This is a genomic window from Mesorhizobium mediterraneum (genome assembly GCF_002284565.1).
Lineage (GTDB): Bacteria > Pseudomonadota > Alphaproteobacteria > Rhizobiales > Rhizobiaceae > Mesorhizobium > Mesorhizobium mediterraneum.
The window spans coordinates 1-55429 of sequence record NZ_NPKI01000017.1; the positions used below are offsets into that span (position 1 = coordinate 1).

58 protein-coding genes (1 of these 58 cut by a window edge) are annotated in these 55429 nt (G+C 61.5%); 14 read left to right on the plus strand and 44 right to left on the minus strand.

Annotated features, from left to right (window positions below):
• Together CIT25_RS13940 and CIT25_RS13945 are read left to right on the plus strand one after the other, a co-directional pair.
• Positions 1 to 480: YihY/virulence factor BrkB family protein (locus tag CIT25_RS13940; protein WP_167391057.1), on the plus strand; the 480-nt coding region annotated here is incomplete at its 5' end.
• Between the two features lie 349 nt (positions 481 to 829).
• The gene (locus tag CIT25_RS13945) at positions 830 to 1378 is read left to right on the plus strand and encodes an inorganic diphosphatase (RefSeq protein WP_095485542.1); all 549 of its coding nucleotides are present in this window, start codon (positions 830 to 832) and stop codon (positions 1376 to 1378) included.
• A 154-nt stretch (positions 1379 to 1532) separates the two neighbouring features.
• Here the strand turns inward: CIT25_RS13945 and CIT25_RS37490 are convergent, their stop codons facing one another.
• From CIT25_RS37490 to CIT25_RS13970, 5 genes are all read right to left on the minus strand, one after another.
• Positions 1533 to 1853 carry a helix-turn-helix domain-containing protein gene (locus CIT25_RS37490; protein ID WP_095485139.1) on the minus strand — a complete coding sequence of 107 codons (321 nt, stop codon included), beginning with the start codon at positions 1851 to 1853 and terminating at the stop codon, positions 1533 to 1535.
• Positions 1781 to 2149 (minus strand): cyclic nucleotide-binding domain-containing protein, encoded by a 369-nt coding sequence (locus CIT25_RS37495; RefSeq protein ID WP_245329874.1) that lies wholly within the window; start codon positions 2147 to 2149, stop codon positions 1781 to 1783. Before CIT25_RS37495 ends, CIT25_RS37490 begins: the two co-directional genes overlap by 73 nt.
• Positions 2150 to 3360: 1211 nt before the next feature.
• Entirely contained in the window at positions 3361 to 3885 is a 525-nt protein-coding gene (locus tag CIT25_RS13960; RefSeq protein WP_095485141.1) for a YciE/YciF ferroxidase family protein, read from the minus strand.
• A 1205-nt stretch (positions 3886 to 5090) separates the two neighbouring features.
• Positions 5091 to 5639, minus strand: coding sequence for a hypothetical protein (locus tag CIT25_RS13965; RefSeq protein ID WP_095485142.1), 549 nt, complete (start codon positions 5637 to 5639; stop codon positions 5091 to 5093).
• Between the two features lie 10 nt (positions 5640 to 5649).
• Complete coding sequence (locus CIT25_RS13970) at positions 5650 to 6825, minus strand: zinc-dependent alcohol dehydrogenase (protein WP_095485543.1); 1176 nt, start codon at positions 6823 to 6825, stop codon at positions 5650 to 5652.
• Positions 6826 to 7279: 454 nt separating this feature from the next.
• Between CIT25_RS13970 and CIT25_RS13975 the strand changes: the two genes are divergently transcribed.
• Both CIT25_RS13975 and CIT25_RS13980 read left to right on the plus strand, forming a co-directional pair.
• Positions 7280 to 7984, plus strand: coding sequence for an ATP-binding protein (locus tag CIT25_RS13975; RefSeq protein ID WP_158302550.1), 705 nt, complete (start codon positions 7280 to 7282; stop codon positions 7982 to 7984).
• Between the two features lie 172 nt (positions 7985 to 8156).
• A complete protein-coding gene (locus tag CIT25_RS13980; RefSeq protein WP_095485144.1) occupies positions 8157 to 9233 on the plus strand; it encodes a sensor histidine kinase in 1077 nt (358 codons plus the stop codon).
• Positions 9234 to 9387: 154 nt separating this feature from the next.
• Here the strand turns inward: CIT25_RS13980 and CIT25_RS13985 are convergent, their stop codons facing one another.
• The 3 genes from CIT25_RS13985 to CIT25_RS13995 all read right to left on the minus strand — a co-directional run bounded on the left by CIT25_RS13985 (position 9388) and on the right by CIT25_RS13995 (position 12377).
• Entirely contained in the window at positions 9388 to 10788 is a 1401-nt protein-coding gene (locus CIT25_RS13985; protein WP_095485145.1) for a phospholipase D family protein, read from the minus strand.
• A gap of 58 nt (positions 10789 to 10846) precedes the next feature.
• Positions 10847 to 11770, minus strand: a complete 924-nt coding sequence (locus CIT25_RS13990) for an endonuclease/exonuclease/phosphatase family protein (RefSeq protein ID WP_245329846.1) — start codon at positions 11768 to 11770, stop codon at positions 10847 to 10849.
• A gap of 241 nt (positions 11771 to 12011) precedes the next feature.
• Positions 12012 to 12377, minus strand: a complete 366-nt coding sequence (locus CIT25_RS13995; protein WP_095485146.1) for a low affinity iron permease family protein — start codon at positions 12375 to 12377, stop codon at positions 12012 to 12014.
• Between the two features lie 200 nt (positions 12378 to 12577).
• Between CIT25_RS13995 and CIT25_RS14000 the strand changes: the two genes are divergently transcribed.
• Positions 12578 to 12877, plus strand: a complete 300-nt coding sequence (locus CIT25_RS14000; RefSeq protein WP_095485147.1) for a pyridoxamine 5'-phosphate oxidase family protein — start codon at positions 12578 to 12580, stop codon at positions 12875 to 12877.
• A gap of 64 nt (positions 12878 to 12941) precedes the next feature.
• Here CIT25_RS14000 and CIT25_RS14005 read toward each other — a convergent pair whose 3' ends face one another.
• The 8 genes from CIT25_RS14005 to CIT25_RS14040 form a co-directional block, all read right to left on the minus strand.
• Complete coding sequence (locus CIT25_RS14005; protein ID WP_095485148.1) at positions 12942 to 14264, minus strand: NAD(P)/FAD-dependent oxidoreductase; 1323 nt, start codon at positions 14262 to 14264, stop codon at positions 12942 to 12944.
• 11 nt (positions 14265 to 14275) lie between these two features.
• On the minus strand, positions 14276 to 15163 hold the full coding sequence (locus CIT25_RS14010) for an ABC transporter permease (protein ID WP_095485545.1): 888 nt from the start codon (positions 15161 to 15163) through the stop codon (positions 14276 to 14278).
• An 11-nt stretch (positions 15164 to 15174) separates the two neighbouring features.
• Positions 15175 to 16125, minus strand: coding sequence for an ABC transporter permease (locus CIT25_RS14015; protein ID WP_095485149.1), 951 nt, complete (start codon positions 16123 to 16125; stop codon positions 15175 to 15177).
• Positions 16126 to 16185: 60 nt separating this feature from the next.
• Positions 16186 to 17856, minus strand: coding sequence for a peptide ABC transporter substrate-binding protein (locus CIT25_RS14020; protein WP_095485150.1), 1671 nt, complete (start codon positions 17854 to 17856; stop codon positions 16186 to 16188).
• 75 nt (positions 17857 to 17931) lie between these two features.
• Entirely contained in the window at positions 17932 to 19263 is a 1332-nt protein-coding gene (locus tag CIT25_RS14025; protein WP_095485151.1) for an NAD(P)/FAD-dependent oxidoreductase, read from the minus strand.
• A gap of 1 nt (position 19264) precedes the next feature.
• Positions 19265 to 19963: an SDR family NAD(P)-dependent oxidoreductase gene (locus CIT25_RS14030; protein WP_095485152.1), complete on the minus strand. Its 699-nt coding sequence runs from the start codon at positions 19961 to 19963 to the stop codon at positions 19265 to 19267.
• Positions 19960 to 20445, minus strand: coding sequence for a MarR family winged helix-turn-helix transcriptional regulator (locus tag CIT25_RS14035; RefSeq protein WP_095485153.1), 486 nt, complete (start codon positions 20443 to 20445; stop codon positions 19960 to 19962). The genes CIT25_RS14030 and CIT25_RS14035 overlap by 4 nt, the downstream gene beginning before the upstream one ends.
• A gap of 195 nt (positions 20446 to 20640) precedes the next feature.
• Complete coding sequence (locus CIT25_RS14040; RefSeq protein WP_095485546.1) at positions 20641 to 22284, minus strand: ABC transporter ATP-binding protein; 1644 nt, start codon at positions 22282 to 22284, stop codon at positions 20641 to 20643.
• A gap of 550 nt (positions 22285 to 22834) precedes the next feature.
• Here CIT25_RS14040 and CIT25_RS14045 point away from each other — a divergent pair.
• A complete protein-coding gene (locus CIT25_RS14045; protein WP_095485154.1) occupies positions 22835 to 23116 on the plus strand; it encodes a pyocin activator PrtN family protein in 282 nt (93 codons plus the stop codon).
• 107 nt (positions 23117 to 23223) lie between these two features.
• Here the strand turns inward: CIT25_RS14045 and CIT25_RS38250 are convergent, their stop codons facing one another.
• From CIT25_RS38250 to CIT25_RS14060, 3 genes are read right to left on the minus strand one after another with little or no spacing between them, the layout of a single operon-like run.
• Entirely contained in the window at positions 23224 to 24384 is a 1161-nt protein-coding gene (locus CIT25_RS38250) for an FAD-dependent oxidoreductase (RefSeq protein WP_095485155.1), read from the minus strand.
• Between the two features lie 13 nt (positions 24385 to 24397).
• Positions 24398 to 24844, minus strand: a complete 447-nt coding sequence (locus CIT25_RS14055) for an anthrone oxygenase family protein (RefSeq protein ID WP_095485156.1) — start codon at positions 24842 to 24844, stop codon at positions 24398 to 24400.
• 60 nt (positions 24845 to 24904) lie between these two features.
• Positions 24905 to 25273 carry an antibiotic biosynthesis monooxygenase family protein gene (locus CIT25_RS14060; protein WP_095485157.1) on the minus strand — a complete coding sequence of 123 codons (369 nt, stop codon included), beginning with the start codon at positions 25271 to 25273 and terminating at the stop codon, positions 24905 to 24907.
• Positions 25274 to 25392: 119 nt separating this feature from the next.
• On the opposite strand from CIT25_RS14060, the gene CIT25_RS14065 reads away from it, so the two are divergent.
• Positions 25393 to 25863 carry a MarR family winged helix-turn-helix transcriptional regulator gene (locus CIT25_RS14065; RefSeq protein WP_095485158.1) on the plus strand — a complete coding sequence of 157 codons (471 nt, stop codon included), beginning with the start codon at positions 25393 to 25395 and terminating at the stop codon, positions 25861 to 25863.
• 738 nt (positions 25864 to 26601) lie between these two features.
• Here CIT25_RS14065 and soxA read toward each other — a convergent pair.
• Genes soxA through CIT25_RS14105 form a run of 8 tightly spaced genes read right to left on the minus strand, consistent with a single transcriptional unit; the run spans position 26602 to position 32865 of the window.
• Positions 26602 to 27381 (minus strand): sulfur oxidation c-type cytochrome SoxA, encoded by a 780-nt coding sequence (soxA, locus tag CIT25_RS14070; RefSeq protein WP_095485159.1) that lies wholly within the window; start codon positions 27379 to 27381, stop codon positions 26602 to 26604.
• The gene (gene soxZ, locus CIT25_RS14075) at positions 27381 to 27701 is read right to left on the minus strand and encodes a thiosulfate oxidation carrier complex protein SoxZ (RefSeq protein WP_095485160.1); all 321 of its coding nucleotides are present in this window, start codon (positions 27699 to 27701) and stop codon (positions 27381 to 27383) included. The genes soxA and soxZ overlap by 1 nt, the downstream gene beginning before the upstream one ends.
• Positions 27701 to 28180: a SoxY-related AACIE arm protein gene (locus CIT25_RS14080; protein ID WP_095485161.1), complete on the minus strand. Its 480-nt coding sequence runs from the start codon at positions 28178 to 28180 to the stop codon at positions 27701 to 27703. The genes soxZ and CIT25_RS14080 overlap by 1 nt, the downstream gene beginning before the upstream one ends.
• Before the next feature lie 2 nt (positions 28181 to 28182).
• Entirely contained in the window at positions 28183 to 28635 is a 453-nt protein-coding gene (gene soxX, locus CIT25_RS14085) for a sulfur oxidation c-type cytochrome SoxX (protein WP_095485162.1), read from the minus strand.
• A complete protein-coding gene (locus CIT25_RS14090; RefSeq protein WP_206072949.1) occupies positions 28632 to 29894 on the minus strand; it encodes an NAD(P)/FAD-dependent oxidoreductase in 1263 nt (420 codons plus the stop codon). Before CIT25_RS14090 ends, soxX begins: the two co-directional genes overlap by 4 nt.
• Complete coding sequence (locus CIT25_RS14095; RefSeq protein ID WP_245329847.1) at positions 29881 to 30222, minus strand: c-type cytochrome; 342 nt, start codon at positions 30220 to 30222, stop codon at positions 29881 to 29883. The genes CIT25_RS14090 and CIT25_RS14095 overlap by 14 nt, the downstream gene beginning before the upstream one ends.
• Positions 30209 to 32383, minus strand: coding sequence for a xanthine dehydrogenase family protein molybdopterin-binding subunit (locus CIT25_RS14100; protein ID WP_095485163.1), 2175 nt, complete (start codon positions 32381 to 32383; stop codon positions 30209 to 30211). Before CIT25_RS14100 ends, CIT25_RS14095 begins: the two co-directional genes overlap by 14 nt.
• Before the next feature lie 11 nt (positions 32384 to 32394).
• The gene (locus CIT25_RS14105; protein WP_095485164.1) at positions 32395 to 32865 is read right to left on the minus strand and encodes a (2Fe-2S)-binding protein; all 471 of its coding nucleotides are present in this window, start codon (positions 32863 to 32865) and stop codon (positions 32395 to 32397) included.
• Positions 32866 to 33185: 320 nt separating this feature from the next.
• Here CIT25_RS14105 and CIT25_RS14110 point away from each other — a divergent pair, with 320 nt between their 5' ends.
• The 3 genes from CIT25_RS14110 (at position 33186) to CIT25_RS14120 (ending at position 36011) form a co-directional block, all read left to right on the plus strand.
• On the plus strand, positions 33186 to 33905 hold the full coding sequence (locus CIT25_RS14110) for a response regulator (protein ID WP_095485165.1): 720 nt from the start codon (positions 33186 to 33188) through the stop codon (positions 33903 to 33905).
• A complete protein-coding gene (locus CIT25_RS14115; RefSeq protein WP_095485166.1) occupies positions 33902 to 35419 on the plus strand; it encodes an ATP-binding protein in 1518 nt (505 codons plus the stop codon). The genes CIT25_RS14110 and CIT25_RS14115 overlap by 4 nt, the downstream gene beginning before the upstream one ends.
• Positions 35420 to 35573: 154 nt before the next feature.
• The gene (locus CIT25_RS14120) at positions 35574 to 36011 is read left to right on the plus strand and encodes a c-type cytochrome (RefSeq protein WP_095485167.1); all 438 of its coding nucleotides are present in this window, start codon (positions 35574 to 35576) and stop codon (positions 36009 to 36011) included.
• 39 nt (positions 36012 to 36050) lie between these two features.
• Here the strand turns inward: CIT25_RS14120 and CIT25_RS14125 are convergent, their stop codons facing one another.
• Positions 36051 to 36626 carry a Spy/CpxP family protein refolding chaperone gene (locus CIT25_RS14125; protein WP_095485168.1) on the minus strand — a complete coding sequence of 192 codons (576 nt, stop codon included), beginning with the start codon at positions 36624 to 36626 and terminating at the stop codon, positions 36051 to 36053.
• 70 nt (positions 36627 to 36696) lie between these two features.
• Here CIT25_RS14125 and CIT25_RS14130 point away from each other — a divergent pair, with 70 nt between their 5' ends.
• A complete protein-coding gene (locus CIT25_RS14130; RefSeq protein ID WP_206072950.1) occupies positions 36697 to 37311 on the plus strand; it encodes a Crp/Fnr family transcriptional regulator in 615 nt (204 codons plus the stop codon).
• Here the strand turns inward: CIT25_RS14130 and CIT25_RS14135 are convergent.
• The 3 genes from CIT25_RS14135 to CIT25_RS14145 are packed head-to-tail and all read right to left on the minus strand — an operon-like array spanning position 37292 to position 42311.
• Positions 37292 to 40459: an efflux RND transporter permease subunit gene (locus tag CIT25_RS14135; RefSeq protein ID WP_095485170.1), complete on the minus strand. Its 3168-nt coding sequence runs from the start codon at positions 40457 to 40459 to the stop codon at positions 37292 to 37294. The genes CIT25_RS14130 and CIT25_RS14135 overlap by 20 nt on opposite strands.
• Positions 40456 to 41907, minus strand: a complete 1452-nt coding sequence (locus CIT25_RS14140) for an efflux RND transporter periplasmic adaptor subunit (protein ID WP_095485171.1) — start codon at positions 41905 to 41907, stop codon at positions 40456 to 40458. The genes CIT25_RS14135 and CIT25_RS14140 overlap by 4 nt, the downstream gene beginning before the upstream one ends.
• A complete protein-coding gene (locus CIT25_RS14145) occupies positions 41904 to 42311 on the minus strand; it encodes a FixH family protein (protein WP_095485172.1) in 408 nt (135 codons plus the stop codon). Before CIT25_RS14145 ends, CIT25_RS14140 begins: the two co-directional genes overlap by 4 nt.
• A 357-nt stretch (positions 42312 to 42668) precedes the next feature.
• On the opposite strand from CIT25_RS14145, the gene CIT25_RS36245 reads away from it, so the two are divergent.
• A complete protein-coding gene (locus CIT25_RS36245) occupies positions 42669 to 42896 on the plus strand; it encodes a hypothetical protein (protein ID WP_158302551.1) in 228 nt (75 codons plus the stop codon).
• On the opposite strand, the gene CIT25_RS14155 is transcribed toward CIT25_RS36245, so the two are convergent.
• Entirely contained in the window at positions 42879 to 43145 is a 267-nt protein-coding gene (locus CIT25_RS14155) for a BrnA antitoxin family protein (RefSeq protein WP_095485173.1), read from the minus strand. The genes CIT25_RS36245 and CIT25_RS14155 overlap by 18 nt on opposite strands.
• A 143-nt stretch (positions 43146 to 43288) precedes the next feature.
• On the opposite strand from CIT25_RS14155, the gene CIT25_RS14160 reads away from it, so the two are divergent.
• Positions 43289 to 43657, plus strand: coding sequence for a hypothetical protein (locus tag CIT25_RS14160; protein WP_095485174.1), 369 nt, complete (start codon positions 43289 to 43291; stop codon positions 43655 to 43657).
• 73 nt (positions 43658 to 43730) lie between these two features.
• On the opposite strand, the gene CIT25_RS14165 is transcribed toward CIT25_RS14160, so the two are convergent.
• The 12 genes from CIT25_RS14165 to CIT25_RS38100 all read right to left on the minus strand — a co-directional run bounded on the left by CIT25_RS14165 (position 43731) and on the right by CIT25_RS38100 (position 55292).
• Entirely contained in the window at positions 43731 to 44012 is a 282-nt protein-coding gene (locus tag CIT25_RS14165) for a copper-binding protein (protein ID WP_095485175.1), read from the minus strand.
• A 29-nt stretch (positions 44013 to 44041) separates the two neighbouring features.
• Complete coding sequence (locus CIT25_RS37115; RefSeq protein WP_095485176.1) at positions 44042 to 44317, minus strand: hypothetical protein; 276 nt, start codon at positions 44315 to 44317, stop codon at positions 44042 to 44044.
• Between the two features lie 783 nt (positions 44318 to 45100).
• Entirely contained in the window at positions 45101 to 46354 is a 1254-nt protein-coding gene (locus tag CIT25_RS14175; protein WP_245329849.1) for a sensor histidine kinase, read from the minus strand.
• Positions 46355 to 46445: 91 nt separating this feature from the next.
• Complete coding sequence (locus tag CIT25_RS14180) at positions 46446 to 47123, minus strand: response regulator (RefSeq protein WP_095485178.1); 678 nt, start codon at positions 47121 to 47123, stop codon at positions 46446 to 46448.
• Between the two features lie 322 nt (positions 47124 to 47445).
• Positions 47446 to 47730 (minus strand): copper-binding protein, encoded by a 285-nt coding sequence (locus CIT25_RS14185; RefSeq protein WP_095485179.1) that lies wholly within the window; start codon positions 47728 to 47730, stop codon positions 47446 to 47448.
• A 26-nt stretch (positions 47731 to 47756) separates the two neighbouring features.
• Positions 47757 to 48245, minus strand: coding sequence for a cupredoxin domain-containing protein (locus CIT25_RS14190; RefSeq protein ID WP_095485180.1), 489 nt, complete (start codon positions 48243 to 48245; stop codon positions 47757 to 47759).
• Positions 48246 to 48288: 43 nt separating this feature from the next.
• Positions 48289 to 49647 (minus strand): multicopper oxidase family protein, encoded by a 1359-nt coding sequence (locus CIT25_RS14195; RefSeq protein WP_095485181.1) that lies wholly within the window; start codon positions 49645 to 49647, stop codon positions 48289 to 48291.
• 17 nt (positions 49648 to 49664) lie between these two features.
• The gene (locus CIT25_RS14200) at positions 49665 to 51122 is read right to left on the minus strand and encodes a TolC family protein (protein WP_095485182.1); all 1458 of its coding nucleotides are present in this window, start codon (positions 51120 to 51122) and stop codon (positions 49665 to 49667) included.
• A 313-nt stretch (positions 51123 to 51435) separates the two neighbouring features.
• On the minus strand, positions 51436 to 51969 hold the full coding sequence (locus CIT25_RS14210) for a hypothetical protein (RefSeq protein WP_095485184.1): 534 nt from the start codon (positions 51967 to 51969) through the stop codon (positions 51436 to 51438).
• Positions 51970 to 52035: 66 nt separating this feature from the next.
• Positions 52036 to 52473, minus strand: a complete 438-nt coding sequence (locus tag CIT25_RS14215) for a YqaA family protein (protein ID WP_095485185.1) — start codon at positions 52471 to 52473, stop codon at positions 52036 to 52038.
• A 26-nt stretch (positions 52474 to 52499) separates the two neighbouring features.
• Positions 52500 to 55067, minus strand: coding sequence for a multicopper oxidase domain-containing protein (locus tag CIT25_RS37515; protein WP_158302552.1), 2568 nt, complete (start codon positions 55065 to 55067; stop codon positions 52500 to 52502).
• Positions 55068 to 55160: 93 nt separating this feature from the next.
• Positions 55161 to 55292, minus strand: a complete 132-nt coding sequence (locus CIT25_RS38100) for a hypothetical protein (RefSeq protein ID WP_280953364.1) — start codon at positions 55290 to 55292, stop codon at positions 55161 to 55163.
• Between the two features lie 118 nt (positions 55293 to 55410).
• On the opposite strand from CIT25_RS38100, the gene CIT25_RS14230 reads away from it, so the two are divergent.
• A protein-coding gene (locus CIT25_RS14230) for a FadR/GntR family transcriptional regulator (protein WP_095485186.1) crosses the window boundary here: on the plus strand, positions 55411 to 55429 show its beginning. 701 nt of this gene lie beyond the right edge of the window; 19 of the gene's 720 nt are visible here — the first part of the coding sequence; it begins with the start codon at positions 55411 to 55413; the stop codon falls past the right edge of the window.

Below are 55429 nucleotides of genomic sequence, written 5' to 3' on the forward strand. Positions count from 1 at the left end.
GTGCCGGCCATGCTTGCGCTGCTGAACCTCGGCGGCTGGACCGAAGCCCTTGTGCGGATCTTTCGGTGGCCGATGATGCTGATCATGGTCGGCCTCGGGCTTATGCTGATCTATCGCTACGGCCCCAGCCGCGAAAGGGCAAAGTGGCAATGGGCAACATGGGGCGCCTTCCTCGCGGCTGTGGTCTGGATCGCAGTCTCGATAGGATTCTCCTATTACCTTGAAAACTTCGCCGACTACAACGCGACGTATGGAGCCCTGGGGGCAGTCATCGGCTTGATGATGTGGACCTGGATCTCCGTGATTGTCCTGATTGTGGGCGCGGAGCTGAATGCCGAGATGGAGCATCAGACCGCCAAGGACACCACCACAGGTGCGCAGCAGCCGATGGGTGCGCGAGGTGCCACGGTCGCCGACACGCTGGGCGGATCGGCCGATGCTGCCAACCAGCAGTCGCGTTCGGGCGAGCGCAACACGTAGCGCGCAGATCACTTTGCATCTCCCCGCAACTTCGCTTGGCGCAAATGACGGTGCTAGATGGCCGTCATCTTTAGACAGGCATATCGAGCGATGTGAGGTAATCCTCCCCATCACCGGAAAGACAAAGCAGGGTTCAGATGCCGCTCCCTCGCTTCGGCCCTGTTGGGGGCGCGCTTGCCGAGGGCTTCAGGCGGAAAGCTTCCAAGAGGGGCCGCAGCGGCCAAGCAGCCGGGCGGCCGAGACCAGGCTCCGATGCCTTCGAGACCCGGGTAGGCACGTTCGGAACAAATCCGCCATCCGCCGCTTAGAGGGGTCTAGAGCCATTGGCATGGACTGGCGAGGACCAAACGTGGCGAATTATCTGACACTGCCTACGACTACATCGAAAGGTCGGATCAGGGTGGTCGTGGAAACGCCGCGTGGCGCCGAAGCAAAGTTGACTTACAAGCCCAAGAAGAAGCTTTTCGAATATACGCGGCCGCTTCCAGCGGGCCTTGCCTACCCGTACGACTGGGGCTTCCTGCCTTCTACACTGGGCGACGATGGCGATGCCCTAGACGGTCTAGTCATCCATGAGGCAGCCAGCGCCCCCGGTGTTGTCATCAAGTGCGATCTGCTCGCGGCCCTTCGTGTCATGCAAACGGAGAACGGCGAGACCGTGAGAAACGATCGCTATGTATTTTGCCCGCACAAGCAAGATGCGCATAGCGAGTCTCTCCTTGGCGAGAATGTTCCGGATCGTTTGCGATCCCAGATCGAGCAGTTTTTCCTCGCGTCGGTGTCCGGCACCGACAAGCAGATCGAATTCGAAGGGTGGCACGATTCCAGCCAAGCTCTCCGGAACATCCATCGGGCCATGAGAACTTTCAAGCGGAAACAGCGAGCCGCCGCTCTCTGAGCGTTCCAATACTAATAAGAGTGCAGCTTGAGAACACAAGGCTGCCTTGGACGCCGCGCGGGCACCTTCACGGGTCCAACATGGGCGAAGTGCACACGTAAGCTGACAGCTGGTAGCGAAAGTCCCAGATCATGAGTGCCGGTCGCGAAGCGATTTATGCCGTGAAGAATTTGATGGCGAAAGGGTAAGGCGATGGGGAAACGCTAATGGAGATGCGTCCTTGGAATTGCCGACGACGGGTGCTCGTCGCTAGTGACTTTCGCCGAAGCCGCAGATAATAGCGGTTAGTCGATTTCCCCAGCAACCGCTCATATTCCCTCTCCGGCTCGCTGTAGGTGCCATCGGCCAACTGGAACAGACCATCACGATCGCTGATGACGATCTCACCCCGCGTGGCTCTGATCAGGCCCCTGCCCTCAAGCTTCTGGATGGCAACCGTGACACCCGGTCGCCGCACACCGAGCATGACGGACATGATTCGTGGGTGATTGCAAACCGGTCGTTGCGGACGCGGTCGTGGCACATCAGAAGCCAGCGAGCCAAACGTTCGTCCAACTTCGACCGTGCGTTCACCAGGGCGGTGTAGCTGGTCTGAATATAGAGGGTCTGGACATAGAGAAGCAGAACAGCCTTCAGCGTAGTGCTCTCAGACAGAGCAGACGACAGTGCCGGGGCTGGAATTCGCAAGCCGCTTCCCGCCAGCTGCATATAGGTGTCATGCGCGGCGCGATCGCCGCCTAGGGCCACTAAGGCTCCGGTCATGCCGGTCATGCTTCCATGCCGATCAGGCCGACCTCAGTATCCCGGCACACGCAAAGGGTTCGCCGTTCCATTGTGCGAAGCGACGGGCCCATGAGTGCCCGGCATTGGGGCACAGGCATTGCTGACCGTCCGATTGAGGTGCCAGACAAATTGATCCACTGCTGGGCACCCTTGGCCTCTGTACCAGCGCGTTAGGACGTCCGAAGAGTAAGCTGGCTGCCCTGGGAGTAACACGCGGGAGCCTGGGTTAGGCCCGCCGCCTCATGCTGACGCCAGAGGCAGTGAAGGGAATCGATCGCACCTGCGATGTCAAACTCGCAGCAGCTAAGACAAGCGCTCTCTTCCGGCCAGCACTGAAACCCCGTGTTAACGTCGTTCGTGGCTGAGATGATGCGGCCGCAGCTTGAAAGTGTAAGGTACGGCTCGCTGCCAGGCACGGAGGCGAAAATGAAATTGCTGGAATTGCGCTCTTGTGCACGGGCATGATCAGCGCAGCAATGCCAGCCATTCGCGCTGAGGATCAGCTTGTTCCGCCTAACCACGTAGAAGCGCCAGAGCCGGCAGTTCATTGCGAGGGCCAAAACTGCCTTCCACCATCCGATGACCCTGTCGAGGAATGCAAGGGGCAAGATTGCACGCCGGCTCCGCCGGTTGACCCAGGTCCGCAGATTGAACAGGTCGACTGAACAGCATCAGCCGAACACCCCAACCACGAAGGTGATCGTAGACCCGCGGAGAAGGTTGGATCCAGGTCCTCTCCCTCCGCCGGTGTGGTTTGACGACATCGATCAGCCTAATGCGATCGCGCTTTCGTTCAATCGGTACCCCGTCCGTGGTGAGGAAGCGGAACGGCTTCGGGAAGGCCGCGAATATTGTCACCCCCGCCGAATACACTTTCATCTTGCCGACGCAGTACGCATTTCGGCCTGAATGCTGGCGAACAGCCGGATTTCGAGGGCAATCCGCCGGGCCGCATCGGCACCCCCCCCGGTTGGTTTTGATCCCCATGATAAGGTCGTCGCGCTCTGGCGTACGGCTTCCAGGCGACCAAGAAAGAGGACGACAGTGCCATCGTCGATCAGACGGTTGACCGAGATGTTGGGCTCGAACAGGAGTTGCCGCAGGCACCGGCGACAAAGGCGCGCCTCCGTCGTCCGGAGGCGCGTTCTCTCTCTTGTTCATGACGTGCTCATTGATTCTGCTTCCGAAGCGCCGTTTAACTAGGCAGCTTCCTGCATCGCTCGCTCGTTGACGCTGGTCTCCCCAAGCTGCGTCAGCGCTTCGTCAGTCGCCTTTTCCTCTTCGAGCGTCTCCTCGAGCAGTGGCACGGCATCCTTTAGGCCGAGCAGTCCGGCCCAGGTGATCAGCGTGCCATAGCGGGCGATCTCATAGTGTTCGACAGCTTGCGCCGCCGCCACAAGACCAGCGTCCAGAGCTGGAGCTTCCTTGAATTCCTCCAGTATCTCCTGTCCTTCCTCAATAATGCCGTCGATCGCGGGACATGTCTTTCCTTGTGCCCGTTTGCCGAAAATCTCGAAGACCTGCTGCAGCCGTTCGATCTGAGCCTCCGTCTCGTCGCGGTGCTTTTCGAATGCGGCGGTCAGTTGGTCGGATTCGGCACCCTTCGCCATCTTCTTCAGCGCAGTCAGGATTTTGCGCTCAGCGTAGTAGACGTCCTTCAGTCCGTCGTGGAAAAGATCTTCGAGGCCCTTGGCCTTGCTCTGCGATTCATTTTTCATAGCCATCGTCGTCTCCGAATGTGAGAAACGCGTGTCTGGTGGCACGCGCAGCTTTAACCAAAGTGGGTGCTGTTTGTTCCTTTGGCCCGATCGGCAATCCTCTGTGCCTGGACGTCATCGACGTAACCGAACAAACCGCAACGCCCCTCAGTAGTGCCTCACGCCTACACGGGCCTGGATTGCGAGGGATTGAGGCAGCGCGCAAGCGGCCATTTCGCTGGATGCCGGCGAAACGTGCAACCCGCCCCGGTGTTCCGTGCACTAAAGAAAGCCCGCGCCCTTCGGGAAAAAAGGACGCGGGCCCATCGGGAGTCATCCATGTCGCAGCTGCACAAATGAAACTTTCAGCCCGCGCCGAAGTTCCACACGGAAACAAGAAAGGCCCGCCGCGCCTCCAGCCGCGCCGCTCCACTGGCCACCAAACGAAATATGAAACCGGCGCCCGAGGGGATGGGAAGGACGCGGCCTGATCAGAGGGTGCAGTCCGATCAGCACTAGGGCAAGTGCTGCACGACCCGAACGCATTGGCTCGGCCAGGTTCCCGCACGGAATACAAGCCCACCGCCAGAACCCGCCCTCGCTCGATTTCAGCCAAGCCGCCTACCGTCTCCCCCGAATGCCAGGTCGGAAGAACGGACGAGCGTCTGTAACCGAGAGCGATCACGGCTGAGTTCTGGAGGACGAGTTCCAGGATTTCTATCCCGTCCAGACTCTAGCCGTGCCTGCTTGCGACGGATGAATTTGCCTTCGGACAGTGGCGCTTCGCCTGCCGTTCAGGAACAACAACGCCCAAGCCAAGTTTGGTGGTCCAGGAGGTAACGACAATGCGCATACTGAGAACCTTCTTTGAATACTTGTGGCGCTCGAACAGCAAGTCGCCAACAGACCTTGCGCCGCCCGTCGACGCGATCGTTCGGCTGCTGAAAGAAAAGCAAAAACTCGCTACAAAGAAAGGACTTGGTCGACCAGATTAGACTGCTGGCGGCTGACCGTGCTGTAGCGAAGGATGTGGCGACGGGGCACACAGCATCACGCGTCACCTTGCCTATCTGCAGCTTTAGACGGAAACTTGCCATCGGGAACGGTGCACCCGCGGCAGGCTCGGGCATGCGGCAATGCCTTGGTCGCCTGGAGCAGCGCCAATCGGCGCCGTGTGTATCGGCGGCAATCACGAGAGAAGGAGGATCAGGTTCGCGCCAGTTAGTCACCGCTCAATTCTGGCTGGCAGGTGACGACATGTCTTTTCGTGCAAGGCCCCGCACAGCTTCAAGACCCCGTGGGAAGCCGCTGCGGTTACTAAAATCCTGCGGTTGCCGGCGACCTCGAGCGTGCCGGGCGCTTACCTTTTGCGCCGTCAATAAATCGATGAGTGTCACACCGGCAACGAGCACCAATGCAAGTCCGACGTTGTCACGTTTTGGATTGTCATGCCGGAACGCCCATAGGAGTGTTCCGATGTCGAGCCCATCACCGGCCACACGGCTCCAAAGCCCGGACTGTCTGTCTGCCGACAAGGACAGAATGCCGCTGCTGAGTTCACGCGCTCCATAGGCGCGGATCACGCCTTCCTTACCAGGTATGCCGAGTGCGCGGGCGATGCGCTCGGAGGCTATGAGTTCGACCATGCCCAGCGCAATGCTAAACCATCCGAGTTTGCGCGCTACCATATCGGAGGGCGCGAGCGCCTTTGGGCCAGATTTTACGACCTTTGGGTCGCTTGGCCGTCTGCTGAGATTGCCGAATTTGCTAAGCATGTTCATGACACTGATCCTATGGCTTCAGTACAACTTTGACGCAACTGTCCTGCTTGTCGCGAAAGATCTTGTACATCTCGGGTCCTTGTTCGAGCCCGGCAGTGTGGGTGATGACAAACGACGGGTCGATCTGACCTTCTTCGATGCGGCGCATTAGGTCGTCGGTCCAGCGGTTCACATGGGTCTGGCCCATCCTGAAGGTCAGGCCTTTGTTCATGGCTTGGCCCATCGGGATCTTGTCGACGAGCCCACTGTACACGCCCGCGATTGAGATGACGCCGGCTGGCCTGCAGACATAGATCATTTCACGCAGCACGTGGGGCCGATCGCTCTCCATCAGCATCATCTGCTTCGCGCGGTCATAAACGGTGTCCGGTTGACGGAAGGACACGTGACTTTCCATCCCGATGGCGTCGACGCATTTATCTGGCCCATTGCCGCCTGTAAGCTCGTTCAGCCTTTCGACAACGCTCTCCTCCAGGAAGTTGATGGTAATCGCGCCGCCCGCTCCGGCCATGGAAAGGCGTTCGGGCAGGCAATCTATACCCACGACCTGCTTGGCACCGAGAAGAATGGCGCTGCGAATTGCCATCTGCCCCACCGGGCCACAGCCCCAGATCGCGACGGTGTCGGAGGGCTCGATTTCGCACTGGACAGCAGCCTGCCAGCCAGTTGGCAATATGTCGCCAAGGAAGAGGACCCGCTCATCGGAGAGCCCGACCGGTACCTTGATGTGCGTTGCATCGGCAAATGGTACGCGAACATACTCGGCTTGTCCGCCCGGATAACCGCCAGTCAGATGGGTATACCCAAACAGCCCAGCCGTCGTGTGACCGAACGCCTTGTCGGCAATGTTCTTGTTGCGGTTGGTTCGTTCGCAGACCGAGAAGTTCTTGCGCTTGCACTGGTCACATTCCCCGCAAATGATGGTGAAGGGAACGACGATGCGGTCTCCCTTCCTAAGCGCGCCGTTTACCCCGGATCCAACTTCCACCACCTCACCCATCATTTCGTGGCCCATTATGTCGCCTGGCAGAATTGCCGGAATGAGGTTGTGATAGAGATGCAGGTCCGAGCCGCAGATCGCGCAGCTCGTCACCTTGACAATGACGTCGCGCGGGTCCTCGATTTCGGGATCGGTAACTTCATCGCAACGTATGTCTTCTGTTCCATGCCAAACCAGCGCTCGCATGCTTAATCTCCCGTAGGCCTGGTTCGCGGCGTCGTGAGAGCGAGCTCGGCCGCTTTCCTTCAGGCTGTGAATTGGCTTTCCGGGGTCCAACCGCGAGGCAGCATCCATGTTCCCCGCCTTCGTTAAAAAACTTAGGCCGGCTTGGGAAGGTGGGGCTGATGGCAGTGTCGGAGCGTCGAGAAGGCGGTGGCGCCCTGCCGGACATCGTTAAGAAAGGTCAAGGAAGCGTGCAACGTCTCCGGGCTTCGCCGTGGGTGGTGGTGCATGGCGGCAACGTGATGGGGCAGGTTGCGAGTCCGGGTGGAGAAGGTTGGATTTCAGGTGCTCCCCCTCAATCACGACATACGGTTTGCACATGTGAGGAACGTCGGTGGCCTTCGCGCAGTTGCGGGCGTGAACTGGAGCGTGATCGCCGTCGATGTAGAAAGCAGATTTCCTTTCGCCAGCTTCGATTTTGCTGCCAAAGGCATTCTCATCTTTAAGCAAACCGTTCCGCAATATCTCACCCTCAGGTGGGGCGGCACTGCCGGACGGAACCGCAATTCATCGCGCCGAACTCGATCACCTGTTATCGCTGGTTCAAGATTCCGAAAGCAGCACAACGGCGCTCTTGGGACCTCCTGGCGCCGGAAAATCTGCATTGCTGGCAGCATTCGGCCAGCGCCTTCATGACCAAAACATTCCATTCCTGGCGATCAAAGCAGACTTGCTAGACGTCGACATTTCTGACGAGGAAGGACTTTCACAATCCATCGGCCTGGATCACATTCCGACAAAGCTTCTACTTGGGCTGTCGCTCACGCGTCCGACCGTGCTCATCATTGACCAGCTTGACGCACTGGCTGGGTATGTAGACCTACGCACCGGTCGTCTTAATGTCCTACTCAATCTTGTACGCAGGCTGAGCGGCGCACGGAACATGCACATCGTCTTTTCCGCCCGCACCTTTGAATATGAACACGATGTCCGCCTTCGAACCATTCGTGCCGAAAGTCTTAACCTGGAGTTGCCGCCCTGGAGCACGGTACTCAGAGCCGCCGCCGCCAGGTGGAAACATTCTGTCGGCAGTTCCGGCGACGTGCAGATCGTCAACTTCGATTGGCAGAGACGGGATTTTGGCACAACGCTGTTGGAAAAAGGTCGTGGCCGTGCAAAGTGACGCAAGGTTGACTGAACTCTCAGCAAGACGGCCTGTGTTGCCCATGGCTCTGCCGCTCCGTGACGCGGGCTCGTCCAACACCTGACATCGCTCAGCCGCTTCCGGCGTTGGCGGTGTCGAGCAAAGTGCATGACTGAGACTGAAGCTCCCACGCAAAGCACAGGCGACCAAGATGACATCAGATTCAGACAAGGCAGTTGAGCAATTGCTCGATACGCCTGACCTTGCCACCGCGCTGGAAAGCGAGCAGTTCAAAAAATTTCTTGACCAGGTGCCGATCGCTATCGCCGTGTCGGATTTGGGCGCCAAGGAGCGCGTCGTCTATGCAAATCCAGAATTTGAAAAAGTGTCAGGCCTGAAGGCAGCCGAGCTTACCCGGCAAAACTGGGGAGCACTTTCCGGCATTGGCATCCACCAGCAGAAGGGCCGGCCTCTGCCCGAGGCCTTGGTTGAGGAAACCGATTTCGTCGGCACTTTCCGGCTGGAGCGCGTCGGGGACAACCCGGCTCTTGTCGACGTTTATTCAAACATCATCGTGGACGACAACGGCACGAACTGCTTCCGACTGGTGGCTCTGGTCGACGTGTCATCCCATGGCGAAACTGAAGAAGCGCGCTTGGTGGAGGAGCGCGTCCGCGAGAAGGACACCCTGCTGCGCGAACTGCAGCACCGGGTGAAGAACAACTTACAGATGATCACCGCATTGATCCGTCTGGAAACCCGTAACGCAACCGAGCCCGACCAGAAAAGGTTTGAGAGGCTCGCCGGGCGCGTCGACGCTCTGGCGATCCTCTACCAGACGCTTTCGGCAGACGAGCACAAGGATGATGTCGATCTCGGCGTTTATCTTAGCCAGATCGCGTCCGCGGTGATGGGGTCGCATGCAGTTGAGGGGATCCGCCTCGACATGAAGGTGGATACCTATCCGGTGTCGATCAACGTCGCCATGCCAACGGGACTGGTCGTGAACGAATTGCTCACAAATGCACTCAAGCATGCCTTCCAAGGGCGTGAAGGCGGGACGATAAAGCTGCACAGCATCGCCGATGGCGACGGCTGCCTGGTCATAGTTGCGGACGACGGAATCGGCCTGCCGGAAGGGGAGACATGGCCCAAGCCCGGCAAGCTCGGCGCGCTGATCGCGCGCTCGCTGACCGAGAACGCCAAGGCACAGTTCAACGTCGCCTCGAGCCCCGGCGAAGGGACGAAGGTCACCATCGTCTTCACGCGATCGGCGGCAGCAAGCTGACAATGGCAGAGGGCCGATGCTTTCATGCTCCGGGCCTTCCCGCCGCGGCCCCGGGTGCTTGGCGCATGCACGTCGCCGTTCTTCAGGTATGCCGTACCCGACGCGGCAAGAACGCCGCGCGCCGTTAGCACCTATGCTATCTATGTGGGTCTGGCTAAAGCTGAGACTCAACCGGAAGGTGGCGGACCAGGGCCGCCAGAATCCGGCGAAATATTCCGGCCTCTGGTTCGTCTGTGTATTCTTGGAGTTTGCCTTGGTCGCATCCATGCCAGTGCAGTACATTGTTCTTTAATTCCAGCCGATAGCTGGTTTCTGGTGATATCTCCGCTTGAAAAGAGCGCCGAAGTTCACCGACTAATTCGGCATCCTCAAAGAGCACGCCCATCTCCGAGTTCAAAGACACTGACCGGGGATCAAAATTGAAGGAACCGACGAACCCAGCCCTGTCGTCAACCGTGAACGATTTGGTGTGCAGACTGGCACCCTTGGAGCCAAACACAGAGATTGGCTGTCGGCGAGTGAAGGGCTGGAGCTCGAACAGTTTCACGCCATTCCTCAGCAATCGCTTGCGATAGTTCGCATAAGCTCCATGGACTGCGGCGACGTCTGTAGCGGCCAAGGAATTGGTCAAAACCGAAACGTCAACTCCGTTGCTGACGAGGTCTAACAGGATCGCGGAGCCCCTTTTGCCGGGGATGAAATAGGGAGATACGATTTCCAGACAGGTGCGGGCCGATTGAATGAGGGGAAGCAATTCCTTCGTAAGCCAGCTGCGACGTCTCCAACCCCTCACCTTCTCTGGAGGATCGGAAATCACCCGAACTCGATCCACCCAATGCACGTCGTTGCTAGTTGCGATGAACTCTGCGATGGATCCTCGGTCACCGACCCCGTTCAACAGCATTGATTGGGTTTCGAGATCGCTTCCTGAAAACAAATCGCAATGCTCGTTCTCAGCGGCTGATCCCAGGACACTAATTGATTTTGCGTCCTCGCAAGCCCAGAAAGCCTCAAATATTTCGGCGGTTTGCTGCACGGCAGGACCGAGGAGCAGCACGTCCAGGTCGCGGAAATTGGTTTCCGCTGCGTCGAAATAGGCATCGCCAACGTTCCGCCCGCCTACGATTGCGACACTGTCGTCAGCGATCCATGCCTTGTTGTGCATCCTCCGGGTCAACGCGAAAATGCGCAATACAAATTCCACAGCGCGCATGACGCTGCGTTGCCTCACGCCGCTTGGATTAAACAACTTCAACTCGATGTTTGGATGATTGCTCAACGCCAGATATGCGGAATCGTTCTTTCGCGGATTGGCGTCATCAAGGAGCATGCGCACACGCACGCCGCGCTCAGCGGCCCGGAAAACTTCCTGCAAGAGCAAGCGGCCAGTATGGTCATCGTGCCAAAGGTAGTACATGAGATCGAGACTGCGAACGGCACTCCTTGCCGCCAGAACGCGCCCGGCGAAGGCGTCATAATTGTCCGGGACCAGCAGCAAGCCGCTCTTGCCTGCTTTGATGTTGTCGTGCGCAATCCGCGTAATGGATACATCCATCAAAATTGACTACCCTCGATAGAAACCCGGCCTCGCTCAAAATCGTAGCAAGAACCCGTCAAAGGTAATCTGGTTGCAAATGTAGCTGTCGAAGCCCCTGGAGATTTAATCGTGCCTTGATCGGTAGATGATCGGAGGCGATCCGAGATAGCGGTGTTTGGTGCACTTCGAGGCTGGAAATCAGACTTGGTGGTTTGGCCAGAATCCGATCGAGCGCAAGCAAAGGGAATCGCGAAGGGAAACTGGGCAGCACGGTGTGAATTGGACCAAAATGCGGCAGTAGCGCCAGCAACGAGGATCTGCTGTGCACTCGCCATTCGTTGAGATCGCCAAGCAAAATGGTTGGCCTTAGGACCGAACGCGTTGCCTCAAGCAGCGCGCTGGCTTGCTTGGTGCGCGACCGCCGGAGTAATCCAAAATGTGCAGCGATCACCCGCAGCACCACACCTTCGATTTCCAAATCGACGATCAAAGCACCGCGTGGCTCTAGGCCGGGTAACCTTACTAGACTGACAGCCTGGACCACTCCCTTGCGAGCTAGTATCAAATTGCCGTGCCACCCATGGGATCCAAGGTTCTCAGGCGTGTGTGCACTAACCAGATCGGTTTCTCGTCGAAGCGACTTGAGATCCAACAGGCCCTGCCGCCTTCCCGTACGTTCATCAACTTCCTGCAAGGCAATTATGTCGGCGCCTAGTTCGCGTATGACATCACCAACCCGCTGCGGATCGAACCGGCCGTCGGTGCCGACACATTTATGGACGTTATAAGAGGCGATCGTCACGCTGCCGGGAACGCGGTTCGCCTTGATCGACGTTGGTGGTTCTTGGCAACAAGCGGCTGCGAACGAAGTTGAAAGCGATGGAGTCTGATCGAGCATGCAAATTAAGTTGCCATTCGAGGAGACTGCCAGAAACCAAAGGCAGGAGGGCAGCGAGAAACGAGTTGATTGACCAACGAAGTGGAGGAGGAACAGTTCCATCGAAGGCCGGGTTCAATACGACCGAGGCCGGAGAGCAGGGCAACCAATGCCGCCAGCTACATCCGCTGCGGGGCCCGATTCTCAGATCAGTGAGAACGCTCTTGAGCAACTGGGTTGATCCGTTGGCGTTATAGCTGTCTGAAGGACGGCAGCGACGACCCGACTCCTGTCGCCGACGCGATCAATCTGTTTGTGGTGGCACTGGCCGGCGTACGCTCTTGAATTCCGTCCAGTGTAGCGCTCAGGCGCCAGAGACTCCCACGTGCTCAGCTTCTTGATCGGCCGCCGCCGCTTCCTTTTCAAGCCTCGCCAAATGGGCCTTGATCTCCTCAGGCTCGGCGTGCTCCAGCCCGACGACATTGTTCCTCGTTTCCTTCAATGCAACGATGATCTCGTCGAGCTTCGCATGGATGGCAGCGGTGTCGCGATAGCCCTGGATCAGCACGACACCGGTAATCACTATCGCAGCCACTGAGAGCGCATAGGTGATTACGTTTGTGAGCCCAAACGGAACCATCGCAGTGCAGGCTATCATCGCGACGATCAGCACATAGAAGCCGGGCGGACGAGACAGAAAGTCGGCGATCACGAAGAGAAATCGGTTCATGCGAATCCCCGGACGAACGATGTGATCCGATTGGGACCGCATTTCGGGTGCTCGTCAATGGCACCCTCTTTTTTGTTGGCCTACTGCCCACGTCCTCGGCCCGTCCTGATCTGGGGCGGGCGGAACTCCGCTTATTTGCCGGTACGCGCTTGGAACCACCGCAGACACGTGGCGTTTGGCGTTCTCACAGGAGAAAAGCCATGCCCGACAACGATCAGGAATTCAAAAGCAAGTTTTGGGATTCGATCCGTTCCGACATGACGGCAATGATCGGCGTCCCGGGCGTCCACCCTCGACCGATGACAGCGCAGTTCGATGGTGACCGCAACGTTATCTACTTCTTCACAGCGAAGGACACCGACTTGGCCGAGGCCGTTGCATCTGCAAAGGAAGCGACACTAGTCTACTCCGCTAAGGGACATGACCTGTTCGCCACCGTCGAAGGCTCACTGAGCCTCGAAAAGTACCCTCACGCAACGAATATCACGCATCTCATCTAGGGGCTGCGCCACGGCAGTCACGTTCGCACGAGTTCTGTTTTCTCGCTCCATCGAGACTGCGAATTCATGCGTGCGGGGGCAGTGTCGCGCCGTCACGCCGGGTCCGCACCCAGTCCAGCGCACGGTGATAACGCAGGCTGAGCTGCGGGGCGAAGCTCATATAGAACGGCGCGTAATGCAGGGGCTCGACCTTAAGGGACAGATCCCTTTCCGGCACGCCAAGCGCCCATTCGGAGAGGATGCCGCCGAGCATCGACCCAGTAGGCACGCCGCGGCCCGACAGGCCGGTCAGCGCCACCACGCCCGGCGCCAGCCCGTAAAGTCGCGGAATTGTGCGTTGCTGCATGTCGAGCTCGCCAAACCAGAGGTACTTCCAGCGCAGTTCGGTACGGATCTGCGGGTGCAGCCATTTCAGGCGATCGGTCATCACCTGGCGCGTATAGTCGAGATCGCGGCCGCGCCGCCCCATCGGGAACATGGATGCCACGATGCGGCCTTCCGCATTGTACTTGTAGACGAAGATGTCGCCGCGCCCGTCATGGATCGACGTATTGCGCGGCAGCACCGTGCGGCGCTCCTCCTGCGACAGCGGCTGCGTCGCTGCCACGAACACGCGCATGATGCGGAAACTCTGGTCGAGCTTGGGCCAGCCGCCCACCGTATATGCGCCGGTCGCGAAGATCACCTTATCGGCCAGCACGCCGCCCTTGGCCGTGACGACGCGCCATTTGCCGGCCTCCGGCTTGACCTCGGTGACCGCTGAGCCGGTATGCAGGCGTCCGCCCTCCTGGATGACCGCGCGGGCCAGTCCACGCGCATAACCGAGGGGATTAAGATGGCCAGCCTCTTCATGCACCCAGCCGCCGTGAAAGCGCCCGCTGCCCGTGATCGCCTCCATTTCGGCGCGATCGACGAAGCGGGTACGGGCCCCGACGGCGTTGTAGTCGTCCGCCTTGCGCCTGAGTGTCTCGACGGCCGATGGATAGGCGGCAGCCTGGACGAACCCGTTGCGCACCCATTCGCACTGTATCTGGTAGCGCTCGATCATGTCGGCGACACGATCGGCGGCCCGGGTCTGGCGCTGGATCAGCCGTTCGGCCCAGGGTTCGCCGATAAGCTTGCGCAATTGCGGCAGGCTGAAATGGATAAAGGTCGGCGTGCAGTGGCCGGCATTGCGTCCGGAGCCGCCGAAACCGGCCTGCTCGGCTTCGAGGATCACAACCTTGATGCCGGCGCGGGCGAGTTCGAGCGCCGTGGTCATGCCGGTGTAGCCCGCGCCAACGACGCAGACATCGGCCTGAACCGTCTCGTCCAGCGGACGCGTCGATGGTGCTTCACCTGCCGTGGCGTACCAAAGCGTCGCATCGAACGGCGAGAAATTCGCCACCTGCGTCCCCCTCAACTGAGATCGCTGCGGGCATCGAGCGCGTCGCGCAGGCCGTCCCCGATAAAATTGAAGCTGGTGACCGCGAGCGTGATGGCGATGCCGGGAACGATCGCCAGCCACGGCGCACTGCCCAGATATTGCTGGGCGCCATTCAGCATGTTGCCCCAGCTCGGCAGCGGCGGCTGGATGCCGTAGCCAAGGAAGCTGACATAGGCTTCGAGCAGGATTGCCCGGGCCACCGTCAGCGTCGCAGCGACGATGATCGGGCCGATGGCGTTGGGCAATAGTTCGCGGAACATGATCCAGCGGTTGGAGAGGCCGAGCATGTGGGCGGCAAGAATGAAGTCGCGTTCGCGCAACGAGCGCACTTCCGTCGAAACGATCCGCGCCACCTCCATCCAGGTCGTCACCGCGATGATGACGGTGATCATCAGCGGGTCGGGTCGGATGAAGGCCGCGAGTGCCAGCAGCAGGAAGATGCTCGGAAATGAGAGGAAGGCGTCGGTGAAGCGCATCAGCGCGGCGTCGACGCGGCCGCCATAGTAGCCGGACAAGACGCCGATGACCGTGCCGATGACGATGCTGATGAGCATGGCGCAGAACCCGACCAGCAAGGAGATGCGCCCGGCATGGAACAGGCGGGCGGCCACATCGCGGCCAAGCGGGTCAGTCCCGAAAATATGTCCGCCGGTCATTGGCGGCGCGAAGCGGGCGCGCAGGTCGATAAAGAGCTGGTCATAGGGCAGCAGGTAGGGTCCGAGCACGCAGGCGATGGTCAGCACCGCGATCATGACGACGCCGAACATCGCCAGCCGATGGCGGCGGAAGCGGCGCGCGGTGCGGCTGCGCCACCAATTCTCGGGAGGCAGGTCGAGGTTGGCTGGGGTGACGGTGGACATCATCGGTATCCTCACGCCAGCCGGATGCGCGGGTCGACGAAGGCGCTGATTAGATCGGCCAGCAGATTGCCGATCAGCACCAGCACGGCCGAGAACATCAGCAGCCCCATTACGACCGGATAGTCGTTGTAGCCGAGGCTGTCCAGAAACAGCCGGCCCATGCCAGGCCAGGTAAACACGGTCTCGGTGACGAGAGCCCCACCAAGCAGCGCCGGCACCTGCAGCCCCGCTAGCGTGATCATCGGAAGCAGGGCATTGCCTACGACGTGTTTGAACAGCACGCGCCGCGGCGACAGGCCCTTGGCCCGCGCGGTCTTGATGAAATCCTGATTGATCACGTCCAGCGTCGCGGTGCGCATGTAGCGGCTCCAGATCGCGACATCGACCAGCGCGAGCACCGATGCCGGCAACACGAGGTGCCAGAGCACGTCCCCCACGGACCCGCTGCCGATCGTGTACATGTTGCCGGCCGGAAACCAGCCGAGATTGAGCGAGAAGACGTAGATGGCAATGAGGCCGAACCAGAAGGTAGGCACCGACAGCGCAATCATGGCGCCGACAGTCGCGGCGTAGTCGAAGATGGAATAGCGCCGGATCGCGCCCATGATGCCGATCCATACGCCGAGCGTCATGGCGATCGCCGTTGCGCTTCCCATGAGCAGCAGCGTCGCCGGCAGATGATCGAGGATCACCGTCAGGACGGGTCGATTGTCGCGGAAGGATGCGCCCCAGTCACCTTGCAGCAGATGCCACAGCCAATCGGCATATTGCACGATGATTGGACGGTTGAGCCCCATCTGCTCGGCGATGCGGTCGAGATCCTGCTTGCTGATGCCGGGCGTCAGGGCGAATTGCGACATCGGCCCACCCGGGGCAAGCAGCAGCACGAAGTAGCCGATGATCGACACGAGGAACAGCAGCAGCAGGCTTTGCCCGATCCGCCCGACGATATAGCGTAGCATGGTGATCGCCCGATATTGGGGCCAGGTCGGGCGCAGCCGCCCGATCTGGCTTGGTTGGCGTCAGGCTTCCCAGTACCAGGTGCCGATGTTCCAGGTGTCGATGCGGTTGTTGACGTTGGGGGTGAAGCCCGTCAGTCCCTTCTTGCGCCCACGCACCGTGGTGTACTGGAACAGAGGCAGCAGCGGCAGATCATTGCGCACCACTTCCTGCAGCTTCAGGTAGGAGGCCTTGCGCTCGTCGGGCACCAGAGAGTTCCCGCCTTCCTGCAGCAGCTTGTCGACCTCGGGGCTGTGGTATTGCCAGGTGTTCTGCCCGGCGCCGCCCGTCGCCACACTCGACGTCGATGCGAAGTAATCCGAGGTGTCGGGATCGGGGCCGGTCAGGAAGTCGATGCCGACGATGACGCTGTCGAACTGCGACGTCATCCAATAGTCGCCCCACATGACTGCCGGCGGCAGGTTCGAGATGGTCATCTCGACTCCGATGTCCTTGAACGACTGCTGTATGAACTGCTGCGCTTGCTCACGGATGTGGTTGCCCGCCGTGGTCGAGCAGGTGAAGGCGAGCTTGACCCCGTCCTTCGCCCGCACGCCGTCGCCGCCGGCGAGCCAGCCGGCTCCATCCAGCACCGCCTTGGCCTTCTCCAGGCTGAACTCGTGCTTGGGCAGATCCGGATTGTAGTAGAACGACTGCTGCGGCATGTAGGTTTCGGTTGGCGTGGGCAGACCGTAATAGAGCGCGTCGATGATCGCTTGTTTGTCGATCGCGTGGTAGAGCGCCGAGCGCACCGCGGGATCCTTGAATTGCGGCTTGCCCATGTTGAGCGTGAAGCTTTCAACGGTGCTGCCCGCGACGAGTTGGACCTCGCGATCGGCGAGGCCCTTGGCTTCTTCATAGTGGTCCGGCGTGATCCACTGCAGGCCGGTGATGTCGATGTCGCCGGACTTGAACTGCGTGTAGAGCACATTGAGGTCCGGGATGTACTTGATGATGACGCGCTCCAGATAGGGACCCTCACCAAAGTAGTCTGCGTTGGCGAGGAGCTCGATGTGATCGCCCGCTACCCGCTTGCCCCATTTGAACGCGCCGGTACCGATCGGCGCATTGTTGAAGGGCGCGGTGTTCTTGTCAGCCGCCTCGCCAAGCGCATGCTTTGGAACGATGAAGGTCGATGCGAGGATCGAAGGATAGGGCGCGTAGGTCTTTTCCATCCGCCAGGTGATCTCGGTCGGCGAGACGACCTTGATGTCACGCACGAGGTCGTGGCCGGCGCGGCGCCAGCTGCGGAAATCGGGCTCGACCATCAGGTCCAGCGTGAACTTGACGTCCTCGGCGGTGAACGGTTGCCCGTCGTGCCATTTGACGCCGTCGCGTAGCTTGATCTTCCAGTTGAGGCCGTCGGCGGAAATACCGCCATTTTCGACAGTCGGCACCTCGGCCGCCAGGGCAGGCGTGAACTTGCCATCCGGGTCGACGTTGAACAGCGGATCGAAAATGGCGAAATGTACGCCCTCGTCGACTTCGATATGCAGCAGGTGCGGATTGAACACCGTCGGCTCCTGCGAGAACCCGACGATGAACTGGCCCGTCGGCTTGTCGGGTGCGGCCGCCAGCGCGGAGCCGCGACCGATGAGCGCCGGCACAGCGAGGCTGGCGCCGGTGGCGGCCATCAGGCCGAGTGCTTTGCGCCGGCTAATTTCCGGAAACAATGTGGTCTTGTCGGTGGCCATGTCATTCTCCTCTGTAGTTACGCGGTTGCGTTGCTCATTATCAATCCGCCCTTCTGCCGGAGCGGCCTGGTTCAACTAGAATCCGGTGATCAGCTCGATCTTCGATCCGTCGCTGAAGCGCGAAAAGCGGAAAGCGCCGGGGTCGACGATGGGCGTGCGGTTGGTGACGATGTCGGCCATGAGCCTGCCGGCAGCCGGGCCGATGCCGAAACCGTGACCGGAAAAGCCGGTTGCGATGTGGAAGCCTGGAGTGCTGTCGATGGCCGAGATCACCGGGACGGCGTCCGGGGTGACGTCGATGTAGCCGGCCCAGCGCTGCGCGATCTCAGCCTTTGCGAACGCCGGGAAAGCCTGGGTGAGTTCGACCAGCGCAGCATCGGAAAGTTTCTTGGACGGCTGGGGGTCGAGCACGCGGTTGTATTCGAAGGGGCTTGCCTCATCGAGCGACCAGCGGCTGGGGATCCGCGCTTCATCGAAGAAGCGGCCGCCGAGCCGAAACCGCAGCGAGTGCCATTCGGCGCGCAGGGCGGGTATGAAGTCGGCGGCGAAGCGGAAACTCTTCGGCACGATGTCGACGACGTTCTCGTGCCCGGAAGCGATGGTATAGCCGCCATCCCTGCGCTTGCGAACCGCGAAGCTTTTCGCCCAGATCGCCTGATCCGGCCCGCCTTCGAGAGGCTTGGTGCGGATCACCGAATTCATCACCTTGAGCTGCGGCAGGCGCAGACCGTGATTGCCGGAGAACAGGCTCGACCAGGCCCCGCCGGCCAGCACCACCGCGGCGCAGGCGATCGGCCCGCGTTCCGTGACCACGCCTGAAACCTTGCCGGCACTGGTTTCGATGCCGCGCACCGCGCATTCGGTCAGCACCGTCGCGCCATTGCGCCGTGCCGCCTCGGCTATCGCCGGAGCTGCCTTCTGCGGCTCGGCGCGGCCGTCGACCGGTGTATAGAGCGCGCCTTTGATGTCTAACCGCGAGTCGGGAAACATCGCCTTGAATTCGGCGCCGCTCAGCATGCGCGATTCCAGTTGGTACGGTTCGAGGTTGCGGTTCCAGCGCTCGTGTTCGGCAAAATCGCGATCCGTTTCGCAGGTGAAGATGATGCCGGCGCGCGTGTACCCGGTATGCGCTTCGACGCGCTTGTCGAGGTTGCTCCAAAGACGCAACGCTTCCGCCATCAGCGGCACCTCACGCGGATCGCGCCGCGAAATGCGCACCCATCCCCAATTGCGGCTCGACTGCTCGTGGCCAATGCCACCCTTCTCGCACAGCGCCACGCTCAGGCCACGCTCGGCGAGTTCAAGCGCGGTCGAACTGCCGATGATGCCACCACCGATAACGACAACGTCGACTTTTTCGGGCAATTCGGCATCGCCATGAACGGGAACGACATAGGGACCTGGCATGTCAGTAGAATTCTTCCAGTTGGCAATTCAGGGTGAACTCGGCGACGCTCGCTTCATTGGGCAGATCGACGAGCATGGCGATGATGCGAGCAAGATCGGCCGGGTCGGTCATGTCAGCCGGGGCGCGCGCCTCGAGCGCGCGGGCCATGTCGGTGTCGACCAGGCCAGGACAGACCGCGGTGGCACGGATGCCGACATCGAAGCCGGCGTGGCGAATGCCATGGGCAAGCGCAACAGCCGCGAATTTCGTCATCGAATAGAGGCCGGAGCCCGCGTGCTTGACCCTTTTGCCCGAAAGCGAGCCGAGGATGATCACCCTGCCGCGCCCGCTCGCCGTAAGCGCGTTCCACGCCGCCTTGGCCAGCCGGCGCGGCGCCTTGCAATTGATCTCGAGAAGCCGGTTCAGTTCGTCGTCATCGGCCTCGATGACCGTACTGGTGCTGCAAATGCCCGCACTAGCGACAATGGCGTCGATCCGCCCGAAACGTGCCGTCGCCGCCGTCACCCATCCGGTCTCGAGGTCGGCGCCGGCAGCGTCGTAGGCATGGATGTGGACCGAGGCGGGATCGGCCCATTCGGGCAGCCGGGGGTCGCGCATGCCGAGCGAGAGCCGCCAGCCCTGCCGTGCGAGCTCCCGCGCTGTCGCCGCGCCGATGCCGCGGCTCGCTCCGGAGACCAGCGCGACCCGGTTCCGTGTCACGGCAGGCCCACGATACGCCGATAGGCGCGCTTGAGGATGTCCATCAGCTGCTGCTGTTCCTCGGCGGAGATGAATTTGAAGAAGTCCCTGGACTGTTCCGTCACCAGCGGGCGGATTCGTGCGGCGAGCGCGGCGCCCTTCTCGGTGATGTAGAGTTCCTGCGCGCGGCTGTCGGTCGAGGACTGCCGCCGCGTGATCAGGCCATGATCTTCCATCTGCTCCATCAGCCGGCCGGTGGCGGAGCGATCGCGCAGGATCAGTTGGGCAATGATCGAGGGACGGATGCCGGGATGGCTGTCGACCAGCAGCAATGTGGTGATCTTGCCGGTGCCCTTGGCCACGTCGAGGCCTTCGAGCTTGTCATCGAGGTCGCGCGACACCGCGATGTTCATGGTGCGGATATAAAAGCTCAGCGTGTCCTCGAGCACGTCCAGCGTGACTTCGGTGATCGACGTCGGCGGCGTTTTCGACCGTGCGTTCACGCGTACTTCCGCTCCGCTTCCACGGCTTCGCCGATCGCGGAGCGCAACAGACGCTCCCCAACCCGGCAGGAACCGGTCGTCAGGACATTTCCAAGTTAGAACGTAATCAAATGCCAGATAGTGGACATTTGCAACTATATTTCGCGGCTAAGCGGAAAGATCCTGTAGTCGGCTCCTTTTGCGATGCCGCTGGCCTCAGGCTGCGCTCTCCCAGTCCGCGCCAGGAATGGCCGCCACGAGCCGTTTGGTGTAGTCGTTCTGGGGATCGCGGAATACCTGTACCGGGGTTCCGGACTCGACCACGCGGCCCTTATACATGACCGCGATTTCGTCGCAGATCTGGCTCGCGATGCGCAGATCGTGGGTGATGAACATCATCGCCACATTGGTGTCGCGCTGGATCTCGGTGAGCAGCTGCACGATCTGCGCCTGGATGGAGACGTCGAGCGCCGAGACCGCCTCGTCGGCCACCAGCAGCAACGGGTCGAACATCAGGGCGCGCGCGATGCCGATGCGCTGCCGCTGCCCGCCGGAAAATTCGTGCGGAAAGCGGTCATAGGCGCCGCGGTCGAGCCGCACCGTCCCGAGGAGGCGCAGCGCCTTGCTGCGCGCCTCCGCCGCCGCCATGCCATGCGCGACGGGACCGACAGTCAGGATCCGGCCCACGGTGTGGCGCGGGTTGAGCGAGGCGAACGGATCCTGGAATATCATCTGGATCAACGGACGCATCGGGCGGAACGCGGCGGCCGACATTGCCGCGATGTCACGTCCGTCGAACATAATGCGTCCGCTGTCGGGCTCCGCGAGCTTGAGCAGGACCCTTCCTAGCGACGACTTTCCGGAGCCGGATTCGCCGACGATGCCCAGCGTCTGGCCTTTGCGGATCGAGAAGCTGACATCATTGACCGCATGCACGATGCGCGCCTTGGTGAAGAAACTTCCCTGCCCGCCATAGATTTTGTTGAGCTTGTCTACCTCGATCACCACCGGCTGTGCCGCGTGTTTCTCGCGCTCTAGCGAGCGCACGCGCGGCACGGCCGCAATCAACCGTTGCGTATAGGGATGACTGGGACGGTTGAGCACGTCGGCGGTCAGGCCCTGTTCGACCAGCTTGCCCTTCTCCATGACGACGACGCGGTCGGCGATCTCGGAGACGACGCCGAAATCATGGGTGATGAACATCACGCTCATGCCCTTGCGTCGTTGGATCTTGCGGATCAATTCGAGGATCTGCGCCTGCGTCGTCACATCCAATGCCGTTGTCGGCTCGTCGGCAATCAGCACATCGGGATCGAGCGCCAGCGCCATCGCGATCATCACGCGCTGTCGCTGTCCGCCGGAAAGGCGGAACGGATATTGGTGTTGCATCAGCGGCGGTTCGGGCAGGCCAACCTCTTCCAGCAATTCCAGCACCCGGAGCGCGCGGCTGTCGCGGTCGCCGACATTGTGCGCGCGCATGACCTCGACAATCTGGGCGCCGACCGTCATCAAAGGATTGAGCGCGGAGAGCGGATCCTGGAAGATGATCGATACCGCGCGGCCGCGAAGCCCGCGCAGCGTCGTTTCGTTGGCGCCGGTGATCTCCTGGCCCTTGAACAGGATCTTGCCCGACGTGACGCGGATGGTCGAGGGCAATAGTCCCATCACCGCGTTCGCCGTCACCGACTTGCCGGAACCGGATTCGCCGATAATGCAAAGAATCTCGCCAGCGTGCAGTTTAAACGATACGTCTTCGACCGCGAACGCTCGCTCCATGTTGCTCGGCAGGCTCACCGTCAATCGTTCGACAGCCAGCAGAGGCTCGCCGCCGCGTTGGGCACCCTTCGTGCTGTTCGCCATGTCGGCACTCCCTTCGCACCAGGTCGGCGGCTGCAAGCAAACGACGTCAGCACGAGCGTAGCGGAGATAGTGGATAACGACAACTATCTCGGTTGTGCTCGGACGCAAAGAGGAGTTGGCCGCCTTTCGACGGCTGGATGATCAGGCACGCCGGCTGGAGCGAACCTCGGATAATCCGTCTTTCCATGCATTCGTCGCTAGCGAACGCGCCGCATCGGCCTCGTATGGCCGTCGATCAGTGTTTAGTTGGCAGACGGATTCTACGACAGAGCATCACGCAAACTGCAGCCGTGCGCCTTGAGACTGACGCCAAAGAATTCCAGTTCAAACTTGTTCATCGGAATGCCTCCGGGATTGGTGGAAGGCATTATCCGCCATTGTGCCCCCTTCCCCGTAATGCGCCCGGTTTTCGCCCAAACGCGCCGGACGAGTACAACGACAGTACAACTTAGAGGAACTGGTTCCACTAAGCTGTATACGTTGCTTTTCGCGACGCCGGCCTCTGTGAGATGTGACTCATTTCATTCTAATTTTCAAAGCATAACCATCAATGTCATTCAACACCGCTTTTCTGCTCATGGCCCAATACAATGGTAAGGCCATCATTCCGCTGGATCAGGTCCGGCGCGATTTCTTTTCGCACCTGACGCTCCCGAACTTTCTCCGCAAACTCAGTTCAGGCGACATCGCCTTGCCGCTCATGCGAATAGAAACAAATCAGAAATGTGCCATGGGTATCCATTTGCAGGATTTGGCAGACTACCTTGATAAGCGCAGACCGGTGGCCCAGAGGGAGTTTTCCCAGATGAGCGGTTGGAAAATGCAGATGTAGCGCTGAGGAAGCGTCCGCTTCGCGCCCGATGTCGGCCATTGGGCTAGTGTCTGCCACATCCCGAAAGCGGTCACCGGAGACCGAGCTGTAAGTCTCCTTCCGCGCCGTTAGTAGCCGGAGAGCTCCTCGCTGCGTACATCCCCATCGTTGACGCCCAACCCGCTGAGCATCTCGTGCATGGCTCCGACCATCGCCGGCGATCCCGCAAGGTAGTAGATAGGCGCGAGCATGTCGGGCAGATGCCGCCGCATCAACGCGGCATTGATCGCTCCAGTCTGCCCATCCCAGGGTTGAGCCACTTCACTCGCCGCTGTCATCGTGGCGACAACGTTGAAGTTAGGGTTGGTCTTCTGCAGCCATTGCAGTTCCCCGAGAAAGGCTGCGTTCTCCGGCCGGCGGTTCGAATAAAATAGCGTGATGCGGTGGGGCAGCCTTGCCGCGGCGGCATAGCGAGCCATGGCCAGAAACGGCGTGATGCCGATGCCGCCAGCAAGGAACACCGCCGGTCGCATCGGATCGTCGTGCAGGGTCAAGTCGCCATTTGGATCAGTCATGCGCACCCCGCCGCCCATGGGGAGCGACGCCAGGGAACGCTTGAATGCCGTATCGCGGAGGCGCGTTGCGACCATCAACTCCGGCTCCTCTGGCCCGCTGGCCAGCGTGAGGTGGCGGGAGCTACCCTTGCTGTCCGTCTCGGACGGGTTGAGCAGCGTGAGCGATATCGACTGGCCGGCCAGATGACGGAAACCGGCCGGCTTGGCGAAGCGAAACGCCATGGTGCCGTCGGCAACCATGTCGCGACCAACCAATTGCACTTCATGCGTAACGCTCTGGCGATTGAGCCTGCCTGATAGCTTGAGACCGTCGCGCATGTTGAGACTGAGCAGCGCGATGTTCGTCGCCCCCGCGATCATCTCGAGCGTTTGCACAGCGTAGAACATGGTGTCGAATTCTGCCGCGTGCGCCTTGGCCGCGAGGAACAACGCGGAGGGGATAAGCACCAGGATGCCGTTTGCCGCAATCACCGGCATGCGCCTGAGCTTCGCGCCGACAACACCGGCCCGCCGTCCGCCGGAAAGGGCAAGGCCCGAGCCGCCTGCTGCAGCGATGGCAGGGACCAGCAGCAGGAAGCCCCATGGTATGGCCGTCTTGACGGCGATGATGGTGCCGTCGGAGGCGAATAGTTCAGCGAGCACGGTCGAGAACCAGAAGGTCAGGATCGTTAGGAGCGCGATCGTGCCTGCGACGGGATGAATGAGCTTGGTCATGGTTTCTGTGTCTTCACCGGCTGATGGCGAGCACGCCCAGCACCGAGGCGGCGGCGGCAAGCCCGATGCGGACGTAGTGAATCATGATCCAGGTGTTGAGCCGGTCAGGAACCTGGTCGAGGGGCAGGGCTTTGGCCGCGAACTGAGCGTTGGTTGGCACGAACCAGATCATTGTGAGCGCCAGGACGCCCGCGATGCAGGCGGCCGATCCGATCCAGAGCATACGCGGCCCAACGTCGCCCCAGCCGAGCCAGAGGGAGCCGATCAGGCCGACGAGGGTCGGAACGACGACAATAGGAATCGCCCCGGAAATGAACCCGTTGTTCTGGCTGAACCAGTCGAGGAACTCGGCTGCGGGGAGGCTCTTCCAGTAGCCGCCGAGCGTCACACCAATAGTCAGCATGACTCCGGCGAACATGGCCGAACCCGTGACGGCGAGTATGTTGAACAGGAGTCGCATCGGACTCTCTCCTCTTGGCTTGATTTCGATTGTGATGACTTCGGGCTGCAGGCGTCGCGTTTATGCGACGCAGATGCCGGGCACCGCCACCTTCTGGAACAAGTGCGGAGAGGCAACCTCCGACGACGGATAGGCTCCCAGTTTCGCTCTGAATTCGGGATGCGTGAACGCGGCCCGGAAGGCGGCCGTCGATTCCCAGACTGCGTAGTTCAGGTAGGTCGGGTTTTCGCCGATGGCGCGGTGGAGCTGGATGGAAATGAGGCCCGGCTGGGTCTTCATGAAGGACGCATCGTCCTCCCACGCTTGAAGAAACACCGCTTCGTCGGCCGGATCGAGCGTGAACAGATTGATGAGCACGATGGCCTTGGCATCGATTCCGATCTGACGGTCGATGGGAAAGGCAGGATCGAGGGGGCGCATGGTGGGCATGAAGGTCTCCTGAAGGTGAATTGCCACCGAAGCGGCGATTTGACATCATTATGTCGACTGGGTACCATCGACACATAATGAATTGACATCATCATGTCAATAGCATCATATGGTGACAAATGAACAAACCACAGCGCGCCTCAGCCGGAGATGCCTTGACCGATCTCATTCTGACGATGTTCCGGGTGAACAACCTGACCCTTGCCTGGGGCGACCGGCTCGTGGCGCCTCTAGGGCTGACGAGTGCCCGTTGGCAGATCCTGGGGGCCGTCGTGGCGGCGGAACGGCCACAGCCGGTCGCCTGGCTTGCGCGCGATCTCGGCGCCAATCGCCAGAACGTTCAGCGCATCGTCAACGATCTGACCAAGGAAGAGTTGGTGGCATTCGAGCCAAACCCGCATCATCGCCGTGCGCAACTCGTGACGCTGACCGACAAGGGACGGCAGACCTATGATGCGGCCATTCGCTTGTACACGCCGCGGGTCGAGGCGCTCGCGGAAGGGCTTGCCGTAAAAGACATCGAAGCGGCCCGCAGCGTGATGACGATGCTGCGGCAGAAACTTGAGGGCGATGAAAATACTCATGTGTAAGCCTCGCCCAGCGAACGGTGGTGTGCGTAGGGCGGGTTGTGATCGCTAACCGACCAGCGTCTGGTCCGCAGGGCCGGCCCGACATTGGCCATTGGCTTGAATGTCCGCTACTCGCCTTCTGGAAGCAAGAAGCAGCCAGTCTGCTGCCGGCCCCTGAGCGGACATCGCACTTTCTTGTCAACCCTATCTTCCCAAACGGACCGCTTGGGGTGTCGGTCATTCTGGTAGGCGGCAGCGAGCGCACGTAGGCAAGGAAGACCCTGTGGGCGTAAGCGGAAACGGGAGATACTTAGGCGCCCCTGCACCAGCATTCCGGCTCGAAAACTCACACCCTGAAGTTCACAAATCCTGCACTAATCACGCAACTCTGAAACGCGACCCATTTTGTGCCCAAGCGCTGCTGACGAGTACGACAGCAGTACAACTTCGAGGAGGTGACGCCCCTTAAGTTGCTGAATAGACGTTGCTTTTCGCGATGTCCGTCCAATCCATCATCGGCGCAATAGCCAGTCTATGTGCTTGATACGTCATCGTTTTTGTTTAACTTTAAATCGTTAGCTTGTGTCAAGTACACACGAGCGTGCGCCACGATACTGCGCTTTTCGCCAAACCTTCGGTGAACTCATCAAGCTCCATATCGATGACATGTGCGAGGTTGGCAAGGCCTGCCAGACCCGCGCGCCGCGTTGCGATCAACTGTCCGTCGGCGACAGGTGAAGAGCGGCCCGCAGGCCGGCATCACGGCCGGACCGCCGGCGTCTCGACCCGCAAGCCACGGGCCCGCTCCATCAGATGGAGCTCAAGGTCAACGAGTTCCGGTGCGCCAAAGGCGAAGGGCTCCGCCCTGACCCCGATCATGCAGTTGCGCAGGCGCCGCTGCAGCGAACCGACCGTCTGCCACTCCAGCCGGTAGAGCGGATAGCCGGTCGGATGCGCCTGCGGCATGACACTGCCGCCGAGCCGTTTGCCCCAATTGTCGTCGTGGCAGGAGGCGCAGGAAAGATCGAGCTGGCCGATACGGCTCTGGAACAGACGCCGACCGTTGTCGCGAAACGGCGCCAGCCGGGCGTCGATCGCCGGTGTGATTGGCATGCCGCGCGACTGATGCGTCACATAGGCCGTCAGGGCGAGCAACGCGTCAGATTCCGGCGTCAGCGGCTCGGCCTGCTGCCGCTCCCCGCGGCAGGAATTGATGCGCCCGGCAAGGTCGATCGGCCGTCCCGTCGCCTCGTCAAAGGCCGGGTAGCGCGTGGCAACGCCGCGCATAGTCTGACTGGCATCGCCATGGCAGCCGGCGCAGGCGACATCCGCCCTACCCTCCGACTGCTGCCAGAGCTGCTCGCCCTGCAGCACCCACAGCATACCGGGGTTGCTCATGTCGTCGGCTTGCAGCGCCTGCGTCTCCGGCGTCATGAAGTCGAAGCCGGAGCGCTTTGCGCTGCCTTCGATGCCGGCAGCGATAGCCATGCTGCAGACGACCGCCGCGATGATCCCCACCAGGCCCCAGAGGGCACGCATCAGCCCACCGTGATTTCGGCCGATGCCGTTTGAGTCTTTCCGGCATCGTCCGTCCAGGTGAAGTCGATCGTGCCGCTCGTCGTGGCGACGAGCGTGAAGGCGATGAACGGATTGGCCGATACCGCTGGAAAGAGATCGGCCGAAAACACCTCCTCGCCGTTGTAGGTACAGGCAAAACGGCGGATGATGTCGCGTGGGATGTTGATGCCGTTTGGGCCGACACGGTAGCCGGTCTCCATCGGATGCGCGATCATCGCTCGGATCTCGACGACCTCGCCCTGCCTGGCCGCTTTCGGCACGTTGACGAGTGCGCGCGCCATTATGAGAGATCCTCGATACAAGCGGCCAGCGTGACGATCGCGCTTGCACGGCTTGACCAGAAGCTGCCGTCGCTCATCTCAGCGACCGCGACCACCACCTGGGAGGTCGCGAGCCGGATCCTCGTCGAGACGGTGGCGCGGCCCGAGCGCGGCCCGAGACGGAAAACCGCGACATTCGCCTCCGGGTTCTTCTCGTTGAAGACCGCGATGCGCCGGACATGATCGTCCGCGGTCATCGGGCTCTCGGCGGCGACCGTGATCCCGACCGCATTGCCGTTTTCGACCAAAGGCGGCAGGTCGAGCCGGACGCGGCCGTCGAGAACGTCGGCTCCCCCGGTGAAGGTACGGATCGCTTCATCGAGGCTCGGACGGGCAACGGCCCAGCGCGGCAGGCTGATCACCAGAAGGCCGGTCATGCCGGCCCGAAGAAACTGCCGCCGTCCGACCAAGCCGTGAACTCGAAGCGGGTCTTCGCGCATAATCACCCCTTCAGCGTCGTGAGATAGGCGACGATATCCTCGATGTCGGCGCCGGTCAGGATCGGCTTGCTGCGCCAGGCGGTGGCGACGCGCCGGCCTTCCTCTTCCGCGATCCGGTAGTAGGAAGGCATGATCGTATTCGGCACGAGCCGTTTCATGTCGACCACGCGCAGCCGGATCTGGCCTTCCAAAAGCCTTGCCCCGACGCCGGTCAGGTCGGGCGCCAGCGTGCCGTGCAGATGCGCATCGGGGAACGGCCCGCTGTGGCAGAGCGTGCAGAGGCTGCGCTGCCGGTCCGAGATCAGCGCGGCGCCGCGCGCCGGATCACCCTTGCCGCCGACCAGAGGCTCCATGATCGCATCGCCGGTCACGACGTAAGATCCCGCCTCCTCGCAGGCACCAGACGAGGCCGCAAGCAGCAATCCCGCAACAGCGAGGCAAGCCGTCCTCATCATCCGAACACCTCGCTGGTGATCGTCCGGAACCAGTCCTCCGCATAGGCCGCTTCCAGTTCGCGGACAGAGGACGGCGCTTCAAGCGGGCTGGTGCCGCCCGCACCCTCCACCTCGGCAAGCAGGCCGTCGCGCGGCTGGTAGACGCCTGCGATCGAAATGCCGTAGCCGGGCGCGATCAGGCTGTAGCAGGTGTTGATGAGCTTCGGCTGCGCCGGCTGCCGCTCCCTGACCAGCGCGGCGACCGCCGCAGCGCAGGCTTTTGCCTGGGCGTTGGCGCTGAAGGCGGATTTCGGCATCGCCCCACCGATCGCCGCGTCACCGACGACGTGGATCGCCGGCTGCAGGCGGGACTCGAAGGTGACCGGGTCGATCGGACACCAGCCCGTCTGATCCGCGACGCCGGCCGACTGCGCGATCCTGCCCGCCCGCTGCGGCGGGATCACGTTGGCGATATCGGCCTTGTGGCTGCCGAACTCGGTCACCAGCGTCCTTGTCGCCGGGTCGACTTCCGTCACCCTGCCGCCCGAGGACAGCGGCACCCATTCAATCAGGCCGGGATAGAGCTCTCGCCAGGCGGCTTCGAACAGCCGCTGCTTCGAAAAGGCGTCCTTGGCGTCGAGGATGATCAGCTTCGAGCGTGGCTTGCTGGTCTTGAGGTAATGCGCGATCAGGCTTGCTCGCTCGTAGGGACCGGGCGGGCAGCGGAACGGATTGGCTGGCGCGGAGAGAATGACCACCCCACCGTCCGGCATCGCCGCGAGCTGGTCGCGCAGCAGCAACGTCTGCGGCCCCGCCTTCCAGGCATGCGGCATGATCTCCGCCGCCGCCTCGTCGTAGCCCGGCAACGCGTCGAAGCGCAGGTCTACGCCGGGCGCCAGCACCAGCCTGACGTAGCCGATGTCAGTTCCGTCATCCAGCCGAACGCGCCGGCGCTCGGCATCGACGGCGACAGCGCGCTTGCGGATGAACCCGATGTCGCCGAACCGGTCATAGCCGAAGGTCTGCGCATCGATACCGCGCAGCCCTGCAAGCACGGCATTGCTGAACGGGCAGGCCAGATAGGCTGTCTCCGGCTCGATCAGCGTCACGGCAAGGTCGCGATCCAGCTGCTTCAGTGCGCGGGCGCAGCTTGCCCCGGCAAAGCCGCCGCCGACCACGACCACGCTGGGCTGCGCCTGTGCGCGTACCTGCGGCGCGGCAAGGACGGCCGCGGCGACGCTGGCCGCCGCGCCGCCGATCAAGGCCCTACGGCTGGGCATGGCGTGCCGCCTCCGGTTTGGCGAGCCATTCGGCGATGGCACGCGTCTCTTCCTCGGTATATCCCCTGGCGATGCGGTCCATGACCGTCGCCTCGCGCTCGCCAGAACGGAAGGCTTGCATCTGGGCGACGATGTCGTCGGCCGCGTGGCCGTCGAGCGACGGGATGGCTGAGCCAAGCGCCGCCGGCCCGTGACAGCCGGTGCACGCCGCCGCACCAGGCGCTGCGCCGGCCCATGTCGGCGCGCTGGCCGCGAGCGCCGCAACCAGGACGGGCGCGAACGATCGTCCGCGCCTGTTTTTTGGGCGCATCATGTCATGCGAGGTCATGGTTTTTCAGCGGCAGCGTGCGGATGCGCTTTCCGGTGGCGGCGAAGATCGCATTGAGGACGGCCGGCGCGGCGACCGCGATGGTCGGTTCGCCAACGCCGCCCCAGAAGCCGCCTGACGGCAGGATGATCGTCTCCACATCAGGCATTTCAGCCATGCGCATGACCTCGTAACTGTCGAAGTTCTCCTGTTCCATGCGGCCGCCATTGACGGTGCACTCGCCGTAGATGCAGGCGGAAAGCCCATAGACGAACGAGCCCTCGACCTGCCGCTCCACTTGTGCGGGGTTGACGACATGACCCGGATCGGTGGCCGCCACGATGCGATGGATCCTGAGCTGCCCATCGGTGACCGAAACCTCCGCTGCCGCCGCCACATAACTGCCGAAGCCCATGATCTGCGCCAGGCCGCGGTGAACGCCGGCCGCGGGCGGGGTGTCCCACCCGATCCGTTCGGCAACCGCCTCCAGCACGGCGAGGTGCTTCGGATGCTTGGCCATCAGCTTGCGGCGGAAGGCGAGCGGGTCGACGCCGGCCGCATGGGCGAGTTCGTCCATGAAACACTCGACGTAGAGCGCATTCTGGTTGAGGTTCACGCCACGCCAGAAGCCCGGCGGGATCGGCGGGTTGCGCATGGCATGGTCGATCCGCAGATTGTCCACCGTGTAGCCCAGTGTGCCTTCCGTGCCACTGAGGACGAGGCCCTGGAAGACGACCGGGTCCATGCCGTTCTGCATGCCTTCCGGCCGCACCGCCGCAAGGATCGACTGGCCGGATATACGCATGTGCAGAGCGGTCAGGTTGCCGTCCGCGTCGAGCGCGCCCGTCAGTCGGCACCGCGTCGTCGGATGATAGGCGCCGTGCAGCATGTCCTCTTCACGCGACCAGATGAGCTTTACGGGTGCTCCCGGCACCTGTTTGGCAATGCTGACCGCTTGACGCACATAGTCCTGGAAGTTGCCGCGCCGGCCGAAGCCGCCGCCGAGATGGATCTTGTGCACCTCGCATTGCTGCACCGGCAGACCGGCGGCCTCGGCCGCTGCGGCAAGGCTCGCCTCGCCATTCTGGGTCGGCACCCAAACCTCGCAGCGCTCCGGCGTGTAGAGCGCCGTCGCGTTCATCGGCTCCATGGTTGCGTGGTTCTGATAGGGGTAGGCATAAGTCGCCGTGACCGTTCGGCCGCCAGCGGACAGGGCGGCTCCAGCGTCACCTTGCTCGGCGCCAATGAAGGCGTCATTTGCGCCGAGGCCTTCTTCGAGCATCGCCGCGATCGAGGCGCTGGTGACCTGCCGGTTGGGACCTTCGTCCCAGACGACCGGCAAGGCATCGAGAGCGGTCTTCGCCCGCCACCACGTGTCGGCGACAACCGCAACGGCGGTCTCGTCGACCTGAACGACGGTGCGCACCCCGGGCATTTCAGCCACCACCGCCGCGTCGAAGCTCTCCACCTTGCCGCCGAAATACGGGCAGGCCCGGATTGCCGCGTTGAGCATGTTCGGCAGCTTGAGGTCAATGCCGTAGACCTGGCTGCCGTTGAGCTTATCGGCCGTATCAAGCCGCGGCAGCGGCTTGCCGGCTATGGTCCAATCCTTCGGGTCCTTCAGCGTGACATTGGCGGGCGGCGTCATCCGCGCAGCGGCGGCGGCCAACTGTCCATAAAAGGTGGCGCGATCCGATGCCGCATGCGTGACCATGCCCATCCTTGCGGTACATTCGCTGGCCGGCACGCCCCATTCGGCGGCCGCAGCGGCAATCAGCATCTCACGCGCAATGGCGCCACCAATACGCACATATTCGTGCGATTCGCGGATGCCGCGGCTGCCGCCAGTCGAGAAATTGCCCCATACGCGGTCGCGCGCTAGGTTTTGGGCCGGCGACGGATATTCGGTCGTGACCTTCGACCAGTCGCAATTCAGCTCCTCGGCGACGAGTTGCGCCAGGCCTGTCAGCGTCCCCTGCCCCATCTCAGAGCGGGCGATGCGGATGACCACCGTGTCGTCGGGCCTGATCACCACCCAGGCATTGATCTCCGGCGCGGTCTCGGCGCCCTCGGCAAGTGCGGGCTTGATGAACGGCACGTTGAACCCGAGGGACATGCCGCCGGCCGTGGAGGCCACGCCGATGATGAAGCTGCGGCGGGAGATGGAAATTATGGCGTTCATGACTGTTCTCCTCAACCGCGTTGCGTGGCTTCGCCGCCATTGGCGGCCAGCTTGATCGCGGCGCGGACCCGGTTGTAGGTGCCGCAGCGGCAGATATTGGTGATCTCGGCGTTGATGTCTTCGTCCGTGGGGTTCGGGTTCTGCATGAGCAGACCCGCCACAGCCATGATCATGCCGGCCTGGCAGTAGCCGCATTGCGGTACGTCGAGCGCCAGCCACGCCTGCTGGACCGGATGCGAACTATCCGGCGAAAGCCCCTCGATGGTGGTGATTTGCTGGTCCGGCTCGACCGCGCTCACCGGAAGCACGCACGAGCGCGTGGCGGCGCCGTCTATATGGACGGTGCAGGCGCCGCAAGCGGCAACCCCGCAACCGTACTTCGTTCCGGTAAGCCCGATCTGCTCGCGGATCACCCATAGCAGCGGCGTGTCCGGATCGACCTCGATGTCACGTGGCGTGCCGTTGACGATCAATCTGGCCATTGTGCAATCCTTTCGATCAAAGGCTGGCGAGGACCGCCGTCCGGATGCCGCGCGGCATGGCCTGGCGGCAGAGACCGGAAGTCCCGGCTAGCGACGAGGCCAAATTAGCCAGGACCTGTCGCAGAACCTTGTCCCGTTGACCGGCAGTTCATCGCAAGCTGTCGCAGGCGAAGCGTTCTGATACACTTCGTTACACTTCTCACGGTTTGTTGATGTCGTGCGAGATTGCCGCCATGGTGCGGAAGGTGATCATCCGTGTAGACGCAAACTAGATATCGTCGATACTGGCCGACTATTTAGCGGCGGCTTTGGAGCATTGCATGGAAGTGGCGCAGCACATCGCGGTCGTCGACGACCACAGGGACATCCGCGACCTCGTCGGGAAATACCTCACCCAGCAGGGTTATCGCGTCAGTGTCGCCGACAGCACGGCCGCGCTCAAACGGCTGCTCGACCGCAGCTTGCCCGATCTCATCGTCCTCGACGTCATGATGCCTGGCGAGGACGGCATTGCCGCCTGCCGGCACGTGCGCGGGACGGTCGACGTTCCGATCATCTTCCTCACCGCCATGGCCGAGGAGATCGATCGGATCGTGGGCCTCGAGATCGGGGCCGACGACTACCTGACCAAGCCGTTCAATCCGCGGGAACTGCTGGCGCGGATCAAGGCCGTGCTCAGGCGCGTCCACAGCCTGCCGCCGCAGCGCGGCCGTCTCAAGTCGAATGCCCTTCGGTTCGACCGTTGGACGCTGAATGTCGGCCGCCGCGAGCTGGTCGGGCTCGACGGCGTGGCGGTCGCGCTCAGCACGGCTGAATTCCGCCTTCTCACCGCCTTCATCGAGCATGTCGGGATCGTGCTCAGCCGGGATCAGCTGCTCGACCTCACGGTCGGGCGCACCGCCGACGGTTTCGATCGGGCCGTCGACAACCAGGTGAGCCGGCTGCGCAAGAAGATCGAGGCGGATCCGAAGAGTCCGATGCTGATCAAGACGCACTGGGGCGGCGGCTACTGCTTCACCGCCGAGGTGGCCCAGGCATGATGCTGTTGTGGAGACGCAGCCTGGCGGCCCGCTTCCTCATGCTGGTGCTGCTCGCGCTCGCCCTGTCGCAGGCGATCACCTTCCTGATCTCGTGGGACGAGCGCGGACAGGCCCTGCACGCGGCGGCCAAGGGCGAGTTCGTCAGCCGCACGTCCTCGCTTGCGCTTCTGCTGGACACGACGCCCCCCTCGCTTCGGCCCGACATACTCAACGTCAGCGGCACGGCCTATACGCGCTTCTGGACCTCGGACGACGGACCGAGCAATCCCCTCGCCTGGCAACAGGAGGCTTTTACTCAGCTCGCCAAGCCGCTGCCCGGGATTGCCGGCAAATATGCCGCCTACATGAACGGCCAAGCTTCGAGCGCAGTCGATGCCGCCGACCCTTCCGTGCCGCCGCGCATGTTGGATTTGTCCGGCAATGGCAGGCCCTTCTCGCGGCCGGCCAAGTTTCTTTATATGGACGCCGCCCCAAACGGCATGGGCCTTTCCGTCCGCCTCAATGACAGCACCTGGCTGAATGCCGCCTACGCCAAGGCGATGCCGAACGCCTTTTGGACGACGCAATCGGCGATATCGCTGGCGCTCACCGCGCTCATCCTGTCCGCCATCGCGATTTTCGGGGCGCAGGCAATCGCGCGTCCGCTGCGACGGCTCGCCAATGCCGCTGAACTGTTCGGCCGCGGCGAGGCCGTGCCGCGGCTGCCGGAATCAGGGCCGGACGACATCCGCCAGACCGCCGAGGCGTTCAATCGCATGCAGGAGCGCCTGCAGCGCTTCGTCGAAGACCGCACGCGCATGCTGGCGGCGATCAGCCACGACCTGCGCACGCCGCTGACCTCGCTCCGGCTGCGCGCGGAGTTTGTCCAGGATCACGAACTCCAGGAAAAGATGCTGAAGACCATCGAGGAGATCCAGACGATGACGGAAGCGGCGTTGGCCTTCGCGCGCGAGGACGCTGCGGTAGAGGCGACGCGAACCGTCGATCTTTCGGCGCTGGTCGGCAGCCTCTGCGACGATCTCGCAGAGCTAGGCCAAAACGTCACCGTCAGCGACGGTCCCAAGGTGCTGTATCGCTGCCGGCCGGACTCCCTGCGCCGGGCGATCCGCAACCTCGTCGAAAACGCCGTCCGCTACGGCGAGCAGGCCAAGGTGAGCCTGGTCAGCAGTGCCGACAGCCTGGACATCGTAGTCGAGGACGCCGGTCCCGGCATTCCGCAAGGCGACATGGAACAGGTGTTCGCCCCCTTCTTCCGCCTGGAGCAGTCGCGCAACCGGGAGACCGGCGGCGTCGGGCTCGGCCTGTCAATTGCCCGCGCCATCGCCCGCCACCATGGCGGCGACATCGTGCTGGAAAACCGGAACGAGGGCCTTCGAGCGCTCATCAGGTTGCCGCTGATCGACATGGCCAAGCAGCTTGCCCCAGCGTCCATGCCTGAGACGAAACCTCCGACCGGACTGCGATCCCGAAACCGTCCCGCGATCGGAACTCCTGCGCTGCCGCGCCATAATTAGATCATCGCTGTCGCAGCGAAGGACAAGTCACGACCTGCATCCTCCCCGCGCCTCCTCGACCCAGCAGCCGCTCTCGCTGGTGAGCGGCTGGTCTTGCCGGAAGCCTCCGGTCACCAGCAAAGCCCCTCCCCGAACGTTCAGCAAAGGTCATCCGATGAACCATTCACAAGCCACGACACGCAACCACGTAACCGTATCCCTGCGGACGTCTGTCACGCGAGCGCGTACGTCCCTGGCTGCGCTCTTGGCTGCCGTCGGCCTGCTGTTGCCGTGCCCCGCTTCCGCGCAGCAGGCCGACGGAGAGCGGCTGTTCCGGCAGCGCTGCGGCACCTGCCACAGCCTCGAGCCCGGCCAGAACAGAGCCGGCCCGCATCTGTCGGGCGTCATCACCCGCAAGGCGGGCAGTGTCGAGGGCGCCCGCTATTCGGCCGCGCTGCGGGAGGCGGGCATCGTTTGGGAACGCGGTACCCTTGATGCCTTCCTCGCGGCGCCACGCCTGATGGTTCCGGGCACATCGATGACAGTGGGCGTTCCCAACGCCGCCCAGCGCGCCGCGATAATCGGCTACCTGGAAGGTGCGGTCGCGCAATAGCGTCCGCTGATGAAGCCAAAGTTGCGTGCGCAGCCCTCTTCAATCGACCCGGCCAGAGTATCCGCGAAGCTGCGAGTACCGGCCGATCTGCTCAGAGGTGAGCAACTCGGCCATATCGAGATGATAGCGCAGGTGCGCTGCTCGTAGCGCGCCTTGCCCGTCGGCGATGGTTTTTGTCATTTCAACGAGGTGCGCCGAAATTATCTTTCGTTCGGAAAACAAGCGGTCCAGTTCGGTTTCTTCCTCGATGATTCGTCTTCCGAGCGGGATGGTTTCTGCCTTCATCTGATCCAGCAGGGCCTTGGTCCGCGAGGCCTGTTCGTCGCTGAGATCAAGAGCATCACGGAGATCGAGGACATGTGACGGACCCGGATAGGAATTGAGTTCGGCCGCCAATGCCAGACCCATCCCTCGCCCCGCCATAAGGTCGGAAATCTGCTCGTCCGAGAGCGCTTTCACGCGGCGCGTCTCCATCCCGAAATAAGACGAAGTGGCTGGATCCTTTCCTTCAGCGGCCTTGTGATGGTTGATGCTGCCATGCTGCTGCGCCAGTCCGTGAGGGGCGGCAAGAAAAGTCAGCATGAGAGACAGCGCGGCAATGGGGATGCGGTTCATCGAATGATCTTTAGCGTTTCATGTTTGCGACGTTTGACACAGCCGCGGGAACTGAAACATGATTGCGATCATGTCGGAACTCCTCTTCGAGCGATTCCTCGAACTCGCGGAACGAGAGCAATCTCTCCCTGCCGGCAGCGTCCTGTTTCGTATGGACGACCCGGTGCTGTCGCTCTTCCTGGTCACCGCGGGAGAACTGCGCCTTGTTCGTGCACTTCCCGACGGGTTCCAGCTGACGTTGCAGCGTGCCGGCTCGGCTTCGATCCTGGCTGAGGCTTCGCTGTTTGCGGATCGATATCATTGCGACGCCTTGGCAACCGAGGAATCGACAGTGCGCGCCGTGCCGATCACCAAGGCCAAGGCGGCGCTCGAAAGCGATCGCGCGCTGGCCTCCTCACTGCTGCGACACTTGGCAGGCGAGGTCCACCAGACGCGAACGCGAACCGAGATACTATCCCTGAAATCCGTCGCAGCGAGAGTCAGCGCCTGGATGGCATGCAACGGCGGCGTCTTGCCACCCAAGGGACGCTGGCATCATGTTGCGTCGGAGATCGCCGTTACGCCGGAGGCGTTTTATCGGGAGCTTGCCCGCCGGCGACGGTGTGCTGCCGGCATGATGCATCCCCACATGCCGCCCGACATCATCTGGTACTTTTTTGCTCCTCCTATTCCGCGGCCAATCTAGTCGGAGCCGCTACCAGCGGTTCTTCAACGACACTCCGCCTCGGCAACCGCCAGCCCTTAACGATGCCGTAGACGGCCGGAATCACGACGAGCGTCAGGATCGTTGAGGAAATCATGCCGCCGATCATAGGGACGGCGATGCGCTGCATGACTTCCGATCCGGTTCCCGTGCTCCACAAGATCGGCAACAAGCCCGCCATGATGGCGACGACTGTCATCATCTTCGGTCGCACCCGCTCGACGGCGCCGAACATGATCGCCTCGTTTAGATCCGTGCTTGTCAAACCACGCTTCTGGGCCGCACATCTGACCCTCGTATCCGTCCACGCCTTGTCGAGATAGATCAGCATGATGACGCCCGTTTCGGCCGCCACGCCCGCGAGCGCAATGAAACCGACGGCGACCGCAACCGACATGTTGAAGCCCAGCCACCACATCATCCAGATGCCGCCGACGATCGCAAAGGGCAGCGATAGCATGACGATCAGCGTCTCGGTCAGCGTGCGGAAATTGAGGTAGAGCAGCAGGAAAATCAGCGCCAGCGTCAGCGGCACGACAATCTTCAGCCGCGCCTGGGCCCGCTCGAGATATTCGAACTGCCCGCTCCAGGCGACGGAATAACCGGGTGGTAGCTTCACTTCGGCGGCGACTGCGGCTTGAGCCTCGTTGACATAGCCGCCAAGGTCGCGGCCAGCGATGTCGACGAAGATGTAGACGGCGAGTTGGCCGTTCTCGGTGCGGATCGAGGTCGCGCCGCGCGTGAGTTCGACCTTGGCGACCTCGCCGAGCGGCACAGAGCCACCGCCGGGCAGCGCAATCTGCACGTCCCGGGCGATCGCGCCGGGATCGCTTCTGAGAGCGCGTGGATAGCGGATCGCAACGCCATAACGTTCACGGCCCTCGACAGTGGACGTAATGACCTTCGCGCCAAGCGCCACTGAGATCACATCCTGAACATCGCCGACCGAGAGGCCGTAGCGCCCAAGGGTGGCTCGGTCCGGCACGATGTCGAGATAGTAGCCGCCTATCACCCGCTCGGCATAGGCGCTCGACGTGCCGGGCACCGCCCGCAGCACCGCCTCGATCTGCCGAGCAACGTTTTCCATTTCACCGAGTTCGGTCCCGTAGACCTTGACTCCGACTGGCGTGCGTATGCCCGTGGACAGCATGTCGATACGGGCGCGGATCGGCATCGTCCAGGCATTCGACACGCCCGGAAACTGCAGTGCTGCGTCCATCTCGGTCTTCAGGCTTTCCGAAGTGACCCCGGGCCGCCATTGCGATTTCGGTTTGAGGTTGATGATCGTCTCGAACATCTCGGTCGGCGCGGGGTCGGTCGCGGTCTGAGCCCGGCCAGCCTTGCCGAAGACGGAATCGACTTCCGGAAAGGACTTTATGATCCGGTTTTGCATCTGCATCAATTCGGCCGCCTTGGTGACCGAAACTCCCGGCAAGGTGGTCGGCATGTACATCAGCGTCCCCTCATCGAGGTTCGGCATGAACTCGCTGCCGAGCTGGCGCGCCGGCCAGACCGTCACGGCAAGAGCCACGACGGCGAGCAGGATAGTGAAGGTCTTCGCCTTCAGCACCCCGGCAATGATCGGCCGATAGAGACCGATTAGCAGCCTGTTGAGCGGGTTGCGATGTTCCGGGATGATCCGGCCGCGGACAAAGATGACCATCAGAGCGGGCACGAGCGTGACCGAAAGCAGCGCTGCCGCTGCCATAGCGAAGGTTTTCGTGAAAGCCAGCGGCCCGAACAGCCGGCCTTCCTGGCTTTCAAGCGTGAAGATCGGAAGGAATGAGACGGTGATGATCAGCAGGCTGAAGAATAGCGCGGGTCCGACTTCTGCTGCGGCGTTGACCAGCACTTCGATGCGGGGCTTGCCCGGTGGCGCGCGTTCGAGGTGCTTGTGGGCGTTTTCGATCATTACGATGGCCGCATCGATCATCGCGCCGATGGCGATGGCCATGCCACCGAGGCTCATAATGTTCGAACCGAGGCCGAGCAGCTTCATCGCGGCGAAGGCCATTAGGATGCCGACCGGCAGCATGATGATCGCCACCAGCGCGCTTCTGACGTGAAGCAAGAAGACGATGGTGACGAGAGCGACCACGATGCTCTCCTCCACCAATGTCGACCTCAGCGTCTTGATCGCGGAGTTGATGAGTTCCGACCTGTCGTAGACGGGGATGATCTTGGCGTTGCCTGGTAGGCTCTTTTCGATCTCGCGGAGGCTCTCCTTGGCATTCTCGATGACGGTCAGAGCATTCGCGCCGACCCGTTGAAGCACGATGCCGCTTGCAACCTCGCCCTCCCCGTTGAGTTCGGCAATACCGCGCCGTTCGTCCGGCACGATTTCGACCTTGGCCACGTCGCCAAGCCGGAGCGGCACGCCGCCCACGGTCTTGAGCACGATGCTCTCTATGTCGGCCACGTTCTTCAGATAGCCGCGCCCGCGCACCATGAACTCGAACTCGGAGATCTCGACCGTTCGCCCGCCGGTATCCATGTTGCTGGTGCGCACCGCTTCGCCGACTTCCGCGAGCGTTACGCCTTGAGCGCGCATCCGCACCGGATCGACGACGATCGAATACTGCTTGACGAAGCCTCCGAAGCTCGCGACCTCCGAAACGCCTTCGGCTTTCGAGGCCGCAAAACGAACGACCCAGTCCTGAAGGGATCGGAGTTCGGCGAGCGACAGTTCCTTGGCGACGACGGCATACTGATAGACCCAGCCGACGCCTGTCGCGTCGGGTCCGAGCGTTGGGGCAACGCCGTCGGGTAGCCGGCTGGCGGCCGCGTTCAGGTATTCGAGCACGCGGCTTCGAGCCCAGTAGAGATCGGTGCCGTCCTCGAAAATCACATAGACGAAGGACACTCCGAAGAACGAGAAACCGCGGACCACCTTCGATCGCGGCACGGTCAGCATCGAAGTCGTCAGCGGATAAGTGACCTGGTCCTCGACAACTTGCGGAGCCTGGCCCGGATAGTCTGTGAAGACGATAACTTGCACATCCGACAGGTCGGGTATGGCATCGAGCGGCAAGGTCTTGACAGCGTAGACGCCTGCCCCGACCGCGAGCGCGCTGGCGAAGAAGACAAGAACCAGGTTGCGCGTCGACCAAGCAATGAGGTTGGCGATCATGGCTGCGCCTCCGCGGGCGTCAGTGCGCTGAGCGCCGCCTTGAGGTTGCTTTCGGCATCGATCAGGAAGTTCGCAGATACGACGACCTTTTCGCCTTCGGTAATGCCCTGCGTGATCTCGGCCATGCCCTCGCCCCGCATGCCGACCTTCACGTCGCGCGGCTCGAAGCTGCCTTCGCCTTTGTCGACAATAACGACCTGTCGATCGCCCGTGTCGATGACGGCGCTGTCGGGCACGGTTACGGCAGGATCGTTGCCGCCCGTCGCGATCTCCACATCGGCATACATGTTGGCAAGCAACAGCCCGTTGGGATTTGCGAGTTCGATGCGAATCCTCGCGGTCCGAGTCTGGCCCTGGATTTCCGGATAGATCAGGCCGACCTTGCCTTCGAAGACCTTGCCCGACAAGCTGCGGATGCGCACAGTCGCCTTGTCTCCGACGCGAACAGAGCTCAGCTCGTATTCTGGCACGTCAGCCATCACCCAGACGGTCGAGGCGTCGGCGATCCGAAACAGCGTTTCCCCGGCTTCGGCCATCATGCCGTCGACGGCCCTGCGTTCCAACACAACGCCATTGCGTGGCGCTACAAGCGTCACCGAGATCGGCACCTTCCGGGTTTTCTCGATTTCGACGATTGCTTCGGCGGGAACGCCAAGGTTCGTCAACCGCTGCAAGCTGCCGCTGGCGGTTGCCTTGCTCGAGCCGCTCCTTAGATCGGCGGCGTAGAGCGCGCCCGCGGCAGCTATTTCCTTGGCATAGAAACTGACGAGGGGCCGCCCTTTTTTGATTGTTTCTCCCGTAGTGATGTCGGCCACTTTTTCGAGGAACGCCTCGGTGCGAATCGAGACGACGCTTACGCGGCGCTCATCGAACGTGACGGTGCCGGGAATGCGGACCGGCCGTACGATTGCGCCTCTGGTGGCGGGTACCGTCTTCACACCCGTTCGCTGCAGTTTTCCGGTCGATAGCTTGACGGTCGCGCCGTCCTTCGTTTCGCCTTCGAAGACCGGGATGTAGGCCATCCCCATGGAATCCTTCTTTGGCGTCGGCGATGTATCCGGCAGGCCCATCGGATTGCGGTAGTAGAGGATTTTCCGCTCGCCCGGCGCCGTCGCTTCGGCCCCCTTCGCCTCGTCCTTGGGACGCGCCTCGAAGCTCACGTCTTCGCTCGCCAGCACCGCCACGAAATCCCGACCATCCGGGGTTTGCTTCGGTGTCGACGAATAGACTGGTTCGCCGTCAGGATGACGATAGTAGATGACTGGATCGGAGGCAGACGAGCCGACAACCGTCGGGGTCTGTTCCGCTCCGAGCGCGCTTACGATATTGGCGCTGATAATTTGTACCACCGCCGGGACGGACAGATCGCGCTGGCCCGCCCAGTATCCGCCGGCGCCCGCGCCCGCCGCCAATACGGCAATCGCCACGAATGAGCCGAGCCTGCTCATTGGGTAGCCTTGAATTCCAAACGGCTCTCGACTGTTTCGGCCTCGCCCTGGATTTTCGCGGCGATCGAAAGGCGCCAGCCTCCTGCCATGATGAGGTTGGTCTTGAACCGATAGATGCCGGGCTCTTCGGACGGCAGCGCCTCGACGGGCGCGGTCATCGCCTCCATACCGTCCGGTGCCATGTCGATGCGCCGGGTAAAGATCACAGCGTCGGGCACCACCTTGCCGGACCGCTTGTCGACGAGACGGACGGCGACAATCGCGGCATCGCCCGTCTTGATCGCGCTTTGAACGAGCTGAAACTCGTAATCGTCGATCCCAGCCCATGCCTTCGAATTGGCACTGCCGAGAGCAAGACCGATCAGCGCCGCGGCTGCAACGTGCTTCGCATTGCAAAAGTTCATTGTCAGTTTCCCCAAGTTCATCCTTTCAGCCGTACGGAATGCACGGCAAGTTCGTGGCCAGGCTCATGCCAAAGCCACGGGCACTCGCCACGGGGCCGTCAGCCACGCGGCGACAAACGGCCCCGATGGAGCCGTCGAAGAACTTAGGTTCGTGGGGGTCTGGGAGGCGGCGGAGAAGCCGGGAGATCGCGCCCGTCTCTGTCGCCAGGCGCGAGCAGGTCAGCCTGAGATAACCGGGCCAGCATGATTGCTGCGGCCGTCGAAGCGCTCGGAAAGCACTTGGCGACGCACAAGGCCGTGAGGGGGCAGGATTTCTGGCAATCAGGTGCCGGCTGACTCTCGTCGGGACAGTTGGGCATGCTGTCCGGCATGGATGCCATATCCGCCATCGTCGCCGCGGGATCGACAACCATCGTCAGCGCAGCGGACGCTGTCACCATCGGCGCGGTGAGAAGGCTCACGACGGCCAGAATCGAAAGCAGACGCGGGAATATGATCCAGATCTTCACAGGCTTCCATGGCACATACTGCATTCCAAGAAAAGATCACCAGGCGCTCACATTTTCGTCAGGTGATGTCGTCTGAACGATCGCCCTCGGCGGCGATCCGCTTCTCGACCATGGCCCGCAAAGCATCGTTAATGCGGTCCTGCCAGCCGGGTCCGTCCCCCTGGAAATAATCCAGGACAGCTCGATCAATCCTGATTGAAACAAGCTCTCTGACACTTGGAGCAACTGCGGCTTCGCGAACCGGTGGGGCCGGCTTCTTGACTGGCTTGAAGGCGGCTTCGGCGGCAGCCATTGGATTTGTCGGTCGGCGCGGAGGATTTGCCATTGATGGTCCTGACTGGAGATAACGGATGGGAGGAGACATGCAACGCAACGCGCATCGGAATGCCTCGATCCACTGCCCGGAACAGTAATTAGAATATTGACGCGAGAGGTGATAGTCTCGCTCTGGATCCTCGGGAGGAGGAAATGCGCGCCATTGCATTGTTTGCCGGCGTGTTGGTGGCTACGCCCTCGATGGCGGCGGAGCAACTGGTCTTTTACACCGCCAGTTTTCCAGATGCCACCTCGGTCCAGCTCAGCGTCATGGACAACAGTGTCTCGCCATATGGGGATTATGACTTTGACGTCGCTATTGGCCTCGTCGAGACGGACGCGAACGGCGTCATCAGGTACGAAGATACCGGCAGGCATCATGCACGCGTTCGCTGTAGTTATCCGGCATATGTGAGCGTAGGTGTGCGAAAATATCCCATAGAGATGTCTCTGAACCGCTCCGCACATGATGACTGGAAAGAAAATCTCTGGAGGATTTTCTGCGCGGCCCCTTCATCCTGACTTCCGTACTCATGGCATTTTCGACAGCACAGCGCCGCGGGTTGATTTTTCAACCCGCGGTGCCTGTCCCGGATTACTTGATGCCGGTGACCGTGATGCATCCGTTGACGCGGTCGGCTGTGAACTCGATCGCCTGACCGGTTTTGACTTTGTCGAGCAGGCCCTGCTCCGCAACAACGAACACCATCGTCATCGCCGTCAGCTTCTTCTGTTTGGCGTCGACCTTGATGACTTCGCCCTTCACATATTCCTGCGCCAGTGCGCTCCCGCCTGGTTGAACGCGCTCTTTCCCTTTGAAGCCGCATTGGATAGCCCATGCATCGGCGTAAGAGAAACTGAGACAGCCGTTCAACATCTTCAAAACTGATCTTCCCGATTTCGGATTCAGCCGCGGCTACGCATGAGAATCACAAAAATGTAAATCCGAGGGAAGGTGCCCGTGAATTCGACCCGGTAGTCTGTGGTTGCTGAGCGTTCGAACGCTCGCTTTCGACAAAAGGACTGAGCCATGAAACACACCATCGGATATGCATTGATAGTCTTCGCGGCAATGACCACGGCCAGTGTCGCCAACAGCGGCACAAACGCAACAAGCCCCCGCATCGACGGGGTCTTGCACGGCCATGGATCGACGGGCGAAACCACGAAATCGGCATCCAAGCCCGACGTATCTTCCCAAGTGCTCGACAATGGCGATATCGAGAATTCCAGTTCCGCCTACAATAGGGTCGAAGCTGTGAGCCCCTCATCGTGGCAGGTCGGGAGCCCCCGCCAGCGCGCCAGCTGGGCGGGCCGGTAGCCGGCCCAACACCGCAGCTCCGCATCCTCCCAGCGGAGCCAGTGCAGGACAAACCAGCCGGCAATGCGCCGGCTGGTTTGTCCTTTCGACTGCTTCCTCAACCAAGCCTGTACAGCACAGCACACCGCACCAAGGAAACCGACTCTCCACCACCCCCTCGGGGATGGTCGTCGCCTACACAAGCAACGCCTCATGATGCTGCTCTCACCCGCAATGCTGTCATCAGTCGTGATGTGGTCGCAGCGTCACCGAGGGAAGGGTAGTGTTTGATTTGAGCATAGACGCGCAAGGTGGCGAGCTCGGTCCGTGAGCGTGCATCTGTCTTGCGAACGGCCCGCTTATGACAACTGTCCCAACGACGTCGGAGCTGAGGTTTTCGCCGGCGATATCGTATCAGACATAGCCGCTGATGCGCAGGCAGGTCCGTACCCAGAATATAGAAAGTCAGTGCCGTAGGCGCGCATCCGCCGGCGTACGCCGGACCTGGCGACCAATACCGCCGGCTATACCACGCTACCCGGAACGGGCGATTTCCCTTCGTGGCGGGTATGCGAACTCTGGTCTGATCGAACCACTATTGAATATTTGTAGTTTCGTCACAGGCGATATGAACCATCCGTTCACGTGACTAACCTCAAACGCTTTCATAGTTTACGCGGGAACTCTGTTTCCACGATTAAGCCGGGCCTGTTGTCGCCCAGGGAAATTGTCGCGCCGTGCATATCCGATATGGCCTTGACCAGACTTAGGCCGAGCCCTGTCCCTTCGGTGGTCCTGTTCTTTTCCAGGCGATAGAAGCGCTTGAACACTTTCAGCTGCTCCGCCGCCGGGATGCCCGGTCCGTTGTCGCTGACGACGATTGCGCAGCGATTCGCCTGCGTCGTGACACCGATCGCAATCCGGGCTCCTCGTTGTGTATGGCGCATTGCATTGACGATAAGATTTACGCACATCTGCTTCAGCAGATCGGCATCGCCCCATATGAATGAGGCCGTGTTTCGGCTGTCACTGGACAGAACCAGCGAACGCTCGGCGTCCTCGACGATGTGGCTATAGATATCGTAGATTTCGGCGACCAACTCCGAAACGTTCACCTGCGCAAATCGCGAACGGCGTGCGCCGGACTCGATTTGCGAGATGCGCAGCAAGCCCTCGAACGTGCCGGCTATATGCGAAACTTCGCCCATAGCTTTTTCGATGAGCGATCTGATGGCCGTTTGGTCTTTGCTTTCGGAAGCGGCCTCAAGCGTTAGAAACAGCCGACCGATCGGCGTCTTGAGATCGTGCGCGATGTCCGTCGTTACCTGCGTCATCGCCGCGACGTTGGCCTGTAGCTGTGCAAGCGCGACATTTATCTCAGCTGCCAGTATGTCGATGTCATCGCCGCGCAAGGAGAGTGGCAGGCGGGTAGCGAGTTCGCCAGCGCCGACGGCCTTCATAGCGCGCGACAGTCCAGCAATACGCCGCCGTGTGCGGAAGGCCAACACCGCGCCCGCGCCGAGCCCTCCCGCAAGTACGATCGCCGTTCCCCAGCCGAAGCTGACAAGCGCGATGCCGCGCAAGCGATCGGTGTCGTCATAGCTTACGCCGACGGTTAGGTCGTAGCCGTCCAGGTTCTTCCGGTAGAGCCGGTAGTTGTTGAGCGCCGCCTCGTGGCTTGTCGGTGCGCGCGTAGAAAATCCCGGCGGGACGTTGGAAATATCAATGTTGCCAGCCAGGAAGTCGCCGTCGGAATCCTTCAGTGTGTAAAGCGTCTCCTGTCCCCTGATTGCCGGGCCATGGCTTCGGATCATGGCGGCAGCACCATCGACACCGTTCGCGTCATAGGCGAAAGAAATCTCCCGGAACCGCTCCGTCACATTGGAATCCAGCCGCTCGTAAAGATAGGCGGCGACCATGTTGTAAGCGACGAAATTGGCTCCAAGGAACGAAAGCAGAAACAGGGAGATGTAGAACGCGGCAAGGCGGATCGACGTACTTCTCGCGATACTAGCGTTGGCCATGAATGGTGTAGCCGGTATTGCGTGTGTTACGCAGGAGCGGAACATCAAATGGTTTGTCGATCTTCGCCCGCAGTCGGCTAATATGGGTTTCCACCACGGTGCTTTGTGGGTCGAAGTTGAAGTTCCAGATCCGCTCAAGGAGCATGGTCTTCGTCAGTATGCGGCCCTCGTTACGCATCAGGAGTTCAAGCAGCGCGAACTCCCGAGGGAGCAATTCGATCGTCGTTCCGCCGCGGGTGGCGAGGCGGCTGAAGAGATCCAATTCCAGATCAGCCACCTTCAGCTTTGCCTTTTCGGCGGTGATCGGAGGGCGCCTTTGCAGAGCATTGACCCGAGCCAGGAGTTCGGAGAATGCAAAAGGCTTGATCAAGTAATCGTCCGCACCTGCCTCCAATCCCTCAACTCGATCGTTGACACCGCCCACTGCCGTCAGGAAAATCACTGGCACCTTTCCGCCGGCGCCTCGAAGACCCCGCACGAGCGACAAGCCATCGAGGCCAGGCAGCATCCGATCCACAATGGCGACGTCATAGGGTTCGCGCAGTCCGACAAGCAAAGCATCGCGCCCGTCTGTCAGGACATCGACCACATGGCCGGAAGAGCTCAGTCCATTTTCGATGTAACGGCTGATTTGTTCGTCGTCTTCGACTAAGAGAATTTTCATAATGCTAATCTCTCATCTGGCTTGGTGCGCCAAGCGTTGATGACCTTTTGGCCAGTTTGCTTCTGCCCGCGATGGCGTCCGAAGCGATGTCTCAGTGAGGTTTTGACGGCGGGTTTTTCGGCCTGGTGCCCTTAGTCGGCGACGCGGCCTTTCCACCGGCCAGGTACTGGGGTCTGACGTCTCAACATCCGTGCACTGGATCGACAACACGGTCCCAGGCGAAAAGCGCCTTGGAACTCATCACCTTGCAAACTGTCGCGCCGGATCGCTTGCGAAAACCTCCGGCGCCGCGGATTTTTCAACCCGCGGCACCAGTCCCGGATCACTTGATGCCGGTGACCGTGATGCGTCCGTTGACGCGGTCGGCTGTGAACTCGATCGCCTGACCGGTTTTGACCTTCTTGAGCAGGCCCTGCTCGGCGACGACGAACACCATCGTCATCGCAGGCATGTCGAGATTGGTCAGCGGCTCGTGCTTGATCGTCAGCTTCTTCTGTTTGGCGTCGACCTTGATGACTTCGCCCTTCACGTATTCCTGCGCAAGCGCGCTCCCGCCGATGGCGAGCACGAGCGCGAGTGCCGAGAGAGCCTTTACCAATAGTGTCATGATTAGCTTCCTTTGCGGTTTAGCAGTCAGTTGGCGACGGTGATGTCGCCCTTCATGCCGGAATCGTAGTGGCCCGGGACCAGGCAGGCGAAGCCGAATTCGCCGGCATTGGCGAACGTCCAGATGATCTCGCCTCTGGCGCCGGGCGCCAGCCGGATCGCGTTGGGATCGGCGTGCTCCATCTCGGGGAATTTCTCCATCAGCGCCTTGTGCTCCATAATTCCGTCGTGGACGTCCATGACGAACTCGTGATCGATTTGGCCCTTGTTGATGAATTTCAGGCGAACGGTCTCGCCCTTCTTCACCTTGAGGACGGCCGGTTGGAACAACATTTTTCCGTCGTCCTTCTCCGACATCGAGATGTTGATGGACCGTTTTGCCTTGCTAGCCTCGCCAGGGCTGCCGATCGGCATTGTGGCGGCTTTGTCGCCATGGCCTCCGGCATGGGTTCCACCGGCAAGAGCTGCTCCCGAACTGACCGCCATCAAAACGGCCGCTGCGATTATACGTTTCATGCTGCACTTTCTCTCATTGTTGAGGTTGAGGGGTTTCGGTTTCTCATCCCTGTTTGCCGTGACCGCCGTGCGCTGCCGGGGCCATCGTTTTTGCGTCGCCTGATTTCGTCGGAGCGGGGACATCCCCCTTCCACTCGTAAGCCACGGTTCCCTCCGGATGCTGGTACCATCCCGGATCGGCGTAATCGTTCGAGGCCAGACCCTCGCGAACCTTCACAACTGAGAACATGCCGCCCATCTCGATGGCGCCGAATTGGCCCCAGCCGGTCATCATCGGAATCGTGTTGTCGGGAAGTGGCATCTCCATCTCGCCCATGTCGGCCATACCGCGGTCACCCATGGCCATGTATTCTGGCTGGACCCGGCGGATCTTGTCGGTGACTTTCGAGTTGTCGACGCCGATGAACGTGGGCACGTCGTGGCCCATGGCGTTCATTGTGTGGTGCGACTTATGGCAATGGATTGCCCAGTCGCCCTCGTATTTGGCTTCGAACTCATATGCCCGCATGGCGCCGACGGGAATGTCGATCGACACCTCCGGCCACCGCGCCTCCGGCCGGACCCAGCCGCCATCGGTGCAGGTCACCTCGAAGTCGTAACCATGCATGTGGATCGGATGATTGGTCATGGTCAGGTTGCCCACGCGAACCCTGACCCGGTCGTTTTTCGCCACAGGAAGATGACTGATCCCCGGAAAGACGCGGCTATTCCAACCCCAGAGATTGAAATCCGTCATCTCCATGATGCGCGGGACGTACGACCCCGGTTCGATATCGAAGGCGTTCAGCAGGAACACGAAATCGCGGTCCACGCGCATGAATTTCGGGTCTTTGGGATGAATGACGAAGAAGCCCATCATGCCCATCGCCATCTGGACCATTTCGTCGGCGTGCGGGTGGTACATGAATGTGCCGCTCTTCACGAGGTCGAACTCGTAGACGAAGGTCTTGCCGGGCGGGATCCCGGGCTGGGTAAGACCGGTCACGCCGTCCATGCCGTTGGGCAGGATCATGCCGTGCCAATGGATCGTCGTATGCTCCGGCAGCTTGTTTGTTACGAAGATGCGGACTCGGTCGCCCTCAACCGCCTCTATGGTCGGGCCGGGAGATTGACCGTTGTAGCCCCAGAGATAGGCAGTCATGCCGGGCGACATCTCGCGCTCGACCGGCTCGGCCACGAGGTGGAACTCCTTCACGCCGCTGTTCATGCGATGCGGAAGGGTCCAGCCATTGAGCGTCACGACCGGCTGGTAGTCCGGTCCGCTCGTCGGGAAGATCGGAGGCTGCATATCAGGGGACTCCATGATTGGTGCGTCGGGCAGCCCCATCGCGGACGTTTTGGTCCATGCAGTGGCGCCGGCGAGCAGGGCTCCCGCGCCTAACAACTGACGTCTTGAAAGCATTTTTCTTCTCCTTGAATTCAGTGGCCTTCGGCGCCTGCTTCGGCCGCGGCCGGTGCGTCGCCGCCCCCGGACGCGCTCGCGCCGCCGCCGTGGATGGCGGTTCCGAGATTGACATCGGCCAGCCAGAAATTGCGCTTGGCGTTGAGGGAAAGCATGATCGAGCTGATTTTCGCGCGTGTGTCCGCCAGCAGCTCGAACGTGTTGGTGATCATGCCGTTGTAGGTGAGGACCGACTCCGCCTCGATCTTTGTTCGCAGCGGCACAACATTGTTCCGATAGTGCCGGGCAATGTCGTAGGTCGAACGGTAGGCGTCATAGGCGGATCTCGCCTCCGACCGGATGTTGACCGCCTTTTCCGCGAACCGGTTTGCGGCTTGCATGTAGGCAAGCTCGGCCTTGCGCATGCGTGCCTTGCCGGTATCGAAAATCGGAATGACGAGCTCGAGCTCGAGAGTGGGTGAGACACTCGTCTCCGTTCCGCCCTCCTCCGACTCCTCGCGTTCCACCTCGACGCCGGAAAGTAGTTCCAGGTCGCTGACGTAGCGCGTCGCCTCGGTCAGACCGTAGGATTTCGCCAGCGCCTCCAGCTCAAGTTTCGCGATCTCGAGATCGACGCGATTTTTTAGCGCCTCAGCCTCGATCGCGCGTTTGGCCTTGGCCCCTTTGGGCAGGGCTGGAAGCATGTTGGGGACCGAGTAATCGACGTCCGGTCCCCATAGACCCATCAGCCGGGTGAGCTCTTCCTTGGCAGTCCGGGCAGCGAGCCGCGCTTCCGCCGCCTGACCGGTGATCTCGGCATAAAAGACGTGTTCGCGGGCTTGGCCGGTCTTTGTGAAGGCACCCGTCTCTCCAAGTTTTTGAGCGAGTTCGGAGGCAGAGTCGGCGGCGGCTTGCGCCTTGTTCAGATAGGAAACGCTCTCCCAGGCCGAGACAGCATTGATCCAGGCCCGCCGCGTATCCGCAGCCAGTCGTAGCGTTTCTTCGCCGGCGCGGAGCTGGGCCTGACGGAAACGTGCATCCGCGACTGCGACGCGCCGCTTGTGGGTCGCCAGCGCAAGGATGTTGCTGACCACCGCTCCTTCAATCGTCCGCACGGGATCGACACCGATCATGCCGACGGAGATCGTCGGATTGACGAGCATCGTCTCCTGCCACATGTCGGCCGCCGACAAACCGATCTCGGCGTAGGCGGCCTGCAGGCCCTTGTTGTTGAGCAAGGCGACCTGCACCGCGGTGTCCGGGCCGATTGTCTTCTTCTGGACGAGGCGCTTCACGCGCTCTGAAGCCGTCCGCGCTTCCTCGCTGGATTGCACCCATACGGTTTTCTTGCCGGTCACGGACTCGGCACGCGCCGCAACTGTCGTGAAGCCGGCCATCGGGGCCGAGATGCCATCAAGGACCCCGCTGGTCGTGCATCCGGCTGCGATCAGCGGAATGGTCACCACTGCAGCTATGGTCAGGAACCGGCGCGTCATGATCCGGCTCCCGGGTTCACGGGAGAACGTTCTTGATTGAGACGCCGCCAATTCCGCGGATCGACTGGCTCCCGGTGGCGATAGTCGACGACGACCGGGTGGTAGTGCACATCACGGACGCCCATTGCGGGATCGGCCGGATTGAAGGCGGGAAGGATGTCCGGCGGCGTGGTTGCCGCACATCCGGTAACTAACAGCGATGCGAGCATCGCGGAGCTTGCGATTTTCATTGTAGACCTGAAACATGACGTATGCGTTTGGCCGCGCGGGAACGGATTCCCGACGCTGCGCGCGAACGCCCCGAAAGGGCGCGTCAGTTCAGATGTTTGGGGGGCCTTATGAGCGCTGTGTATTCGCCAAGCGGCAAAGTGACGGCAACGACGGGCGCAAAGCAACGGGAGACAACATGCTCCAAGTCAGGGCAGTCGACCGGCACGGCATTTGCCGGCGCGCAATGGGCTTCACAGCTCTTGTCGGCGGATTGCTTGGCGCCGTGATGATGCTCCGATGTGTCCGCGTCGTCCGCCGTGGCGCCGTGATCGCCCATATCGTGTGCGGCTGTCTCGGCCTGGAGATGCACCCCGGCGTGAAAACCCGTGGCATTGGCTGTGGCGAACAGACCAGGCTGAAGAGCCGACATGACCAGGAACAAAACCGCCAGCATTGCTCGGAGCGGTGCGTTTCCTAGGATCGTGAATCGACCAAGAGTCCTCATCAACCCTTCCGACAATTGTTCGGCTGATTTGTCAAGGCCGCCCTCGACCAGTTTGCTGCAGTGCAACCAAAAGTGAAGGTTGTTGTAAGGACGGTATTGCTCGAAGCCGCCATGTGCCACCACATTTTTCATACATTTTTGTATGGCCTGTTTATGGCCCGCGCAAAAAGCGGCGCTGCGATGTCCGCGATTCCGGTTTTACATCAGGTTCAGCACCGCCCCGGCGACGACCAGATAACGCGAAACCTTCGCGAGGGCGACGATTGCGACAAAGCTCCATAGCGGCTCGCGCAAGACCCCAGCGACCACGGTCAGCGGGTCGCCGATGATCGGCATCCAGCTTAACAGGAGCGACCATCTACCGTAACGGCGATACCAGTTCGTTGCGCGGTTGAGCATCGCAGGACGCAGCGGAAACCATGGCCTGTCCCGGAAGCGTTCGATCCCTCGACCAAGCCCCCAGTTCACCGCCGAGCCCAGGACGTTGCCTATGCTGGCGACACCAACCAGCACTGCGGGCGAGAAGGAACCCGTGGCGAGGAGCCCTGCAAGGGCGGCCTCCGACTGCGCCGGAAGGATGGTCGCCGCGGCGAAGGCAACAGCAAATAGGCCGCCGTATACGGCAAACACATCCATCTATGTTTTCGCTTTGCGGAAGGGCTTCAGGATTGCACATCGATCACGACCATCAGTCCGCCACCGCCCTTCTCTTCGACATTGTTGTTGGTCGTATGGTGCCCGATATGGCAGTGGATCAGCCATTTTCCGGGCCGACGTGCCTGCCAGACGACATCGTAGCGTTGCCCTGGTCCGACGTTGACTGTGTCGGCAAGGAAACGCGCCGACTCCGGGATCGTCTCGCCGTCGCGGGCGACAACTTCGAATGGACCGCCGTGGATGTGCATCGGGTGGATAAACCCATTATTGGTGCCGATGAAGCGTACCTTCAGAGTTTCGCCGACCTTCATCCTGATCGTGTCCGTCGAAGGATAGGCGCGGCCGTTGATCGTGAAATAATTCGGCTGCCCACCGTCCATCGGCATCGACGGAAAGGTCAGGCCCTCCCGCATCAGCCATTCCTGAAGCTGAATAACATAGTCGTGGTCTGCCGCAATCTCGTCCTGGGGATTGGCAGGATCGATGATGAGCGCGCCGTAGAGTCCGAGCGCCTGCTGGCGATCGACATGGTCATGCGAGTGATAGAAGTAGGTCCCTGATTGGCCCGCCGTGAATTCATATCGGTAGCTGCCGCCGGGCGGGATGGGCTCCTGCGTGATCTCGGCCGGGCCATCCATTTCGTTCGGCAGGATCAATCCATGCCAGTGCAGGGTCGTGCTCTCCGGCAGGCGGTTCGTGACGTTGATGCGCACGCGGTCGCCTTGCCGGATATGCAGCCGCGGGCCCGGAACCTGACCGTTGATCGCATAGGCATCGACTTTCACGTCAGGCAGGATCGCCCAGCGGATGACCGACGTTTCAAGGTCGAACACCTTCACCCCGTTCTCCATCCTGGCTTGCAGTTCCCGGTCGCCGCGTACCTCCAGGCCATGACTGGCCGTGACCAGGCGAGGATGCACGGCGGCCATGTCGAGCATCGCTGCAGCCGGCGTGTCGCGGTCCATAACCATACCCGGCGGCATGATAGCGCCGCCGACGTCTCGCGCGCTGAGGGTGAGGTTTACCCAATTGGCCGGAGCGATCATGCCGAGCGCCAGCGCAAGCACGGACACGCCGCCGAAGGCCGCGAGTTGCGGGACGGTTGCATCCGGTTCCATCCCGTGACCGCCATGCGGACCACGCGACCCGCCTCCCCCATTGCCATGGGCTGAGCCGTGGCCGGATCGAGATCCCTGCCGACGGACCCTGTGCCCAGCTTCATGCTGATGCGCCTGCATGCCGACGCCGTGGCCAAAGACCATCTCGCCTCCATGCCACCCCGTGAATGCCAACAGGGCGACGACTGCTGCGGACATTGAGAGACCCCAAGGCAGCACGGTATCGGCCTCACCCACTGAATTTCGCAACCACAGGCTGGCTGCTCCTATCGCCAGAACCGCGACGTTTCCGACGAGATGATAGCGTGCGTGGTAGAGCGCGCGAATCTCGGCGTTTGCCAAAAAGTCGGCCAGACCCGCGGTAGCAGCGACGGCGCCGGTCACGACGCCGCCGGCAATCAGCCATGTGGCTGCGCTCGCCGTTGCCGGCGAAGCCGTAAGCCAATAGGCGATGTCGGCAAGCAGTGCCGCCATGAAAAATCCGATCGGAAGCGGCACGAGCATAGGATGAAGCGGATGACGGCCGATCCTCGCAAAGGCAGCGATGCCCGCTCCCCCATGCGTCGATCTGTGGCCGGATCCATGATGGCCAACCCCTGGATTGCCGCCCGCGCCGCCATGTCCAGGGTTAGCGTGTTCGTCAACGCGCGCGTGAGCGCTGTGGCTTGGTCGATCTCCCGTCGGTTCAGGCTCGCGCTTTTCCTCGTGGTGACGGTGCCCCGCTACCCCGGCTTCCGCGCCGCTATGCGCGTGCTCGCGCCTGCCTTCCCTCGCCTTGTCGAATTCCGGTTTGCGTTCGGTCATCAGCCCATGCTTCAGGCCACGGGCCACCATCCATACGTTGGCAGGATATGCAGTGATGAATCCAACAATCACGCCAAACGACATCACGCCCCAGAACAGGAGCTCGGTCGGTTCCATGGCCCGCATGTCGCTGCCCATCATCAGGAAGCTCATGACCGGCGCCATGCCCGCCATCATGAAATTCATGCTGATGAACTCTGGCATGAAGCTCTTGCGGACATTCTCCCAATAGGTGCCGCCCATCATCGATTTCATGAACAGCGACTGGAAGATAAACAGGCCGAACGCGAACCCGGCAACATACTCAACGATGAGGTCGATCCACATCGGCAGCCCGAGAGCGGCGGTGATTGCTGCCGCGAGGATGATGCCGGTGGCGTCTCCGGCGACGCAGTGGATCGTCGAGCCGACGCCTTGCTTCCAGAGCGGCTTGGTGAACGCCTCGTGTTCGCCCGGCCGAGGCTCCTTGTCGGCCAGCACGTAAATCAGCAACCCCAGCGGCCCCATATAGAGCGTGACCAGGATGAAGCCCCATTTCATTACCACGGGCTCGGGATTGTTGCGGAACTGATCCCACGCCACGTAAGCCGTGCTGAGGGCCGCTAGAACGAACCAGACTGCAAGAAAGTAGTCGACGGGCTGTACGAACACTGCAGAACTCCTGTCGGTTTTCTCTCCACTGACCTTAGAGCGACGGACTGTTTCGTCCGCCCCCTTGAACGCGCCGCGTCGCAGGCCCTTCCCCTAGAAACTCCCGGAGATGGTGCTGGCGGCGAAACCATTCGATAAGCCTTCCAGTTGCTGGAAGGTCAAGAGTTGCCGTCCAGCCATGGCCGATCCGTCGTTTCCAAGAAAGTCACGGAGAATGAGTTCCATGGGCGTTCTCTGCTGCTTGACTCTCCGCTTTTTTCGCGGCACCTTCGATTAATAGGTCAGACCAATTTACCGATCCGGGACCAGCCCGATGATTCTGTTGAAGTAGAACTGGGTGAGAATGCCGATCCAGGCCGTTG

Coding starts and splice junctions, on each gene's coding strand:
- CIT25_RS37490 (WP_095485139.1), bottom strand. CDS start 1,853: ATGTCCGTCATGCTCGGTGTGCGGCGACCGGGTGTCACGGTTGCCATC.
- CIT25_RS37495 (WP_245329874.1), bottom strand. CDS start 2,149: ATGACCGGCATGACCGGAGCCTTAGTGGCCCTAGGCGGCGATCGCGCC.
- CIT25_RS13960 (WP_095485141.1), bottom strand. CDS start 3,885: ATGGCTATGAAAAATGAATCGCAGAGCAAGGCCAAGGGCCTCGAAGAT.
- CIT25_RS13965 (WP_095485142.1), bottom strand. CDS start 5,639: ATGAACATGCTTAGCAAATTCGGCAATCTCAGCAGACGGCCAAGCGAC.
- CIT25_RS13970 (WP_095485543.1), bottom strand. CDS start 6,825: ATGCGAGCGCTGGTTTGGCATGGAACAGAAGACATACGTTGCGATGAA.
- CIT25_RS13980 (WP_095485144.1), top strand. CDS start 8,157: ATGACATCAGATTCAGACAAGGCAGTTGAGCAATTGCTCGATACGCCT.
- CIT25_RS13985 (WP_095485145.1), bottom strand. CDS start 10,788: ATGGATGTATCCATTACGCGGATTGCGCACGACAACATCAAAGCAGGC.
- CIT25_RS13990 (WP_245329846.1), bottom strand. CDS start 11,770: ATGGAACTGTTCCTCCTCCACTTCGTTGGTCAATCAACTCGTTTCTCG.
- CIT25_RS13995 (WP_095485146.1), bottom strand. CDS start 12,377: ATGAACCGATTTCTCTTCGTGATCGCCGACTTTCTGTCTCGTCCGCCC.
- CIT25_RS14000 (WP_095485147.1), top strand. CDS start 12,578: ATGCCCGACAACGATCAGGAATTCAAAAGCAAGTTTTGGGATTCGATC.
- CIT25_RS14010 (WP_095485545.1), bottom strand. CDS start 15,163: ATGTCCACCGTCACCCCAGCCAACCTCGACCTGCCTCCCGAGAATTGG.
- CIT25_RS14015 (WP_095485149.1), bottom strand. CDS start 16,125: ATGCTACGCTATATCGTCGGGCGGATCGGGCAAAGCCTGCTGCTGCTG.
- CIT25_RS14020 (WP_095485150.1), bottom strand. CDS start 17,856: ATGGCCACCGACAAGACCACATTGTTTCCGGAAATTAGCCGGCGCAAA.
- CIT25_RS14025 (WP_095485151.1), bottom strand. CDS start 19,263: ATGCCAGGTCCCTATGTCGTTCCCGTTCATGGCGATGCCGAATTGCCC.
- CIT25_RS14040 (WP_095485546.1), bottom strand. CDS start 22,284: ATGGCGAACAGCACGAAGGGTGCCCAACGCGGCGGCGAGCCTCTGCTG.
- CIT25_RS14045 (WP_095485154.1), top strand. CDS start 22,835: ATGTCATTCAACACCGCTTTTCTGCTCATGGCCCAATACAATGGTAAG.
- CIT25_RS38250 (WP_095485155.1), bottom strand. CDS start 24,384: ATGACCAAGCTCATTCATCCCGTCGCAGGCACGATCGCGCTCCTAACG.
- CIT25_RS14055 (WP_095485156.1), bottom strand. CDS start 24,844: ATGCGACTCCTGTTCAACATACTCGCCGTCACGGGTTCGGCCATGTTC.
- CIT25_RS14060 (WP_095485157.1), bottom strand. CDS start 25,273: ATGCCCACCATGCGCCCCCTCGATCCTGCCTTTCCCATCGACCGTCAG.
- CIT25_RS14065 (WP_095485158.1), top strand. CDS start 25,393: ATGAACAAACCACAGCGCGCCTCAGCCGGAGATGCCTTGACCGATCTC.
- soxA (WP_095485159.1), bottom strand. CDS start 27,381: ATGCGTGCCCTCTGGGGCCTGGTGGGGATCATCGCGGCGGTCGTCTGC.
- soxZ (WP_095485160.1), bottom strand. CDS start 27,701: ATGGCGCGCGCACTCGTCAACGTGCCGAAAGCGGCCAGGCAGGGCGAG.
- CIT25_RS14080 (WP_095485161.1), bottom strand. CDS start 28,180: ATGCGCGAAGACCCGCTTCGAGTTCACGGCTTGGTCGGACGGCGGCAG.
- soxX (WP_095485162.1), bottom strand. CDS start 28,635: ATGATGAGGACGGCTTGCCTCGCTGTTGCGGGATTGCTGCTTGCGGCC.
- CIT25_RS14090 (WP_206072949.1), bottom strand. CDS start 29,894: ATGCCCAGCCGTAGGGCCTTGATCGGCGGCGCGGCGGCCAGCGTCGCC.
- CIT25_RS14095 (WP_245329847.1), bottom strand. CDS start 30,222: ATGACCTCGCATGACATGATGCGCCCAAAAAACAGGCGCGGACGATCG.
- CIT25_RS14100 (WP_095485163.1), bottom strand. CDS start 32,383: ATGAACGCCATAATTTCCATCTCCCGCCGCAGCTTCATCATCGGCGTG.
- CIT25_RS14105 (WP_095485164.1), bottom strand. CDS start 32,865: ATGGCCAGATTGATCGTCAACGGCACGCCACGTGACATCGAGGTCGAT.
- CIT25_RS14110 (WP_095485165.1), top strand. CDS start 33,186: ATGGAAGTGGCGCAGCACATCGCGGTCGTCGACGACCACAGGGACATC.
- CIT25_RS14115 (WP_095485166.1), top strand. CDS start 33,902: ATGATGCTGTTGTGGAGACGCAGCCTGGCGGCCCGCTTCCTCATGCTG.
- CIT25_RS14120 (WP_095485167.1), top strand. CDS start 35,574: ATGAACCATTCACAAGCCACGACACGCAACCACGTAACCGTATCCCTG.
- CIT25_RS14125 (WP_095485168.1), bottom strand. CDS start 36,626: ATGAACCGCATCCCCATTGCCGCGCTGTCTCTCATGCTGACTTTTCTT.
- CIT25_RS14130 (WP_206072950.1), top strand. CDS start 36,697: ATGTCGGAACTCCTCTTCGAGCGATTCCTCGAACTCGCGGAACGAGAG.
- CIT25_RS14135 (WP_095485170.1), bottom strand. CDS start 40,459: ATGATCGCCAACCTCATTGCTTGGTCGACGCGCAACCTGGTTCTTGTC.
- CIT25_RS14140 (WP_095485171.1), bottom strand. CDS start 41,907: ATGAGCAGGCTCGGCTCATTCGTGGCGATTGCCGTATTGGCGGCGGGC.
- CIT25_RS14145 (WP_095485172.1), bottom strand. CDS start 42,311: ATGAACTTTTGCAATGCGAAGCACGTTGCAGCCGCGGCGCTGATCGGT.
- CIT25_RS36245 (WP_158302551.1), top strand. CDS start 42,669: ATGCTGTCCGGCATGGATGCCATATCCGCCATCGTCGCCGCGGGATCG.
- CIT25_RS14155 (WP_095485173.1), bottom strand. CDS start 43,145: ATGGCAAATCCTCCGCGCCGACCGACAAATCCAATGGCTGCCGCCGAA.
- CIT25_RS14160 (WP_095485174.1), top strand. CDS start 43,289: ATGCGCGCCATTGCATTGTTTGCCGGCGTGTTGGTGGCTACGCCCTCG.
- CIT25_RS14165 (WP_095485175.1), bottom strand. CDS start 44,012: ATGTTGAACGGCTGTCTCAGTTTCTCTTACGCCGATGCATGGGCTATC.
- CIT25_RS14175 (WP_245329849.1), bottom strand. CDS start 46,354: ATGGTCGCCGCCTATCTTTACGAGCGGCTGGATTCCAATGTGACGGAG.
- CIT25_RS14180 (WP_095485178.1), bottom strand. CDS start 47,123: ATGAAAATTCTCTTAGTCGAAGACGACGAACAAATCAGCCGTTACATC.
- CIT25_RS14185 (WP_095485179.1), bottom strand. CDS start 47,730: ATGACACTATTGGTAAAGGCTCTCTCGGCACTCGCGCTCGTGCTCGCC.
- CIT25_RS14190 (WP_095485180.1), bottom strand. CDS start 48,245: ATGAAACGTATAATCGCAGCGGCCGTTTTGATGGCGGTCAGTTCGGGA.
- CIT25_RS14195 (WP_095485181.1), bottom strand. CDS start 49,647: ATGCTTTCAAGACGTCAGTTGTTAGGCGCGGGAGCCCTGCTCGCCGGC.
- CIT25_RS14200 (WP_095485182.1), bottom strand. CDS start 51,122: ATGACGCGCCGGTTCCTGACCATAGCTGCAGTGGTGACCATTCCGCTG.
- CIT25_RS14210 (WP_095485184.1), bottom strand. CDS start 51,969: ATGAAAAATGTGGTGGCACATGGCGGCTTCGAGCAATACCGTCCTTAC.
- CIT25_RS14215 (WP_095485185.1), bottom strand. CDS start 52,473: ATGGATGTGTTTGCCGTATACGGCGGCCTATTTGCTGTTGCCTTCGCC.
- CIT25_RS38100 (WP_280953364.1), bottom strand. CDS start 55,292: ATGGAACTCATTCTCCGTGACTTTCTTGGAAACGACGGATCGGCCATG.